The following is a 54,784-nucleotide window of genomic DNA, read 5'->3' on the forward strand; positions in this document are numbered from 1 at the left end:
GCTTCAGCTCTACTTCACAGACCCGGTACACGGGATCCATGGAGCAACTGGGGCAGAGGAAGAGACAAAAATCTCGCCGTAAAGCGGATGGGGAAACCCCACCCGCCTGCGCGGTGGGGTAGTTCATAGTGCCCTTTAGGCAACCGAGGTTAGCGGGTGGAGCTGGGAGCTCTTAACCTCTTCAGAGCTGAAAGGGGGAACCCCTGCTCCCGACTGATCTGCTTTGAAGAGCGGGGAATTGCAGTAATGAATTTGCACACGAGTAGGCCGGCCCAAGCCCAAAGCAGATCCCAGGCAGCGCGCTAAAACCTGCACTTTGAACTCCAGTTCGCCAATAGTGTCCATATACTTGCGGCCCTCCCTCCAACCCCATCTCTAAGCCCAGCTTAGGAGAAGATTGACGAGAGTTCTTCAGTGGGAATACAGAATTTGCCAAGCTAGATCATGCAAAGCTGGCACTCTTTTTAGAGAGAAAAAAGCTGAAACCTGGCCAGGCTTTCTCCGGAAGATCCCGGACAAAGGGCCGGAAGCTACCCGTTGATTAACGTAAGTAAAAATAACGCCTAGAGAAACTACGGAAAAAAGCTGGAGACCAAGCTGAGGCGACGTGGGGAGTATGCCCGTCTACCTTTACTGGGGAGATGATAGCTATCGCCTCCTGCAGGCGGTGCAAGAGCTGCGCGATCAGGTGCTGGATCCCGCGTGGGCTGCCTTTAACTACGATCGCCTGCCACCGGAGTCCACCCTGGCCGGACTGAACCTGGCCATGACGCCGCCTCTGGGATCCAACGCCCGCCTGGTTTGGCTGGAGGAGACAACGCTCACCCAGCAGTGTTCCGAAGAGTTGGTAAGAGAACTGGAGCGAACGTTAGCCTCTTTACCCCCCACAACCCATCTGGTCTTGACCACCAGCAGCAAGCCGGATGGACGTCTCAAATCCACCAAACTCCTCAAGCAAGGGGCCATTGTCCGCGAGTTTTCCCAACTGCCCCCCTGGGACGAAGAGGGCATTCTTAAGCAGGTACACCGCGAGGCCCGACAGCGGGCTCTCAAGCTCAGCCCAGAGGCAGCCCAGAAGTTGGCTGAGGCGGTGGGCAACGATTCCCGCCGTTTGGCCATGGAACTGGAAAAGCTGGCCCTGTTTACGGCAGGCCAGCGGGATCCCATCTCCCCTGAGCAAATCGAGGCTCTGGTTCCTGCCAGCGCCTACAACAGCTTTCAACTGGCCGCCTCCCTGCGCCAGGGCAACTTGGATCGATCCCTGCAGATCCTGAACCATCTGCTGGATCACAACGAGCCGCCCCTTAAGATCCTGGCAGTGTTGGTGGGCCAATTCCGCACCTGGCTGTGGGTAAAGCTACTGCTGGAAGAGGGAGAACGGGATCCCAAGGTCATTGCCCAAAAAGCAGAGATTGCCAACCCCAACCGGGTTTACTTCTTACAAAAAGAGGTGGGATCCCTAAAAAGCTCAGCACTGCTGAAGGTGATGCAGCAACTTCTACAACTGGAATATCAGCTCAAGCAAGGTCAGCCGGAGCGAGAAGTGTTTCCAGAGGCTCTGATCCAGACCGTGGCCATTCTCCAACAGTCCTGAGCTTTTCTGTCGTTGTTACTCCGCCCAGAGACAGTTCTAACAATGGCCCATTTAACGGACAGCGCGCTCGGCCGGGATCTTCTTCAGCCTTGGGGAGGGGGATCCCTCTTCGCGACTCAGAGCAAGTAGAGCAGGATAAACAACACAATCCAAACCCCATCCACAAAGTGCCAGTAGATCTCAGCAGCCTCGACGCCAAAATGACGTTGGGCGCTGTAGTGGCCTGGCTTCAGGGATCGCCAGAGCACCGCCAAAATAAACAGCAACCCCGCCGCCACGTGCAGCCCGTGAAACCCGGTCAGGACATAGAAGGTACTGGCAAACAAGTTGGTGGTGAGGCCAAACTCCAGGTGGCTGTACTCGTAGAGCTGCCCGGCCAGGAAGATGGCCCCCAGCAGGGCAGTGAGGGCAAACCACAGCCGCAATCCCTTGACATTATTGGCCTGGATGGCAGGCTTGGCCTGGTGGATAACCAAACTGCTGGAGAGGAGGATTGCCGTGTTGATCCCAGGCAAGAGCAATTCCCGCTCCGGCGTCCCTTCCGGTGGCCAAACCGGGGCCGTGAGGCTGTAGGCCAAATAGGCCATGAACAGGCCCAAGAACAGACAGCCTTCCGCTACCAGGAACATCAGCAGACCAAAAACGCGATGATCTGGGTGCTCGGCATGAGCGGCATGGGCCTGAGTGTGGCCGACCATCAAGGCATCAGAAGCGAGGGATCCTTGCATATTCCTGTCCACTTAAAATCAATTTTCGCCAGATTCCAGAGACTTCTTGAAACTGTAGGGGCAGCCCAGCCAAGATCAAGACGGGAATACCCGACGAGCAGAGGATGGATACCCAGCGGGCAAGTCCCCTCCTGCTAAGAAGAAGTAGGCTCCGCCTCAGCCAGCGCCAGCTCCCGCAAGCTCTGCAACTGGGCGGCCAAGTAATCCAAAGTCTCCTTGCTGTGCAGGCCGTAGTCGTAGGGGCCAGTTAGCAGGATGGGATCCCCGTAGAAGTTGTGGGCAGGCGGTGGGGAAGAAGTTGTCCACTCCAGAGTTAGAGCCTGCCAGGGGTTGTCTCCGGCCTTGGGCCCAGCTACCCAAGAGTAGATGGCGTTCAGCAAGAAGGGCAGCGTGGAGATGGCCAGAATGAAGGCACCCACCGAGCTAATCCAGTTGAGGTCGGCAAATTGCGGGTCGTACTGAGCCACGCGGCGGGGCATGCCCATTAGACCCAGCTTGTGCATCGGCAAAAAGCACATGTTGAAGCCGACAAAGGTCAGCGCAAAATGCACCCGTCCCCAGAACTCGTTCAGCAGCCGGCCGGTCATCTTGGGGAACCAGTGGTAGAGGCCGGCATAGATGCCAAACACGCTGCCGCCAAACAACACGTAGTGCAGGTGGGCCACCACAAAGTAGGTGTCGTGGACGTGGATATCCAACGGCACCGAGGCAAGGATGATCCCGCTCAAGCCGCCGATGACAAACATGGAGATAAAGCCCATGCCAAACAACATGGCCGTCCGGTAGTGGATCTTGCCGCCCCAGAGAGTGGCCAGCCAGCTAAACACCTTGATCCCGGTGGGAACGGCAATGGCCATGGTGGCGATCATGAAGAACACCCGCATCCAGTCGGGGGTACCGCTGGTAAACATGTGGTGAACCCAGACAATCAAGCCCAAAAAGCAGATGGCCAAGCTGGAGTAGGCAATGGCTTTGTAGGCAAAGATGGGCTTGCGGGCATGTACCGGCAAGATCTCCGAGATCATGCCGAACACCGGCAGAACCATGATGTACACCGCCGGGTGGGAGTAAAACCAGAACATGTGCTGGTACACCACCGGATCCCCGCCGCCACTGGGGTTGAAGAAGGCCGTGCCCTCCAACAGGTCAAAGCTAAGCAGGATCAGCGCCCCAGCCAGAACCGGCGTTGCAATGAGAGTGATGATGGAAGCAGCCAGCATCGCCCAGCAAAACAGAGGCATATCCTCCATCTTCATGCCGGGCATGCGCATCTTGAGGATGGTGGTAATAAAGTTCACTGCCCCCAGAATGGAAGAGGTTCCGCCTAACAAAATGCTCAGGATCCAGAGTTCTTCTCCCACTTTGCCACTGATGAGGCTCAGCGGCGGATACGAGGTCCAACCCGCTGCCGGGGCCTCGAGGAAGAGGCTAGCCAGCAGCAAAAGGCCGCTGGGTGGAATTAGCCAAAAGGCGACGGCGTTTAGCCTAGGAAAAGCCATGTCCCGCGCTCCAATCATCAGCGGCACCAGGTAGTTGCCAAAGCCCCCCATCAAAGCCGGGACAATCCACAAAAAGATCATGATTGTGGCGTGGAGGGTAAAGGCACCGTTGTAGCGCTCAAAGCCGAGAAAGTCGGCTTCGGGGGTGGCCAGCTCGGCCCGCACGGCTGTAGCCAGCGCTCCTCCCACCAAGTAGAAGAAAAAGCCAGTTACCAAATACTGGATCCCGATCACCTTGTGGTCGGTGGAGAAGGTAAAAAAGCGCCACCAGGGCTCGGCGGCAGGCTCCAGGCTGGCTTTGGGGGCAGCGGCAAAGGTGGGATTGTCCTGTAGCTGGGTCATGGCAAAAGGCTCCTCCTGGCGTCACCAGAACGTCCGTCAAGGGGAAAGGGATCTCTCTAGCCCGCTGAGGGAAGGGATCCCGTTTGCGTCAGCGGGACGGAGTCCTTGGGCAGTTTGAGAGAGGTTAGATCAGCAGGCGAGAGGCCCAAACGCTGCTGGTGAACTTGGACAAAGGCAGATTCCGAGGGAGAGGGGTGAAGGTCTCCCGCCCAGGCCAGCGCGTTGTTCTCGCCCCGAGCAGCCACCAGTTGCTCCTGCTGCCAGCGCTCGAACTCTTCCGGCGTCTCCACTACCAGTTGTGCCACCATCACTCCATGGTAAGGGCCACATAGCTCGGCACAGATGATGGGATAGGTTCCTAGCTGCGTGGGCACAAACTCTAGGTGAGTCTCTCGGCCTGGGATGAGATCTTGCTTTAGGCGAAATTGCGGCACCCAGAAAGCGTGGTTGACATCCATAGCCGTCATGTTCAAGCGCACCCGCTTGTTAAGAGGCAGGTGCAGCTCGCCGGCCACCAAACCCGATTCCGGATAGGTGAACATCCAGGCATATTGCATGCCCTGAACTTGGACAATCAGATCCGGCTGGCCCATCTCCTTGCCAGGCAGCACCGCGGGAGTGTAAGCATAGCCCGGATCCCCTGCTTCCGTCTCCTGGGAAGACCCCATCGCCATGGCCGCGTGGACGTGACCGCCCACATCGGCGCCTCCATACACCGCCTGATAGACATCGAGGCTGGCCAGGCCCAACCAGAGGATGATCACCGCCGGCACCGCCGTCCAGACGATCTCCAGCAGCACGTTGCCGTGGTTGGGATCCCCGTCTCCTCGATCGCCTCGCCGCTTGCGGTAGCGAAAGGCACAGTAGAGAAGCACTCCCTCCACCACCAAAAAAATCCCAGTGGCGAGGGTGATTGTGCTGTTGAAGAGGCTATCGAACAAGGGAGCCGAGTTGGCAGCCGCTTCCGGAAGCAGATGGTGGTTCTGGCCGTACCAGAGACTGGCCAGGGTCAACAGCACCCCGATTCCCACCAAAAAGATATTCTTGAGCGCGCTCACAGCTGCTTTTCCCCGCTGCTACCACCACTACGTGCCTGCCCTAGCAGATTCTGGGAACAGAACCAGAGCAGGCTTAGACTCATCTCCATTCAAGTCCCAGGAGCCGGCGAGAATTGGCCATCTTAGGGATCTCTTCGGGATCTTCGGCCGGAGCGTTGGCGACGTCTACTGAGGAAGGGCAGCTTGGCCCAAAGAAATCCTTAAAAACCTTCGCCAGTTGCAAAGCTGCATTTAGGATTCGTTGCAAGCGAGTCTCCCCTCTGCCTCTAGAGAAGCACCACCCAGGATAGGAAGGGGTTAGAGGGATCGAGTTATTAACTGTTGCTTCCGCGCATTTTTGAGTGCCAATTGTGGACTGCTCTCCCTAGATTTCGATTCTTCAAACTGCAATGGACTCCTCAATTTCTCCATCTCACGTCCCCTCTTCGGCTTCGGATCCCGTGCCGCCTGGGGAGCTTTCCCTGCGCATGGGGCGAGCCCTGCTGGGCCTAGCGGCGGCTACTTGGCTGTTGATGGGGCTAGGCAGTGCCACTCGAGTCATGAATGCTGGACTTGCCTGTCCCGACTGGCCCCTCTGCTATGGAGAGCTGGTGCCGACGCAGCAGATGAACCTGCAGGTGTTTCTAGAGTGGTTTCACCGCCTGGTGGCTGCCGGGGTGGGCTTGGCCACCCTGGTGCTAGTGGGGTTTGCCTGGCGGAAGCGGCAGGCTTTGCCCGCTTGGCTGCCCTGGGGTCTGAGCTGGGCTTTTGTCTTGGTCGTGGCCCAAGGGATCCTGGGCGGGCTGACGGTAACGGAGTTGTTGCGCTTTGACATTGTGACGGCCCACCTGGGCACGGGCCTGCTGTTTTTTGCCACGCTACTCACCTTGGGATGGCTGGCCTTGCCAAGCGTCGCTCCCTCTGAGGAGGGGAGAGCTTCTGTTGGCTACTTGCCTTGGCTCGGCTTGGGGGCAGTGCTGCTGGTGTACGTCCAGAGCCTTCTCGGGGCTTTGGTGGCTTCCCAATGGGCGTTACACCAGTGCTTTGCTTCGGGTGAACTGTGCGGAGTGATGAACAGTCACTTGCTAGGGGTGGCTCCGGCCACGCTGGCGGTGTTGCTGGTGGCGGTGGCTACAAGTTGGCGGCGGCAGCAGATCCCAAGGATTCTCAAGCGGCTGGGCCATGGATCCGTGGTCCTTTTGCTGGCGCAAGTGGGGGTTGGCATTCTCACCTATCGCTACCGGCTGCAGGTGGAGCCCTTGACGGTAGCCCACCAGATGATTGGGGCAGCTTTGCTGGCGTGCTTGCTGGGCTTTACGGTGCTGGCCTGGCGGATGAGCAATAGCCTTGGGGGAAGGAACCTTCGGGGGGTAGCCGCGGCCGCAGAAATGAACGGCAAGTAGTTTCATGGCAGATATCCTTCAAACCTACTGTCCAGATCCTTGTCAGAACACGGTGACAGGAATCCCTTTTGGCCATCGCCAAAGTCTGGCGCAGGTTTTGCGCAGCTATAGCCAGTTGGTGAAGCCGAAGATCGTCGCCCTCTTGCTGATGACCACGGCTGGAGCGATGTGGATGGCGGGCAATACGGATCCCTTCAAGTTTGGTGTCACCCTCTTGGGGGGGGGGATGGCGGCGGCCGCAGCCAATGTCATCAACATGGTGTACGACGCCGATATTGATCGGATGATGGAGCGAACCCGCCACCGTCCTCTACCTTCCGGTCGCATTCGGGCCCGACATGCCCTGATGTTTGCCGGGATCCTGGCTGTGATGTCCTTTGGTGTGCTGGCCTGCTTTACCAATTGGCTGGCTGCTGGCTTAGCCATGGCAGGGATCCTGGTGTATGTAGGGGTCTATACCCACTGGCTGAAGCGTTCCAGCCCCCAGAACATTGTTATCGGCGGAGCAGCAGGGGCAATCCCACCTTTGGTGGGCTGGGCAGCGGCTACCGGTGAGCTGAGCTGGGCTGCTTGGGTGATGTTTGCCGTTATCTTTCTGTGGACCCCGCCCCACTTCTGGGCCTTGGCGATTTTAAAGCAAGAAGACTATGCCCACGCCGGGGTGCCGATGTTGCCGGTGGTGGCAGGAGAAAGGCCGACTGCTGCCCAGATTCTCCTCTACGCCCTGCTAATGGTGCCAGTCAGTCTACTGCTGGTTTACCCTCTGCACGTGCTGGGATCCTTTTACTTGAGTGTGGCGGCGTTGCTGGGATCCCTTCTCATTTGGAAGGCGGTGCAGTTGCTCCAGGAACCACACAACCGGCAGCGGGCAGCCTCCCTCTTCACCTTTGCTAACCTCTACTTGCTGCTGTTGTGTGGCGCCATGGGGTTGGACAGGTGGTCGCTGACCCACACCCTCTGGGAGCGGGCTCTCGCCTCCCTTCAGGGGGTTTACACCACCCTGGTGGCGCTGGCAAGCCACTTTGGGACAATGGGATCCCTGGCTTAACGACTTAACCAGATCAACGTACCCAACCAACTTGGACATTGACACTCCCAGCGCCTAAGGGCAGGGGATTCTTAAGCAGTTCAACAACGAACTCGTAAAGGCGCTGTCAAGACGTCCCTAGACGGTTCCTAGAGACAAAGCCTCAAGGTTCCGCTTACTTACTGGCTTTCGGCACTGTCCGGGTTTTTCACCGGGGTAGGTGCTGACTTAAGATTACAACATAACATTGGCGAGCGACTCCAGTCGCTCGAAGGCTTTTCCGCCCCGCACTACTCGCGCTAGCGGCGCGGAGTGCTTAATACGGGGCTACCCAGCTACTCTCCTGTGTCAGCATGAGTGTGGGCAGTTTACTTTGCGATACTGCTAGAGGTGATGTTGAGAGTGACAACACGATGGCGATGCAGAGTCTAGCTAGGGGCCGGCTTCGACGTCCTCAACGGCAGCCAAGCTCAGCGGGATCCCGGCTGTCCCTTACCCGGTTTGCCCCCTGTGGTCTCCTGTTCAGCCTGCTCTGGGCTGTACCTGCCCTTGCCCAAGAAAGGGAAGTGCCTGACCCTGCTGCCTCGATCCTCCCAGATAGCCGGGCAATCCGCACCCCCAACCTGCCTCCCACCCTATCGCTCCCGCCCGAGGCCCGCCCTGCCACTCCTACCCCGGTCTTGCAGGGGGCTTCTAGGGCTGAAGACCTGGTGGTGCCTCAATCCCCTTTGGAGGTGCGCATCGAGCGGACGGAGGGCTTGTCTTTACAAGAAGCCCTGGAGATCGCCGTCGCCCAAAACCCGGCGGTGCAGCAGGCAAGGCTGGCTGTAGAACGGGCTAAAGCAGGTGTAGCCCTGGCGCAGGCAGCTTTTGCTCCCACCCTTTCCAGCCGTGCCAACTACCAGTACAGCGAACCCCCTGCCCCCGGCGGCACTCCCAGCCGCCAATCGCACACTCTCTCCGCTAGCGTGGTGCGGCTAGACTACACCGCTTTTGACAACGGGATCAGGGAACAAAACCTGAGACTGGCCCAAGAAGCTCTGCGCGTCGCCCAACTGCAACTGGAGCAAACCCTGCAGACGGTAAGACAAGCTGTGGCCAACGCCTACTATGATCTGCAGAGCGCCGATGCCCGAGTGGCCATTAGCCAGGCTGCCGTCGCCAGTTCTGAAGCCACCCTGCGGGATGCGCAAGCCCGAGAGCGGGCTGGGGTAGGTACCCGCTTCGAGGTTCTCCAGGCGGAGACGGAGTTGGCCAACAATCGACAAACCCTACTGGTGGCCCAAAACACCCAACAACTGAGCCGCCGCCGTCTGGCCGAACTGCTGAACTTTCCCAGCCCCACCGATGTGCTGGCCAGGGATCCCATCGAGCCGGTGGGAGAGTGGGATCTAAGCCTGGAAGAGACTATTGTTGCCGCTTTTGCCCAAAGACAAGAGCTGGAGCGCCAACGCCGAGAGTTGGAACAAGCCCAAGCTCGGGTGCGCCTGGCACAAGCCAGCAACGGTCCTCAGATTGGTTTGTTCGCCACTCTCGATGCCGTTAACGATTTCGACGCCAGCCGCGACAGCTTCGATGTCGGCTATTCGGTCGGGGCCAACTTCACCTTGACTTGGTTTGATGGGGGAAAGGCGTCTGCCCAGGCTCGCCAAGCTGAGATCGATGGGCAGGTGTCCGCGAGCAATTTCGTCGGCACCCGCAATGAAATCCAGCGCACTGTGGAAGAAGCTTTCCTCACTCTCAGCTCCAGCCGCGAGCAGATCGACTCGGCCAAGGTGGCGATTGCCTCGGCAGAGGAGAGTCTACGCTTGGCCCGGCTGCGCCTGCAAGCGGGGGTGGGCACGCAAACAGAGGTGATCAACGCCGAAGCTGCCCTTACCACTGCCCGTGGTAACCTCTCCAATGCTGTAATCGCCTACAACCGCGCCTTGGTGCAACTGCAGCGGGCCATCGGCAGGCTTTGATCTCTGCTCGGTTCTTTCTTCCTCACCCCAACCCCTCTCCCTCTAGGAGAGGGGAGCTAGAGCGGCGCGTTGGCAACAGTGTTGCGTCGTAATAATGACGTGGAGAAACGTTTCCTCTGAATGTGCGGGATACCCCACCTGGGTGGGGAGGGATAGCGCCTAATATACTCAGCACACCCCAAGTACTGACTCTTTCTCTGAGAAAAATCGCCCTCTCCGGGCTTAGCTCCTGAAGTTTCCCCACGATCCGCAATGGCGGCAAAAGGGATCCTCAGAGTTTACGAGAATAGAACTCGACGACCAGCAGCTCGTTCACTGGCGCGCAGATTTGCTCGCGGGGAGGCAGTTCTTTGATACGTCCGCGCAGCTTCTCTTTGTCAAACTCCAGGTAATCGGGCAGGAACAGTCCCGGATACTCGGCGTAGGCGGCCACCAATTTGCGAGAAGACTCCTTGTTCCTTACCGTGATTACATCCCCAACTTTGCAGCCATAGCTGGGGATGGTGACTTTGCGGCCGTTGACTTCGATGTGGCCGTGGCTCACCAACTGCCGGGCTGCCGGAATGGTTGGAGCCATGCCGAGGCGAAAGACAATGCAATCCAGCCGCATCTCCAGCATCTGCAGCAGGGCTAGCCCGGTGGATCCCTTGGAGCGCCGCGCCTTGCGCATGTAGCGGAGCATCTGGCGCTCGCTCACCCCGTAGTTGAGGCGAACCTTCTGCTTCTCTTCTAGGCGGATAGCATACTCGGATTTTTTCTTGCGCTCTGCCCCGTGCATACCGGGTGGATTGGTATTTTTGGGGCGCTTGCGAGTCAGACCGGGCAGATCAAGTCCCCCGAAGCGACGAATGATCTTTAGGCGGGGACCTGTGTAGCGGGACATGCGGGCGTTTCTCCGAAATCGGCAAAGATACTCAGCAGAAGAGCACAGGCAAAAGCGCTGGCCGTACGCTAAAAGAATTGGCGATCTCCTATATTAAGGTCTTAGCCCCTCCTTTAAGCAAGGGGTGAGAGCTGTTTTTTGGGTTGACTTGGGGGATCCAGCCGGTACCATTAGTTGCAGCGAACCCCCAGTTGGGTGCGGATGAAGGCGCGATCCTCGCTGAGTAGGCCGTTGAGGGTACGCCGTTCCCCCAAGATGGGATCCGGATCCAAGCCAATGGCTTCTAGGTCGGCTAGCACCATCAGCTCCACCAATTGGGGAAAGGTCACCTTGGGCTGCCACCCCAGCACCCGCTTGGCCTTGGAGGCGTCCCCTAGCAGCAGCTCCACTTCCGTTGGGCGGTGGTAGCGGGGATCGATCTCGATCAGCACGCGATCTTTGTAGAGCCCCTGTTCTTCCAGGCCGGATCCCCGCCAGGTAATGGGCATGCCCACCAAAGCAAAAGCGCGTTCGGCAAACTCCCGCACGCTGTGGGTTTCGCCAGTAGCCAGCACGTAGTCGTCCGGCTGGGGCTGCTGCAGCATCATCCACATCCCCTCGACGTAGTCCTTCGCATAGCCCCAGTCCCGCTTGGCATCCAGGTTACCTAGATAAAGCTTGTCCTGCTTGCCGGCCACAATACGGCTGACGGCGCGGGTAATCTTGCGGGTAACGAAGGTTTCTCCCCGCCGTGGGCTTTCGTGGTTAAACAAAATGCCGTTGCAGGCAAAGAGGTTGTAGGCTTCGCGGTAGTTGACTGTTTGCCAGTAGGCGTACACCTTGGCGCAGGCGTAGGGGCTGCGGGGGTAGAAGGGGGTGGTCTCCTTTTGCGGGATCTCCTGCACCAGCCCAAACATTTCCGAGGATCCCGCCTGGTAAAACTTCACCCGGATCCCCGTGCGTTGTTGGTAGTCGCGGATGGCCTCCAGGAGGCGCAGGGTGCCCATGGCTACTGCATCGACGGTGTATTCCGGGTTATCGAAACTTACCCGCACGTGGGATTGGGCCCCTAGGTTGTACACCTCCGTCGGCTGCACCTGTTCCAAAATCCTGCGCAGAGTGGTGCCATCGGTGAGATCCCCATAGTGGAGAAACAGCTTGGCGCTGGGGTCGTGGGCATCCACGTAGAGGTGGTCAATGCGGTCGGTATTGAAGGTGCTGGCGCGGCGGATGATGCCGTGGACTTCGTAGCCTTTTTGCAACAACAGCTCGGCCAGATAAGAGCCATCCTGTCCGGTGATGCCGGTAATTAAGGCACGTTGGGTCATAGAGTTGGGGGCAAAGAGCGGGAAAAGTCTAAGCAGCGAAGTGGCTCAAGTCCAATAGCAAAACTCAGATCTCGAAGCAGAGACTTGAAAGCTAAGACATTAAAGCTAAGACATTATAGTGCAGCAGAACTCCCTTTCCTCAGGCAGATTCCTGACCGAGGGTGTGGTCTTTTACCCGTTGCAAAGCTGCAGTCAGGGCCATCGGCCAGGGATCCGGCTGACGCAGTTGCCGCACCCCCTTCGGTAAGCGCAGCACCGAGGCACGACTGGTACGGGCAATGGTTTCCAGGTCGGGCAAGGGTTCCAGGAGCACGCCCCTGTGCATGATCTGGCGCAGCAGCGGCTCATAGCCGGGGGGCGGGGTCTCGTCAGCCTGACCCAGCAAGTCCCCTGTGGGGCCGCGAAAGATCTGCTTGCGCCCTGGCAGGGTGGCTTTGGCAAAGGAGGCCTTGGCCACGGGGATCCCATTGATCTCCACCAATTTGTACACTCCATTCACGCCCTCGCCGGTAACCAGGCGGGTGCCAACACCGTAGCCGCTGATGGGCGCTTGGGAGCGGTGCAGCCGCTCAATCTCGTACTCATCCAGATCGCCGCTGACAAACACCGGCGCCCCCTGCGGCAGGATGGCCTTGACTTGGTGGGAGAGGGCCTCCAGATCCCCCGAGTCGATGCGTACGCCGCCGATTTCCCCCCGGGATCCCAGTTGATCTGGCGGGGTGGCAGCAAAGAGCTGAGCCGCGGTGCGCGCTCCCTGGATGGGATCGTAGGTGTCAATGAGCAAAACCGCTTGGGGAAAGTAGCGCCGGAAAGCTTGAAAGGCACGGGTCTCATCGCCAGAGAGGGTGGCAATGGCCATCACGAGGGAATGGGCCATGGTGCCCGCCGGCTTGCGCCCCAATTTGAGAGCTGCCAAGACATTGGAGGTGGCATTGAACCCCCCCGCCAGCGCCGCCCGCGCTGCCCAGAGGCCCGCCTGGGGTCCAAAGGCTCGCCGCGTGCCGAACTCCAACAAAACGGCCTCATCCCCTGCCGCATCGCGCATGCGGGCTGCCTTGGTGGCAATCAGGGTTTGGTAGTTGAAGGTAGTCAGCAAGTAGGTTTCCACCAGTTGCGCCTGCCACAGAGGAGCCTCCACCCGCAGCAGCGGCTCGTTGGCAAAAACGGCCGTCCCCTCCGGTACTGCCCACACATCCCCCTCGAAGCGGTAGCTAGCCAGCAGCTCCCAAAAGCGTGGCGGTGCCTCGGCAAAAATGCCCGTCTCCTGCAGGGCCTGCAAGGTTTGTGGCGGAAAGTGCAACTGCTGCAGGTATTCCACCGCTTGGGCCAGCCCCATGGCAATGAGGTAGCCATAGTCGCTAGGCAAGCGCCGCACAAACAGCTCAAAGGCCGCCGGCTGATTCTCCAGCCCCTCCCCCACATAGCAGGCAGCCATTGTGAACTGGTAGAGATCGGTCAGTAAGCCGTAGTCTTGGGGCTGCAGGGAGGAAAAGCTTGGGTCTACCATGGAACCCTCAAGTAAGCCAGAGAGGCAACGCCCTTGGGGAAAGGCAGAGAAGCGGTTGCCCCAGTTGGAGCTACCATGGTAGCAAGTCCAGCCTGCCAGGGATCCCTACCCTGCAAAGCAGCAAAAGCTTGGCTACGGGAAGCGCCATGGACACCTCTGCTCCGCAGTTGACAACTCCAGCGCCGCCAACCCTGCCTGTGCCCTCCCACTTTGCTCCTGAGCGGGTGGGAGAGATTTGGCGAGTGCCCTACCAGCAGCGGGCCCTAGAGGCAGAGCGCTGGGCCCAAGAGCACCACATTCCCCCGGCGGAAGCCGATCGGGTGCGGGTGGGCCTGTTGCTGATTGATGTGCAAAACACCTTCTGCATTCCTGGCTTTGAGCTGTTTGTGGGCGGCCCCAGCGGCTTGGGGGCGGTGGAGGACAACTGCCGCCTGTGCCAATTCATCTACCGCCACCTTGCCCACATCACCCAGATTGTGGCCACCCTGGATACCCACACGGCGATGCAGATCTTCCACCCCGTCTTTTGGGTGGATGCCCAGGGATCCCATCCCGAGCCAGCTACCGCCATCTCGGCAGCCGAGATTCGCTCAGGACGCTGGCGGATCAACCCTGCCATGGCCGCCAACCTCACCCAGGGGGATCTGACGCGGCTGCAGGTCTATGCCCTCCACTATGCCGAGCAATTGGAGAAAGGGGGGAAATATCCCCTCATTGTCTGGCCCTACCATTCCATGCTGGGTGGGATTGGCCATGCCCTGGTGCCGGCAGTGGAGGAGGCGATCTTCTTCCACACCATTGCCCGCGGCAGCCAGCCCAGCTTACAGCTCAAGGGAGCCAACCCCTTGACGGAAAATTACTCTGCCCTCAGCCCGGAGGTCTTGACGGGGCCGGAGGGGGATCCCATCGACGAGAAAAATGAATCCCTTATCGACCACCTCCTGGAATTTGATGCCCTGATTGTGGCTGGCCAAGCCAAAAGCCACTGCGTTGCCTGGACGGTAAGCGACCTGCTGCAGGAGATCCAGGCTAGAGATCCCAGCCTAGCCAGGAGGGTCTACCTTCTGGAAGATTGCACCTCGCCGGTAGTGATCCCCGGCATTGTCGATTTTAGCGAGCAGGCGGAGGCAGCCTTTGCCCGCTTTGCGGCAGCGGGGATGCACCGGGTGCACTCCACGGATCCCCTTTGGGAGTGGCCTGACTTTCCCTGGCCTCTTGCGGAGGAGACTTGATCTGCTCTACTCCAGTGGTAGGATGCGGCAGGACAGCCTGTCGGAGTTGGCCTGTGTACGACTGCCCTGGCGGTGCAGATTTGCTTTGGGAAACCAGTTCCCTGCGCCCTCCCACTGGCGCCCGCGACTTTTTGCCGCGGGAAGTTCAGCGGCGGGAAAGGCTAGAGGCGCAGCTAACCCAGGTTTTTCGCCGCTACGGCTACCAACGTATCATCACGCCCACCCTAGAGCGGTTAGAGACCCTGCTGGCTGGGGGATCCATCCGCGGTGAAGCCGTGCTGCAACTGCGGGACGGGGAAGGGACAATGCTGGGGTTGCGCCCGGAATTCACCGCTTCCATCGTGCGGGCAGCAGCCACCCGGCTGGCCGGCGGGCCTCTGCCGCTGCGGCTCTACTACCACGGCAACGTGTTCCGCAATAGCCGGCGGGAGGAGGGCTCCTACAGCAGCCAGGAGTTTTTCCAGTCGGGGGTGGAGCTCATCGGCGCGGGCGGATGGCTAGCCGACGCTGAGATCTTGCTGCTTTTGGCCGATTGCGTGCGCGCTGTTGGCCTCAGCAACTGGACATTGCTGTTGGGAGATGTGGGCCTGACCGAGAGCCTGCTTAACTCGGTTACTCCCAAGGCCCAGGCGGCGGTGCGCCGCGCCATTGCCCAGCTTGACTACGTTTACCTAGAATCAGCCCCCCTGCCGGAGGCGGCCCGCCAGATTGGCTTGCAGATTCTGGGATTGCGCGGCCAGCCTGAGCAGGTCCTACCTCAGCTTGCCCAGCTTCCTGTGCCCCCGGAGCGGCTGCGGGATCTGCGGCAGTTGTGCCAAATCCTGGAAGCCCGGCAGGTGCGGGTGGTGCTGGATCTAAGCTTGCTGCAAACTCTGGCCTACTACACCGGCATTGTCTTCCAGGCAGTGGTGGGAGGAGAGGTCATTGCCCTGGGCGGGCGCTACGACCAGCTCTATGCTCTCTACAGCCCTCAGCAAGTTGAGCAGCCAGGGATCGGCTTTACCCTCCTGCCCGATACGCTGCTGCGGCTCTTGCCCCCCGACCCCCCAGCCGAGGCAATGGGCTGCCAGCGGTTGGTGGTGCCGCTGGTGCCGGCAGGGATCCCGGCAGCGCTGGCCTTGGCCGCCCGCTGGCGGGAGTCAGAGGCCGTGGAGCTGGAGCTGCTGGATCGCCCTCCTGAAGAGATCGAGGCCTATGCCCGCCAGTGTCGGATCCCGGAGATTGCCTGGGTGCAGGCTGATGGCAGCTACCACATCTCCCCCGTGGACTAATCCCAATCAAATGTCCAGAGCCGCCAGTTCCAACTGGCCACTGTGGGCCTCGATGAACTCCCGCCGCGGGCCAACGGCATCCCCCATGAGGATGGTGAAAATGCGATCCGCCTCTGCGGCGTCTTCGATGGTAATCTGCTTGAGGACGCGCGTTGCCGGGTTCATGGTGGTTTCCCAGAGCTGCTCTGGCATCATTTCCCCCAAGCCCTTGAAGCGCTGGATGGTGTACTTGGTGTTGGCCGGCAGGCTGCGCAGGACTTGCTCTTTCTCGGCCTCGTTGTAGCAGTAGCGCACATTGTTGCGGCCCCACTCAATCTTATAGAGGGGCGGGCAGGCAATGTAGACGTAGCCCTGCTCCAAGAGCGCCTTCTGATAGCGGTAAAAGAAGGTGAGCAGCAGGGTGCGGATGTGACTGCCATCCACATCGGCGTCAGTCATGAGGATGATGCGGTGGTAGCGCAGTTGGCTGGGATCGAACTCCTCGCCCTTGACCCCCAGGCCCAGCGCTGTAATCAGGGCCTGAATCTCGGCGTTTTTGTAGATCTTGGCGGGATCTGCCTTCTCGATGTTGAGGATCTTGCCCCGCAAAGGCAGCACCGCCTGAAACTGGCGATCCCGTCCCTGCTTGGCGCTGCCCCCTGCCGAGTCGCCCTCCACCAAGTACACCTCTGACTCCGCCGGATCCCGGCAACTGCAGTCAGCCAGTTTCCCCGGCAGTGTGGAAGATTCCAGAGCCGACTTGCGGCGTACCAGCTCCCGGGCCCGGCGGGCAGCTTCGGCCGCGTTGAAGGACTGGATGGCCTTATCGACGATCCCCCTGGCCACGTTGGGGTTGAACTCCAGATATTCCGTGAGGGCCTCGGAGACAATGGTTTGGACGATGCCCCGCACCTCGGTGTTGCCCAGCTTGGTTTTGGTTTGCCCCTCAAACTCGGGGTTAGGCACCTTGACCGAGACGATCGCCGTCAGGCCCTCCCGCACGTTTTCTCCCGCCAGGTTGCTGTCGGACTCTTTGAGTTTGTTGAGCTTGCGGGCTTGGCTGTTGATGGTAAGGGTAAGGGCAGTCTTCAGCCCCTCCAAGTGGGTGCCCCCTTCGGTGGTGCGGATGTTGTTGGCAAAGCCAATCAACGTATCGGTATAGACATCTGCGCACCACTGCAGAGCCGCTTCGACCTCGACGCCATCCCGCTCTCCGCGCACATAGACAATGTCGGGGTGGATGGGGGTTTTTTCGTGGTTGATGAAGGCCACATATTCCTTGATGCCGCCCGCAAATTGATAGGTTTCCCGCTGAGGCGGATCCCGCCGCAGATCACTAAAGATGATTTTCAAGCCGGCATTGAGGTAGGCCAGCTCGCGTAGACGAGCAGCCAGCACGGCATAGTCAAACTCCCGCTCCGGAAAGATAAGCTCATCTGGCTTGAAGCGCACCTCGGTGCCCCGCCGCTGGGAACCCACCGGCTGCGGCTCGGATTTGAGGGATCCCACCACCGCCCCTCGCTCAAAGCGCTGGAAGTAAACTTTGCCCTCCCGCCAGACTCTGGCCTCCAACCACTCCGAGAGGGCATTCACCACCGACACCCCAACGCCGTGCAGCCCCCCGGAGACCTTGTAGCCGCCCCCTCCAAACTTGCCGCCGGCGTGCAACACCGTCATGACCGTCACCAACGCCGACTGCCCGGTTTTGGGGTGGATGTCTACCGGGATGCCGCGGCCATTGTCCAGAACCGACACCGAGCCATCGGGGTGGAGGGTGACCTCAATCTCGTCGCAATAGCCGGCCAGGGCCTCATCGACGGAGTTGTCCACCACCTCATACACCAGGTGGTGCAATCCCTTCGGCCCGGTGGAGCCAATGTACATGCCAGGCCGCCTGCGCACAGCCTCCAAGCCTTCCAAAACTTGGATCTGCTCTGCACCGTAGTTCTCCGTCATTCGTAACTCCAATCCTGAAGAGAGATACCGGCCCCCGCCAACCTGAATCCAGAGAAATTGACGCCAGAAGCCAGAGATGATCCAAATCCCAAAAACCTGCCCCTATAATAGCACAAAAGCCTAGAACGGCCACGCAGCCGCTTCTGAGGGCAAACTTTGGCAGGGGATGCAGGGATGGAGATCAGTTTCTTGCCCAATCCTGGCCGAGAAAGCTCTCCACCAATCCCGGCGGCGGCTGCACCTGCAGCTCACCGTTTTCCAGATCCACAACCGGCACCAGAGCTTTCACAAAGGGGATCAACACCTGCCGCTGGTCGGGGGTAGAGATCTCCAGCACATCTTGGCCAGCGGCCCAGATTGCCGAGACATGTCCCAGCAGCCGACCCTGATGGTAGACGGCTAGGCCAATGAGATCGGAGTAGTGGTACTCCTCCGGCTCGAGGGGCAGGCGCTGGGAAGCCGGTACCAACACCTTGGCCCCCACCCAAGCCTCTGCTGCCGTTCGATCGGGGATCCCTTCCAGCCGCACCAAGTACAAGCCCTTGGCGGGAAAAAACTGGCCCTCAATCAAAGGATGCAACAGAGGCTCCGGATCGCTATCCCGCTGCAGCCAGCGCGGCCCTGGCTCAGTGAGGCGCTCTGGAAAATCCGACCAGCACTTAACCCGTAGCCAGCCCCGCAGTCCATGAGCGGCCACCACCTGCCCCACCACTAGCCAAGCGGGATCCCCTCCATGTTGGGCAGAAGCTACCATAGCTGTCGCTACTAGTCGAGCTGAGGAAAGTTCACCTCGGTCGGGAAAGCCGTGGAGGTGCCCAACTTTTGGGAAGCCCCAGAAGCGCGGGATCCGGATCCCTGCCCTTCCTTGGCCACATCCACCATCGAGAGCAGCCCTTGCAGGGTAGCGGGGATGGAATTGGGATCCATAAAGATTACCTTGGCGCTGGGGCTGCTGCCCACCTTGAGACCCATATCGATGTAGTTTTGCGCCATCAAGTATTGCAGCGCGTTGGCTGCCTCTGGGTTTTCCTGCAAAGTAGCGGCAATGGTTTTGATAGCCTCAGCCGTACCCTCGGCCAGCAGCAGCCGCTCGCGCTTCTCAGCTTCTGCTCGCAACAACTGCGCCTTGGCAGCCCCCGCTGCTTGGTTGATGCTGGCCTGCTGTTCCCCCTCGGATTTGAGAATGGCCGCTCGCTTCTCCCGTTCGGCAGCCATTTGCTTTTCCATCGAGTCTTGCACCGTCTTAGAGGGCTGGATATCCCTGACTTCTACGCGGGTGATCTTGATCCCCCAGGGATCGGTGGCCTCGTCCAGTTCTGTCAAAAGGCGGGCGTTGATCTCGGCGCGGGAGGAAAAGGTTTGATCCAAGTCCATGCGGCCAATTTCGGCACGCAAGGCCGTCAGCACCAAGTTCACCAAAGCCCGCTGTACATCCTCTACGGCGTAGCGGGCCTTGATCATATCCGTGATGCGCCAGTAAACCACCGCATCCGCCATCAAAGAAACGTTGTCGCTGGTGATGCACTGCTGCGGTGGCACGTCCAGCACCTTCTCGCGAATGGTTTCCTTAAACACAATCCTGTCGATGGGAGGAAAAATGATGTGCAACCCGGGTGTCAGCTTGCGGTGAAACCTCCCCAAACGCTCTACCAGCGCCTCATAGCCCTGGCTGATGATCTTGACCGAGTTGAACAGGTAGCCGATAAAGATGAGGGCAAGGGCGGCTAAGATGCCAGGCATAGGGCTCTTCTCCTAACAGAGGGTTCAGCCCCCATTCTAGACGGCTGCTGGGACTGCTCCCTTCCCCCTTCGACACGTCTCAGCCTCAATAGACAATAGAGAGGGGAGGCGTGAACAGGATAGTTAGAGCTGCGGATTTCTTGTTGGGGCTGCAATCTTATCCAGTAGAAAGCTTGTGGGGGGATCCCGTCTATGAAACTGGACAGCAGGAACCTAGAAGTTGGCCTGAACAAAATCTACGACGTTATTGTTGCCGGTGGTGGCGCAGGGGGGCTGTCGGCAGCCATTTACCTGGCCCGCTACGGCTTGAGCTGCCTGGTGGTGGAAAAGAGCAGAGGCCGCTCTTTTTGGATGCAGGATTTGCGCAACTATCTGGGCCTGCCGCCAAACACGCCAGGACGAGAGCTGTTGCGACAGGGGAGGGAGCACGCCCTCAGCTTGGGGGTGGACTATCTATGGGGCTTTGTGGAAGATGTCACAGATGAGGGAGACCTTTTTGCTGTCAAGGTCAAAGTAAGAAAAGTCAACAGTATCTACCCTGTTTTTCGCAGCAAATATTTGATTGCAGCAACGGGCATTATCGATTATTTGCCCCAATTGCCTGATATGCAAAATGTCTACGAATATGCAGGCTACTCGCTTCATGTCTGCATGATTTGCGATGGTTACGAAATGCGGGATCAGAAGGCAGTTTTGATTGTCAATTCAGAAGATCGGATTAATACGGCTTTTGTCCTCAACTGGTTTACGCCTTATATCTCGGTGTTGACTCACGGCCTCTGCTCGGTCGGCCCTGAAATGCGCCAAAAACTGGCGGAGCACGGCTATCCCCTTTACGAGTCTCCCATTCGCCGCTTTCTGGGCGAGAACCACCAGATGCGGGGCGTGGAGCTCGAGGATGGCACCTACATCGAGGCAACCACCGGCCTGGTGGCCATGGGAGCCAAATACCACAACGACTATTTGAAAGGGATCCCGAACTTACGCTGGCAGGGCGAAAACCTCGTGACCGACGAGTGGTGCCGCACCACCCATCCGCGGCTCTTCGCGGTAGGGGATTTGAAGCAGGGCCTCAACCAGGTGTCGATTGCCGTCGCCGATGGGGCGCTGGCTGCAACGGCCATTTGGCGGGACATCCGCCGGGCCTCTCCTCTTCGTAAATGGGAAGAGCGCCTGCGCTCTTAGTTTGGGCTCATTCCGCCCTCTTGAGGGAGTTGGGATGGCCTTCTGCCCTATGATTGTTGCGAAGCCCCGAGCAACTCCCATGCATTCTCTGAAAGTGGCGATCTTTTTTTGGGTTTTCCTATTGGTAGGGCTGCATTACTACGCGGTAGAGGCCCAGTCTTTTTTTGATCTAAACCTGACTCTAACCTCAGAATACGATCCTATTCTCCCGATCGAGAGCGTTCGCGTTGTGCGCGGCAGCAATCCCCAAGACCTGCTGGTTTATCTATCGGCTCCTTCTGCTGCCTGGGTTCACCAAGAGCGGGTGAACGGGCATTATTTAATTGATATTCCCTATGCAGTCATCACCCGCTCGACAACGGTTGAAGTTGCTGCGGGGCTGCCCTATCGGCTGAGCTGGGGCAACCGAGACGAACAGACTGGGCGCCTGCTGATCACCCCTGCACCTGCCCAGGTAGAGGTCTTTTTGCAGCATGGCTGGACAGCGGATCCCACTTTGCTCGATCCGCTGGAAAATAGCTGGCCTTTGCAACTGACTTTGGAAGAGGCGCTGGGGCCTTTGTTGGAAGTACCACCTCGCTCTGCCTTTCTCACCATTGACGATGGACCTTGGCCTCAGTCCACACCTCGCCTTTTGCAAGTTTTGGATCAGCTACAAGTGCCGGCTACATTCTTTCTCATCGGCAATCACGTTTCTCGCTTTCCAGAGCTGGCCAAAGCCATTCAAACCCACCACCACACGATAGCTAACCACACGTTTACTCACGACTATCAACGCCTCTACAGCAGCGACGAGATATTCTATGCCGAGGTGGATCAGACAACCCAATTGCTCAAGAGGTTGGGCTTGGATCCCCAACTGGTGGTTCGCCCACCGGGCGGTTTTCGCCTAGACTCTGCTTTACGTCGCGCTTTGGAACAGGCAGGGTATCGGGTTCTCTACTGGAACCTCAGTCCCGAGGATGCCTATGCTGGCCAAACAGCAGACCAGCTTTTGGAGCGGGTTCGCTCCCAGTTGTCGGTGATGAAAGCCTCTGAACAACCCCTGGTTTTGCTGCTGCACGACCGCTGGCCCCATACTGCAGAAGCTTTGCCAGATATCGTTGCTGCGGTTGAAGAGGCAGGCTATCGCTTTTTGCCCTGGCCCAGTTCTAGAGATCCTGCTTGAGGAAACCGCCAACTGTCTCTTAGAAAAACCGGGCAATCTCTTAGAATCTTAGGGTCGAGGAGTGGGGAAGTATGCGAAAGCCCTTGGATTGCTGGGCTCGGATAAGTTGGGGAGCAGCCTTGGCTCTGACGCTACCGCTTGCTGTTCACTCTGCCTACCCCCAGCCGCTGCTTCCGCTGTTGCCGGCTGTTTCTGAGGGGGGCAGCGCGCGCGAAGGAGTTGTTGCCCTATTTCGTCAATCCATCTGGTGGGAGTTCATCCGCGGCAATCGCGGCGAAAACCTGCGCCTGTTTGCAGCCAGCCGCACCGCTTCTGAGCGTCAGGATGTGGTGGCCGTGTTTGAAATCCAGCGGCAGCCGACAGTGGAGCCAGTGGTGCGGGTTCTCAGCTTTGGACATCAGGGAGGATACGATTTTCGCCTGCTCCACACGGCTGAGCCGATCCCCGGACGGTTGGTGGAGGCGCAGCTGCGCACCGACATCACCTCCAGCGCCCAGCCCAAGCTGGTGCTGCTCACCGAGCGAGGGGGCATTAGCCTGCTGCGGTCTGTCTTGGTCTTGGAACACCGAGCGGAGGGGTTTGTGCCGCTGCTGAGCGTGACAGATTTAAACAATGCCAGCTTGCGGGTCAGCTCCCAAGGGATCCTGGTCATCTCCAGCGTGCCGGGAGCTAACCGCGACTTGCGCGCCACCCTTTACCAGTGGGAGGGAGATGGCTTTGTCCGCCGTGATCTGTAGCATCCCAAGTCTGGCGACAAGGCATAGACCGCCGGGATTCGTTTCGAATTGCCGCGAAGCAGTCCCCTGCCACTCCCCTCTCCCACGGGGAGAGAGATTGGGGGTGAGGGAAACGTCTCCAGCCTATTGAGGGTGACCAGAGAGCTGCTGAGCCTGCCAGCAGACGCCCAGGCTGGGCGCTTGGCCCACCTGCCAGAGAAACAGGCTTTCGGCTCCCAGGGGATCCAGGCTCCAGGGATCCAGGTCAGACCCAAACCACCCGTAGGGATCGACAGGGGCAGGTTGGCCAGAGTTGGTTTGATCAAGGCGGCGCACCTCAAAATGGAGATGGGGCCCACTGGCACAGCCGCTGTCGCCCGAGAGGCCGATTACGTCCCCTGCCGCCACTCTCTGTCCCTCCTGCACCCGGATTTGGCTGAGGTGGGCGTAGAGGGTTTCCAAGCCGGCTGGCTCGTGCCGAATGCGCACCCGCAACCCCCTGACCGGGCGGCCCAAGCTGGGACACAAAAACTGCGGCTCTTGACGCGCCAAGATAACCCGTCCCGAAGCGGCGGCCAAGATCGGCGTACCCACCGGCATGGCCCAGTCGTAGCCGGCGTGGCCATCGCTTTTGCCGCAGGGGTGTAACGGGCCAGGGAGCCAAACTTGGCCTTGCCCACTGACAAAGCGTCCGTTGCCATCTTTCTCTCCCAGGGGCATATCGTGGTCGAAAAGGTTGGTGACGGGAAATTCCCCGACAAAGGGCTTGTGCAACAACGGCCACTGGGGCGGCGGCGGATCCCCATCGGCAGAGCGATGGCTCTCCAGCGCCAGCCGATAGTTCTCCAGCTCCTGACGCTGGGCGGGATCTGGCGACCGCTGCAGCAGGAGATCCACCAGGCGCAGGGCCTGAGACCAGTCCCGGCGCTCGACAGCCCGGCTCAACTGGGCGTACACCCCCACCAGGGATCCCGGCGGTGGGGAGGAGGGTGAGCCCTGGGGAAAACCGGGCGAGATGTTTACGAATTGATACAATAGGCAGCAAAATATCAGCAGTGTCACCCTTAGCCGTTGTGATGCTTCTATCCAAGGGGCCCTCCCCAGCAGACCAGACGGTTTGTCGTTGGCGTCCGGCCCCCTTCCGCCCTCTGCTTCTCTGCGCAGCCACTGCCCAGATGGCGGGAAAGCAGAGCGGCTGTGATTGACCACCCTCTGGGAGTTTCTCATGCGTTGGCTGTCATCCTCTGCTGTTCTCGTCAGCTTGCCTCTCCAGTTTGGAGTTTGGCAAATATTTCCGCCCCTGCTGGCTTCGATTGGGGGGCTGCTGGAAACCTTGGCCCTGGGTTTGCACATTCTGTCTTTATTTTTTGGATTGGCGGGCTTGCTTTGGGTTGTACCCCATCCCGAATGGGTGGCCAGTTTGCCCCCCATCGGCCTACAAGCCTTTTCCCTGAGCATGGCCAATGGTGGTGTTACCTACATGGTGTCTGGAGCGCTGGCGGCGGCTTTGATGGGATCCCGACTGTTGGGGGTGCGGCGCCTGTTGATGTTTTTGATCCCGGCGGTGGGCATTTCCTTGGCCAGCGAGCTGCTGGGTACCAGCACGGGGATCCCCTTTGGCGACTACGGCTACCTCAGTGGGCTGGGCTACAAGATTGCCGGGCTGGTTCCCTTCACGATCCCTTTGTCTTGGTTTTACGTGGGGCTGTCGTCCTACCTGTTGGCGCGGGTGGCCCTGCAAGCAGGTCGCCACTGGCTGATCCACTGCGAGGCCATCCTGTTGGGGGCGCTGCTGCTCACTGCCTGGGACTTTGTTCTGGATCCGGCCATGACCCGCGGCTTGATTCCCTTTTGGACTTGGTTTCAGCCGGGGCCCTTCTTTGGCATGCCGCTGCAGAACTTTGGCGGTTGGATGCTGACCGGAGCGGCCTTTATGACCGTAGCCAACCTCCTCTGGGGGAAAGATCAGCCTGTGTTGAACCGCCGCCAGTTGTTGGGGCCACTGGTGCTTTATGTAGCCAATTTTGCCTTTGCCCTGCTGATGAGCCTGGGATCCGGCATTTTCGCGCCAGCGGGGCTAGGCCTGTTGCTGGGCTTGGGGCCAGCCTTAGGGTTGTGGTGGAACGCCCCGCCTGCACTTGAGGATCCCTGCCATCCCGAAGCGGTTGAAGGGGAGGCAGCTCGAACCTGGCAGGCGCTGGAGGATCCTGGCTGGGCGAGGGTGAAATAGCTGCCTGGCGTAGTTAGGAGGGAGCAACAGTGCCCTGGCCCTTTCGGTGCTCACCCCTCTTGCTGGCCTATATCTGACTGGACGCAGGTGGGACGGCAGAGTTGTCGGCTATTGGGAGCCACGAGCCCAAGTCGCGGCGGCGGTGGTGTTTATTTAACTGCTGCCGCCGTGGCCAGATTTTTTTTCTGGATGAGGCAAAGTGGAAGCCGGTTCCGTTCCCTTTGATTTGTCCTGTAGCAAGCCGATCAGCAAGCAGGCCACCCCAAGGTTGATGGCCACATCCGCCACGTTAAACACCGGAAAGCGAATCCAAACCAGATTAAAAAAATCCACCACGTAGCCGTTGAGAAAGCGGTCGATGCCGTTCCCTACCGCTCCTGCCCAGACCAGACCGTAGCCTGCCTGTTCCCAACGGCCCAGGCTGCCGCCGCGAATCGCCAGCAGCGCCAGCGCCACCGCTACCCCCAACGAGACCCACTTGAGAAACTCTGTTGAATCGGCAAACAGGCTCCAGGCGGCGCCGGTATTCTCCACATAGGTAAGGTGAAACACCCCCGGCCACAGCTCGATTTCCGGCCCCGGCAGCAGCCGCTCCACCGCCCAGCGCTTGGTCGCCTGATCCAGGATCACGCCCAGGATCCCGGCCAGCCAAAAGCCCGTGTTTTTCATGCTCTTTTGCTTCACCACGTCCACTGGCAATAGCGCTCAGAGGAGCACTTTTCCCATCCTGACATTCTCTCTCCTACCTGTGGGTGACAAACTGCAGGGGCAAGGCTTGGGGGTTCATCTGGCTGGAGAGCTCAATAAGGACAAAGAAAAGCACCCGCCTGGCTGAGCCAGACGGGGATCCCACAGTCCAGATAAAGAGAGCCAGAGCGGCTACCGACCCTGTTGCTCCAGGGATCGGCGCAACTCACTGGCCATCTGCAGAAACTCTTGCGGATTGCCCGCCTTGCCGTAGGAGGAGCGATCTTCAACCTTTTTGCCACTGCCTTGGCGGGTGCGGGTGTTGAGCAAAGAGCTGGCCATTTCCATGAACTTGGCAGGGTTTCCTTCGCTGCTGCCCCGCATCACAGAGGTTCGTCCGGCACGAGTCACTGCCATAGCTACCTTGATTCTCAGAAACGAGATGCTTGTTCATATCTTCCCACAAGGGATCCCAAACCCGCCAGGCCCAGCGCTCTATGAGGTGAAGAATTGTTAGAGATAGCCGTGGCTTCTCAGGCCTTGCATCACCAGCTCAATACACTCGGAGATGCTTCGCTCAGCGGTTTTGCACACCACCTCCGGGCATTCTGGTGGCTCGTAGGGATCGTCGATGCCGGTAAAGTGCTGGATGAGCCCTGCTCGCGCTTTGCGGTAGAGGCCTTTCACATCCCGACGTTCGCACACCTCCAGGGGGGCATCCACAAAGACCTCGATAAAGTTGCCGATGCGCTGCCGCACCTCTTGCCGGGTGGCCCGATAAGGGGAAATGGCCGAGACCAGTACGATTACCCCGTGGCGGGTCAGCATCTCGGCCACAAAGCCAATGCGGCGAACGTTCTCATCCCGATCTTCTTTGCCAAACCCCAGCCCCTTGGTGAGGTGTTGCCGCACCAGGTCACCGTCGAGCACTTCCACCGGCAACGCCAGAGCTTGCAACTGCTGGGCCACGCCGCAACTCAGGGTGGTTTTGCCCGCCCCACTTAGCCCCGTAAACCAGACTGTTACCCCCCGTCGCCCCATGGGTGTGGATCTCCTTGCCAGAATATCATCCCCGGCCAGAGTGATACACTCGAAACACTGTCCATTCTCCCTCTGCCATGCCGCCGTTAAGCGCTTCTCTTGTCGATGCCACCTTGGGATCTGCGACAACCGCCGAGCTGTTCAATCGGCATGTGATGTCCACCTATGCTCGCTACCCTTTGACCTTGGTGCGGGGGGAAGGCTGCCGGGTTTGGGATGAGGAGGGACGGGAGTACCTGGATTTTGTGGCAGGCATTGCTACCTGCACCCTGGGACATGCCCACCCCGCTTGGATTCAGGCCCTCACCCAGCAGGCACAACAGTTGCACCATGTTTCCAACCTCTACTACAACCGACCCCAGGCGCAACTGGCCCAATGGCTGACCCAGCACTCCTGTGCTGACAAGGTGTTTTTCTGCAACTCAGGGGCAGAAGCCAATGAAGGCGCCATCAAGCTAGCCCGCAAATACGCCCATACGGTGCGCGGGATCCAAGATCCGGTGATCCTCACCGCCCAGGCCAGCTTTCATGGACGCACCCTGGCTGCCCTCACGGCCACCGGCCAGCCCAAGTACCAGAAAGACTTTGCTCCCTTGGTGCCTGGCTTTGATTACGTTCCCTACAACGATATCGAGGGTACGGCAGCGGTGCTGGAGCGCTGGGGCGAGCGGGTGTGTGCCGTGCTGCTGGAGCCGCTGCAGGGGGAGGGAGGGGTTGTGCCCGGGGATCCTGCCTACTTTCAGTGGCTGCGCCGGGTCTGCAGTGAGCGGGGCATTCTGCTGATGTTGGATGAGGTGCAGGTGGGGATGGGCCGCACCGGCAGGCTCTGGGGCTACTGCAACCTGGGAATCGAGCCGGATGTGTTTACCCTGGCCAAGGGCTTGGCGGGTGGGATCCCGATTGGCGCCCTCTTGGCCAAAGAGTTTTGTGCCGTGTTTCAGCCGGGGGATCACGCCAGCACCTTTGGCGGCAATCCCTTGGCCTGTGCGGTGGGCTTGGCGGTTTGCCACACCCTAATGGCGGAGAGCTTGGTGTGGAATGCCCAGCAGACGGGGGACTATCTGCGCCAGGGTCTATCCCGCTTGGCGGAGCAGTTCCCCCAGCTTGTGCAGGAGGTGCGCGGCTGGGGCCTGATCCAGGGCCTGGTCATGCGGATCCCGGCGGCTGAGGTGGTCAGGGCAGCTCTGGAGCAGGGACTACTGCTGGTGCCAGCGGGATCGCAAGTGGTGCGCTTTGTGCCCCCCTTGATCGTCACGCCAAAGGAGATTGACGAGGCGCTGGCGCAGCTGGAATCGGCTCTGCAGAGCTTAGCCGTTGGCGACAGCGGAACGGAGTCCCTGAAAGCCTAGCTCTGCCAGACCTGCTGCAAGAACGCCTGCAGCCACTGGCGGGCCTCATGGGGCAAGGGATCCCTGGCCTGCTCGAGCAGGGGCAGTACCTCCTCCGCGTAGGCCGCAACAAAGCCGTCAGCCGGCCAGAGCAAGTCCGAGGTAGATCGCAGGTTCCACACTTGGGATCCCTGCTGGAGCAACAGGGGCCGTACCCAGAGGAGGGCTGGGGATCCCGCCTCAAGAGGGTGAAGAGAAACCTGAATCAGCTCCCCATAGAGCGTGGCTTGCGGCCCCGGCAGAGCTAGAAGGCGGCGGGGCGAGGTGGGGGCACTCTCTACTTCCGTCCCAGCAGGCAGAGGACGTCCTCTAAGGGGGGGCTCCTCACTGGAGCCACATTGAGCAGGCAGACAGGGCCATAGCGTCATGGGACGGCAGGCTTTCCCTGAGGAATGAACGAGACAAACTACACCGGATCTTACGCCTTCTCAGGTTCTGCGAGGGGATCGCCAATCTTGTGGCATGGTGGCAGGTAGCTTCTTTAGCAGACTTGGACGGATCCCGCCATGATGCACACCTTTATCCCGCCCCACCGCTTTTTTCCCTACCTGACCTGGACGGAGATCCAGGCCATGCCCCACAAAGAGAAGGTGGTGATCATCCAGCCCGTAGCCTCGATCGAGCAGCATGGGCCCCACCTGCCCTTGGTGGTGGATGCCTGCATCGGCACGGCAATCATCGGGCGGGCTATGGAAAAACTGGAGCCGGAGATCCCCGCTTACGTTCTGCCCACCCAGTGCTATGGCAAGGCCAACGAGCACTGGCATTTCCCAGGCACCATCACCCTCTCAGCCCAAACCCTGATGGCCCTGCTAACCGAAGTGGCTGAAAGCATTTACCGGGCCGGGTTTCGCAAGCTGGTGTTCCTCAACTCCCACGGTGGCCAACCTGAGGTGCTGCAGATTGTGGCCCGCGACCTGCACCAGAAGTACGAAGATTTCCTCCTTTTCCCCATCTCCGTCTGGCGCGTTCCCCACCAAGGCCAGGAGCTGATGACCCCGAAAGAACGGGAACTGGGCATCCATGCCGGCGACGGCGAGACCAGCATGCTGATGTACCTGTTGCCCGAGACGGTACGAACTGACCGCTTGGTCTGCGAGTACCCTCAGGATCTGCCGGAAGACAGCCTGATTAGCCTGGAAGGGCGGATCTCTTTTGCCTGGACAACTCGCGACCTCAGCCGGAGTGGTGTCCTGGGGGATGCCACGGCCGCCACGCCGGAAAAAGGCAAACTTTTGGTGGAGTCCATGGCCGATGGCTGGGTGCGGCTGATCCGGGATCTGTACAAGTTCCAACAGCCCCAGGCTTGGCGCAAAGACCCGCTGCCAAGGTAGGGATCCCGGCAGATGTCTCCTTGTGAGGCTTCTGGCCAGCCCAGCCTGCTTCTCAGGAGCGGAAGCAGCGACTTTGCCAGGACGGGTGATAGGCTTGAGGGAAAGTTCCCCTACCCTGTGAGGGGAGAGCAATGGTTCTTGCCTCAAAGCCAGCCACCCCTCCCATCCTCGAGCGGCACGACGCCACTTGGCAGGACTACCTGACCATTGGCAACCATCCCACCTTGGACTGGCAGAAGATTTCTTTTTACCAGGGCTGGTTGTGGGTCAACATGGGCAAGGAAGGGCCAGAGCACGCCTCCGTCAGCGATCTGATGACGGCCATTTTTTTCGCTTGGGCCTTTCTACACCCGGATGTGCCCCTGCAGTCCTACGGTCGCTGTCTGATTGAGTACCCAGAAACCCATGCCTGCGCCCCTGACCTAGTGCTCTACAAAGGGGAGAACATCCCCAGGTACCAAGCTGGCGAGCCGCGGCGGATTGATTTGCGTTTCCAAAGACCCCCTGACCTGGTGGGCGAGATTGCCGACACTACCCTTGCTCTCGACCTGGACGAGCAGAAGCAGCTTTATGCCAGCCTGAGGATTCCTGAGTACTGGGTCATCGATGTCAAGGGGCGGCGCGTTTTTGCCTTTGCCCTGGCCGAGGATGGACGCTATCGGGCCATTGCCCAGTCGCAGGTGCTGGCGGGCCTGCCGATAGCCCTGCTTGAGCAAGCTCTGGAACGCCTGGCCAGCCAGACCAACACTGCTGCCGCCAACTGGCTCCTGCAACAGCTCCAACGCCAGGCTTAAAGCTATCAGGGCGTTTGGGCCCGCTTGATGATGAGATGGCGGTTTTTGTCCACCGCGATCCAGCCCTGCTGGCGGAAACGGTTCAAAAGACGGGTGATGGTGACGCGGGTAGTGCCGATGGCATTGGCCAAGTCTTGGTGGGTAAGGCGCACCTGCAGGCGCACCCCTGTCGCAATTGGGGATCCCAACTCCACCGCCAATAGGGAGAGCAACTGGCGCAGCCGATCCTCCACCCGCCGCCGCCCGGCTAGGGCCAGCAGCGCTTCGGTTTGGCGCAGCCGCCGCACCAACTGCTTGAGCAGCCCCTGGCTCAGGGTTTCTGAGGCTTCCACCTCGGCTGCCGACAGCCGCAGCACGTCAACCGCCGTCAATGCCTTAGCTTGGTAGGGATCCAACATCGTCAGCGGGGATCCCAGCGGCATGGAGGGGCCGGCAAATCCCAACAGCGCCTCGCCACCATTGGGATAAAGAGTAGTCAATTGCACCACGCCTCGGCAGACAATCACCCACTCCTCGGGAAACAGGGGAATGACCTGTCCGGGAGCGTAGGGCGAGAGGCTGCGGCCTCGGTAGAGGTCTTCTAGCAATTGCCGCTCCCCTACAGGTAGACTGGCTGCAGAATAGCTGGACATGGCTTCAGGCATAGGCTGGCTCCGCTAGGGCAAACTGGGCACACTGGTCGTTGGGCTTCCCCCTGCCAATAACAGCATGGAGTTGGGGTCGAGGATAAGTGTTCCCGACAACACCTTATCGCTTGCCTCTTCGACGGAAGTAAAGGAGAGGTTATGCTTGGGTTAAGTCTTGCCACACAGAGGGCAGAACTAGGAGCGACGACGATCCGGTAGGATAGAAGTGCCAAGCTCAACCCTTCAGGAGACCTGCCGTGACGCTGATGGTTCGCGTGATCACCCCCGACCGCATCGTTTGGGATGCCCCTGCTGAGGAAGTGATCCTCCCTGCCACCTCAGGTCAGTTGGGCATCCTCACCAACCATGCCCCTCTCTTGACGGCCATCGGCAACGGTGTGATGCGGGTCAAAGCTGCCGGCAAGTGGTCGGCCATTGCCGTGATGGGTGGATTTGCGGAAGTGGAAAATAACGAGGTAACCGTTCTGGTTAACCGCGCCGAGCGGGGAGAAAAAGTGGACAAGGCCGCAGCTCAGGCCCTCTTGGACGAAGCGAGCAAAGTTTTGAATACCAGCAGCGACAAGCAGGAGCGTTTGCAGGCCAAGTTGGATCAACAGCGAGCCAGAGCTCTGCTGCAAGCGGCGGAGATGGGCAGCAAGAGCTAAGGGATCCCTGCTTCTCTGAGCAGGAGCCGACTCGGTCTCGGCAGGGGATCCTGATGGCGGCTTGGTTTACTCCGGTGGTGGTATGTTCAGTCCTACAGTTGCCGTTCGCGTCAGCGGGACGGAGTCCTTTAGCGCGTCGGCCAGCTTGAAGATTGGCCAGGTGGCAGCAGCGGCGGGCTTACCGGTGCGCACGGTGCGCTACTACGAGTCGCTGGGCCTGCTGAAGCCAACGGTGCAGCGGTCGGAGTCCAGCTATCGCCTCTTCCATCCGGCAGTGCTGGGACGGCTGGCTTTCATTCGCCGCTGCCAAAGCCTGGGGCTAAGCCTGGAAGAAATTGGCCAGATCCTGCAGGTGTACGACCAGGGGGAACAGCCCTGCCCGGAGATCCGCCAACACCTGCAGGAGAAGCTGCGTCAGATCGAAGAGCGGATGGCGGAGTTGCAAGCTCTAAAAGGCCAAATTGAAAGCCTCCTCTCCGATTGGCGGATCCCAGCGGGATCTCCAGCCGAGGATGACGTGATCTGCCCGATTTTACAAAAGCCAGAGGCCGGCGGTGACAAGGTCGGCAGCCGCTACTCCACAGTTACCGACTTGGCCAGGTTGCGGGGTTGATCCACATCGGCCCCCCGGCGCAGCGCCATGGCGTAGGCAAACAACTGCAGGGGGATGACATTTAAAACTGCCGACAACAGGGGTGTGGTGCTGGGCACCTCGATGACGTGGTCGGCCTTCTCCCGCACCTGGGTATCTTCTGGGTTGATCAGGGCAATCACCCGCCCTCCCCGCGCCTGTACCTGTTCGATGTTGGAGAGCATCTTCTCGTAGACGGGATCGCGGGTGGCAATACACACCACCGGCATGCGCTCGTCGATGAGGGCGATGGGGCCGTGCTTCATCTCCCCTGCCGGGTAGCCCTCCGCGTGGATGTAGCTGACCTCTTTCATTTTCAAGGCTCCCTCCAGGGCTATGGGGGCGTTGACCCAGCGGCCTAGGTAGAGCATGTCGGTGACGTGATGGTACTGTTCCGCCAGGTGGTCGTAGAGGGCAACGTCTTTCAGAAGCAGGCTGATCTTGCCCGGCAGCTCGATCAAAGCTTGCAGGTGGGATCGGATCTGGGTCGGGCTGAGGATCCCTTTGGCCTGGGCCAGTTGCAGGGCCAGCAGGTATCCTGCCACCAGCATGCCGGTAAATACCTTGGTGGAAGCGACGGCGATCTCCGGCCCGGCGTGAATGTAGAGAACTCCGGCATCCGCCAGGCGCGTGGCTTGGGATCCGATGGCGTTGACGATGGCCAGGGTGGGGATCCCTTGGGCGCGGGCCTCGCTCATGGCCGCCAGCGTATCGACGGTCTCGCCCGACTGGGTGAGGGCCACAAGCAGGCTGTGGGGGCGCAGCACCGGCTGGCGGTAGCGAAACTCGGAGGCATGATCCACCTGCACCGGGATGCGGGCCAGGCTCTCGATAAAGTACTTGAGCACCAGGCAGGCGTGCCAGGCGGTGCCGCAGGCCACGGCATGAATCTGCTCCGTCTGGGCCAGTTGCGCCTCTGTTAGCACCAGCTCCTCTAGAGTCACCCGCCCCCCTTCCAGATCCACCCGCCCCCGCAGCGTATCGGTGGTAGTGCGCGGCTGCTCATAGATCTCCTTTTGCATGAAGTGCTTGTAGCCCCCCTTGGCCGCCGAGACGGGATCCCAGGCCACCGTGAGGGGGGTTTTGCGCAGCTCCTCGCCAGTGATGCGCAGGTAGCGCACGCTGGAGTCGGTGAGGATGGCCATCTCCCCATCTTCCAGAAACACCACCCTGCGGGTGTGGCGGACAATGGCGGGCAGATCTGAGGCAACGAAGTTCTCCCCCTCCCCTTCGCCGACGACCACAGCGCCGGCGTTGCCCAGGCGGGCGGCAATCAACCGATCTGGCGCCTCCCGATCCAAAGCCACCACGGCATTTCCCCCCCGCAGTTGCCCCATGACTTTGCCAAAGGCCGTCTCGAAGCAGCCCAGCTCCTCGGTGTAGAGGCCCAGCAGTTGGGCGATGACTTCGGTATCGGTTTGGGAGCGAAAGCCAACCCCTCGCCGCAGCAGCTCTTCCTTCAGCTCCAGGTAGTTCTCCACAATGCCGTTTTGGATAACCACGATGCGCCCGCGCGCGTCGCAGTGGGGGTGAGCATTTTCTTCGCTAACACCGCCGTGGGTGGCCCAGCGGGTGTGGCCAATCCCCACCTTGGCCGTGGGCATGTTGGCGGTAAGCTTCACCAGCAGGTTGTGCAGCTTGCCGGTGGCCCGCACGATCCTCAAGCCCTCTTCTGGATCCACCGTGGCAATGCCGGCAGAATCATAGCCCCGATATTCCAAAGTGCGCAGGCCCTCCAAGAGGATGGGAGCCGCCCACTGAAAGCCCACATAGCCGACAATGCCACACATTCCTCACACCTCAACCTCAGCCACGCCAGCGGTGCAAAGCACCCTATCCGCAAAGCCTACCCCAGCTTCCGGATCCCTTCAATGGCTTTTGCCGCCGCTGCGGGAGCAGACCTCGGCAGGGATCCTGGCTTCCTCCTAGGGAACGGGCTGCTGCTCCTCAAGGGCCAGGGCAAAAGAAACGGGCGCAAAACGGAAGCGATACTCTTGGGCTGCAGCAGGCTGGATCCCGTCTTCTGTTCGCGTAAGCGGGCCGGAGGCCTTAGGGGCGCTGGAGACCAAGTTGCTCAGCCCCAGCACCAGCTCTCGCAGGCCGCGGCGAAATTGGGGATCCCCCGTCAGCTCGTCGATATCGGCGGTGATCTTTTGCGCGTTTTGGAAGGTGATGCGGGCCGAGTCCAGGGTTTGGCGCAAGGTCGCCAGGGTGCCCGGATCGTTGAGGTTGGCGGCAATCTGCTGCAGGTCTTCGGTAGCTTGGGACACGTTCTCCGCCGCCGCTCGCACCTCGGCCAGGATCTGGCGCACATCCGCCTGCAGTTGCGGATCCGTCAGCAGCGGGCGAACTGCGCTCGACATGGCCTGCAAATCGGCACTCACCTGCTGGATGTTCTCCAGGGCGGCACGGAGAGAGGTGCGGTTCTGTTCCACCAGAAGGGTGAATTGATCGGCAGCCGCTTGAAAACTGCGGGCCATTCCTCTCACAGCCCCAGCCGCGTCTTGGATAGCCGTGGCAGCCGAGGTAAATTGCGACAAGTCCAGATCTTCCGTGCGCAGGGCTGCCACCTGCTTTTCCACGGTTTCTGAGAGATCGGCCACGCTGTTGGCGACGCGGGTGATCCCTTCTAGGGTGGCGTTGAGGGTAGCGAAGAACTCGTCGTTGTTGATGCGCGTTACCAGCCGATCCACCTGGATCAACAACTGGCCGAAATCTACCCCCGGTGTGCCCTCCACCACATCGCCAGCGCAGATGATTTGGCTGCGGTCGCAATCGGCTGCCAGCGGGGATCCCGCTGCCGGGGCATCGCGTCGGGGCAGGATATCCATCACCGTCTCCCCCACCAGCCCCGTCTGGGTGGTAACAAACAGGGCGTCGCGGGGGATGGCCAAGGGCTGGTCGATGACCACCTGCACCTCCACTTGGGCCGCCTGGGGCAGGATGCGCTCCACCCGGCCCACGGCTACCCCCCGCAGCCGCACGCTGGAGCCTTCCGCCAGGCCAGATACGTTGGGATAGGTGACGGTAAACTGGAAGCCGCGGCTGCCGAAGCGCAGGTTGTAGATCCACAAGAACAGCCCGGCAAAGCCCAGCACCCCTGCCAGGATCAACAGGCCCACCGCCCCTTCTCGGATTGCTCGCGAACGCATTACACCTGCCCTGCCACTTGAATCGGCCCTTCTACGCTACCGCTGAAAAATTGCCGCACAAAGGGGTTATCGCACGTTTCGATCTGCTGCACGGATCCCTCCCACTGCACCCGCCCCTGGGCCAAGAGCACGATGCGGTCGGTAGCGCGGTAGATGGTGCTGTGCTGGTGGGTCACCACGATGTAGCTCTCGCAAGCTTTTTTCACCCGCTGCAGATCCCGGATGAGGTCTTCAATCACTGTGGAAGCAATGGGATCCAGGCCCGCCGTGGGCTCGTCGTAGAGCAGCAGTTGCGGCTCGTCCTGGGGCAGAGAAGGATCCTCCATAATGGCGCGGGCGAAGCTGGCCCGTTTGCGCATCCCCCCCGAGAGCTCCTCCGGCAGGCTGTTCTCCTTACCCGCCAGCCCCACTGCTTCCAGCTTGGCTGCCACCAGCTCCCGAATGCGTGCCCGCGGCAGCCGCGAGTGCTCGTAGAGCAAAAACCCGACGTTTTCCTCCACCGTCAGCGAGTCGAAGAGGGCCGCCTGCTGAAACACCATCCCCACTCGCAAAGGGGGAGTGGCGCGTTGGGCTTGAATTTCCGACAACGGGATCCCGCACCAGAGCACCTCGCCGGCGTCCGGCTCCGTTAGGCCGGCAATAATGCGCAGCAAGGTCGATTTGCCGGTGCCGGAAGGCCCTACCAGCCCCACGGCCTCACCCCGGTACACCTTCAGATCCACGTGGTCAAGCACCACCGTCGAGCCAAAGCGCTTGGAGACCTGCCGTAGCTCCACCAAGGGTACGGGATCTCCCTTCCCCGCTCCAGACTGGGGTTGGGGACTCTCCGCCGGCGGCTGCTGTTGGCCGTTTATGCTGGTGCCAATGTCCTTTCTGAAGTACTTCGCCCAACACTTCCAGCAGAGCTGCAAGATCAGGGTGCCTCCCTCCCGTGGCTTGCGTTCCATTGCTAGTTTAAGAGCCGTCGCACTACGCGAACAACTTGCTGCTGTTGCCTCCAGCAGCCAAGGCTACGGAGCACCTGCCAGCCTTCGTCTCTTAGGCTTAGATCCTCCTTCTCCACCAGACCTCCCAGGTCCAGGGATCCGGAACAAGCTGTCCGTGAGGCCCCTTAGTCCGGCTGTAGCTCGGGAGCAGGCTCGGCCTCAGGCAGGGGAGCTAGGCTGGCAGGGATCCCTTCGGTCGGGTGCAACTCTCTGAGATCGGCCAGGGTCGGCTGCGGCTGTTCATCGGCTGCCGCGCAGGAGCTTGTACGCTGCGAAAAGCCCCAGACAAACAAAGGCAGCACAGCCACCACCATCCCCCATTCCGGGAGCTCAACTTGGGGGAAAAACACCTCCAGCAGCATGAGGCTTCCCACCAGGGCGATGATGGCAAAGGCAGCATCTTCTAGGCGGGAAAACTCATCCAGCCAGCGCAAAAACAAAGAGGCCATGTAGCGCATCAAGGTGATGCCGAGAATGCCGCCGAGGATGATCACCCAAGCCTTGCGGGAGACGCCCACCGAAGCGGCGATGCTGTCGAAAGAAAAGACTAGATCCGTTAGCTCTACCATCACCAGGGTTTGCCAAAAATTAGCCTGGCGGGTGATGTCTTGCTCGGATCCTTCTTCTTCCCCGCAAAAATGCTGCCAGGCCAGCCAGAGCAGGTAACAGGCCCCGAGAAACTGAGCGGGCGGATACTCCACCAGCCAAACCGCTGCAAACACAATGGCGATGCGAAAACCATAGGCACCGATAATGCCCCAGCGCAAAGCGCGATTTTGTTGCTGAGGAGTGGGCAAATGCTTGACCAAAGCCGCCAGGGCAACGGCGTTATCGGCGGAGAGGGCCGCTTCCAAAAACACCAGAGCCACCACCAAAAAGAGATCTGTCCAAGTGAAGGACTGAATTATCCCTTGAGCAAAAGCCACAGTGGTATCTATTGCCTCAATTGACATAGCAGCAAGCTTCATGTAACCTGGTAAAAAATCGTTCGTTCAGTGCAGCTAACCCCAGACCGCTATCCCAGATCTATCGACAACCCCTTCCAGGAGATTTTTAGGGTCGTTGTCGTTGAGGAAGCGCCCCAAAGACACCTGACAAAAGATACCTGGAGAAGGGATCCATCCCTCAATTCTTGGCAACAGCCTCCCAGCGGAGAAATCCAAAACCCCAGCATGGCCCGAGTATAGCTTGTCCGGCTCAGGATCGTTTTACATTTCTTAACCTTCTCTCTCCTCAGGGGGGGGCAGGCGAAGGCAATCGCGCCGCCAGCCGTTGTCCACAGCGTAGGATCTGGCCTGCCAAAATGGCCGCCCCAAAGCCATTGTCGATGTTCACCACTCCCACCCCCGCTGCACAAGAGTTAAGCATGGTCAGCAGGGCAGCCAAACCTTGGAAGCTGGCCCCGTAGCCGATGCTGGTGGGCACGGCGATTACCGGACAGTCCGCCAGGCCGGCTACCACGCTGGCCAAGGCCCCTTCCATGCCCGCCACCACAATCAGCACATCGGCTTCCAGGGCGGCGCGGTGGTGCAACAGGCGATGGATCCCGGCCACCCCCACATCCCAGAGGCGCTTGACCGCAAACCCGCAAAGCTCGGCGGTGAGAGCGGCCTCTTCGGCTACCGGCACATCGGCGGTGCCAGCGGAGATCACGCTAATCTGACCGGGATGGCTGAGCGCCTTTTGGGGAGGGATCCAACACAGACGGGCCACCTCGGAATACTGTACCTGGGGCAAGCGGCAGCGGATCTGGGCGTACACCTGGGCCTCAACGCGGGTGGCCAAAGCCAGGGATCCCTGCCGGTGCAGCCGTTCCAGGATCTGGGCAATTTGCTCAGGGGTTTTGCCCGGCCCCCACACTGCTTCGGGAAAGCCCGTGCGCAAGGGGCGGTGGTGATCCACGCGGGCGAAGTCTCCCACTGTCTCGAAGGGCAGAAAGCGACAGGCTTGCAGGGCTTGATCGGGAGAGAGCCTCCCTTGAGCCACCGCCTGCAACAGTTCTCGCAAGCTTTGGGTTGGGTCGGCCATAGCTAGGGGATTGAGCAGCTCTACTGGGCCAAAGACCCGCGTGGGAAAAACAACACCGGATGCCAACTTTGCCGCAGGATCTCGCCAGTGAGGCTGCGAACCGACCACTCCCAAAAGCTGCCCACCCGCGGAGAGGCGGTGGCGATGGCAGTTACGTCCTCGGCTGCAGCGGTGGCCAGGATCTCCTGCAGCGGCGATCCCACCCGTACCAGGGCCCGCACCTGCAGCGGCTGCACCTGCTCGCTCAACGGCCCGACTACCTGAGCCAAATCGGCCTCAGCCTTGCGTTTGAGCACCTCCACCGGCGTTCCCTGGTTGCGGCGGGCGCTGGGATCCACCACATAGAGCAGGGTAACCGATTGGCACTGGGAAGTCCCCGGCAGCAGTTGGCCGAGACGGCTGAGCAGTTGCCGGCGCGGCTCCTCAAAGTCAAAAGGCACCAGGAGAGAGCGAAATAGGTGGCGGCTGCGCAGGCGCAGCTCCTCGAGGGTAAAGACGGCCAGCAGTTGCGGGCGCATCACCAGCAGGGGGATGTTCAACCTAGGCAGCAGCTCCACGGTGGTGCTGCCAAACAGTTTTTCGGTGAGCAGGTTGTGGATCCCCATGCCGGTGATCAGCAGGTCGGAGCTGTAAGTTTGGATCCCTTTTAAAATCAGATCCACCGGCTGGCCCACCTGCACCAAAACCTTAGCCTCCAGCCCCTCCGGAATGGTGCCCAAAAGCTGGCGAAACTGGGCCTTCTTGGTTTCTATTTTGGGGGTGGGGTCTTCGGGAAGGCCGATATCGTCATCTTTCCAAATCAGGCTGTGCAAGAAAACAAGGCGTTGAATGCCGTTGCTGTGTAGGGCATCTAAGCACTTGCCAAACCTTTGCAGGCCATCTTGGCAATCGGTTGCAATTAAAACGTTTTTAAACATGAGAGGATAAAGAGGGCAGTGGCCAAACTCGGCTGAAGCTGTCAGCTATCCTAAGCTAACACCCCCCTGCCTTGCTCTTGGAATTGCCGGGGGAACCAGGCACCAGCGGGTTTGCCTTTAGCGATAGGGATCCGCCAGGTTGCGAAACTGGGTGTACTGGCTTTCAAACAAAAGGCGCACGGTGCCGGTGGGGCCGTTGCGGTGCTTGGCGATGATCACCTCGGCAATGCCGCGATCGCTGGTGTTGGGATCGTAGTACTCCGGGCGGTAGATCATCATCACCACATCGGCGTCCTGCTCGATGCTGTTGTGTACCAGCAGGCCGTTGGCCACAAAGTTGTGGTGGCGGGGCATTTCGATGTCGTAAACCGGCTGCGGCTCCCCCGGCTCGCTAATCGACACCACCGGATCCCAAATCAACCCCTCCTGCACCACCACGGCTACTTCCTCTTCCAGTTGCAGCTCGTCGAGGGTTTTCCATCCCTCTGGCGTCAAAAAGGGATGGGTACCGGTGGCGCGAATGGAGAAATTGAGGCGGGTTTTCAGAAGGCAGGTGGGCTGTCGGCCACTGCAAAACACCTTCACCGGCTGTTGGGGCACCAGGCGCCCGCGCCCGTTGAGGCTGAGCAAGCGGGGCAGTTCTGCTGAGGCTGGCAGGGCCGCCAGTTGTTCCAGCCGCCAGAGCTTGCCCCGATCCACGTCCATCACCTGAGTATCCCCCGCCAGGCAGCCGGATTCCCGCAGATCTGCCAGTTGCGGACGCTTATCGGAGCGCGACTCCACTGCCCGGCTGAGCTGAGAGAGCACCAGCACCGGCACCATCAGCTCTTTGGCCAGTGCCTTGAGGCCGCGGGTGATGCGCGACAGCTCCTGTACTCGGTTGTCGGCGGCGGATGCCTGCATCAGTTGCAAGTAGTCGATCAACACCAGCCCCAACGTTCCTCCTTGCTCCGCCTGCAAGCGCCGCGCCTTAGAGCGAATCTCCGTAACGGTGCAATCGGGAGTGTCGTCGATAAACAGGGGCAGTTGCGACAAAAAGCCAATCGCCTGCCCCAGACGCTGCCACTCGTGCTCGCTGATGCGCCCCGCGCGCAGGCGGCTGCTGTCGATGCGGGCCTCGCTGGCCAAAAGCCGCTGCACCAGTTGCTCCCGCGACATCTCTAGACTGAAAATGGCCACCGGCTGCCTGACGTAGGCGGCTACATTTTGGGCAATATTAAGGGCCAAGCTGGTTTTCCCCATCGAGGGGCGACCGGCCAAGATCACCAGATCCGAGCGTTGCAGGCCCTGGGTCAGGTTGTCCAGGTCGATGAATTTGGTCGGGATCCCAGGGATCTGAGCCCCGCTCTGGAACTTCTCCTCCAGATCCGAGAAGATGTTCACCAAAACCTCAGAAGCAGGGATGAGGCTGCGCTGCACTCGCTCTTGGGTGAGGGCAAACACCTGCTGCTCCGCCTGATCCATCACCTGAGACAGGGGCTGGCTGGTGTCGTAGGCCAGACGAGCCAGGGTGTTGCTCACCTGGATCAACTGGCGGCGCATGTATTTGTCCACCACCAGGCGGGCGTACTGGTCAATGTTGACGCTGCTAACCGTTTGCTCCAGCAGACGACGAATTGCCCCTGTCCCCCCCACCCGCTCCAGAAGGTGGTGATCCGCCAGCCAGGCAGAAACCGTCATCAGATCGGTGGGTTGGCCTTGGCTGTGCAGATGCAGGGCAGCCCGGTAGATTTCCTGATGGGCCGAGAGGTAAAACATCTCGGGACGCAGGAACTCCACCACCCGGGCCAATGCCTCGGGATCGAGAAGAATAGCCCCCAGGATCTCCTCCTCAGCCTCTATGTTTTGAGGCGGAAGCCGATCCCCACCTGTCAAGTCGTAATCGCTGATCACCACCAGCCAGGATAGAAAAACCAACCCAGCTCCACACTAGCCAGCTGCTTGGCCGAGCACCTTAAGCAGCCAGGCCCAGCTTTACTTGCTATCTCCCATTGCCCCCTAGGATTTCTCTCTCACTCAGGCGTGACCTGAATGCGCAGCGTGGCTGTTACTTCTGGGTGCAGCTTCACTTGCACCAGGTAAACCCCAGTTTTCTTGATCTCCTCGTTGAGCAGGATGTTACGGCGATCGATATCCAGGCCGCTGGTGGCCAGCACCACCTCGGCAATGTCGGTGGTGGTCACTTGCCCGAAGAGCAAATCCTTTTCGCCCACTTTCTTGCGGATGACAAAGCGACCGATGGTCTCCAAAGCCTTCTTGTAGTTTTCCGCCTGCTGCTTCTCCGCCAATTTGCGGGCAGCTTCCTGCTCCCGACGCATCTGCTGCTCCTTGAGAAGCCCAGGCGTAAGCCGCACCGCCATCTGCCGCGGGAAAAGGTAGTTGCGGGCGTAGCCAGGCTTGACACTCACCACCTCTCCGGGGCTGCCCAAGCCCGGGATCGCCTGGCGCAGCATAACCTGCACGTTACGTTTAGCCATGGAGGAAAGCACTGATTTTCTCGACAGCCTTTCATTCTAAGCATTTGCCAAGCTGATGTCAGCCCAAAGAGCTCGGAAAACTCAGCCGGCCCCAGAGCCCAGCCGTAGGCCCTTGAATCCGGGGGTCTTCACGCCGCGTTTCCTCGATCGAGGGTATTCTCCCCTGCAAGGGATCCCTGGAAAGAGCGACAAGGGAGACTAGCTACAGACAGAAATAACCTGATTTTAACCTCACGTTAACCAAAAAGGATAAACGTTATATTACATTAACGACAAGAACCAGAGTGGCAAGGGTCTTTAACGGGATCCCTTGTTTTTTTGAGATCAGCCCGGCTTGAGCAGGTTCTGAGGTTAGAGCACTCAGAGTTGGATCGAGACACCATCTTCATCTGGGAGATTTCTGTATGTTGATGCTGCGCTCCTTGGGACGTCGTTCTTTCCTGAAGTCCGTCTCTGCCACGGTTGCTGGGTTTGTGGCCAGCCAGGCAAATTGGCAGCGGGTATTTGCTCAGCAGACCGTAACCATCAACGGCGCTGGAGCTACTTTCCCGGCTCCCATCTACCAAACTTGGGCTCAAGAATTTGGCAAGAAAAACCCCAACATCCAAGTCAACTATCAGTCGGTGGGGAGCGGTGCCGGGCGGCGGCAATTTGTGGCTCGCACTGTCGATTTCGGCGCCAGCGACAGTGTGCCGCGTCCCGAAGAGATCAGCCAGATCGAGAGTGAAGCCAACCCTCCCAAGGGCATGGTGGCCGTGCCGATGGTGGGGGGGGCAGTGGTGGCAGCCTACAACATCCCCGGCGTGGGCCCCGAAATTCGCCTCTCTCGCCTAGCGCTGGTAAATATCTTCTTGGGCAAAATTAAGAACTGGAACGATCCGCTGCTGGCTGGCCTTAATCCAGGGGTGACTTTCCCGGATTTGCCGATTACCGTTGTGCACCGCTCCGACGGCAGCGGCACCACCGACATCTTTACCACCCACCTCAACGCCATTAGCCCGGAATGGCGGCAAAAAGTGGGTCGTGGCTCTTCCGTGAACTGGCCAACCGGGGTGGGAGCTCGCGGTAACGAAGGCGTTTCCGAGCAGATTAAGCAGATCCCTGGCGCGATTGGCTATGTGGAGTTCGGCTTCGCCAAGCTCAACAACCTGAACATCGCTCGCCTGGAAAACCGGTCGGGCAAGTTCGTCACCCCCAAAGTTGAGACGGAGCAGGCGGCACTGGCCAGAATCAAGCTTGACGAGCGGCTGTTGGGGGTTGACCCGGATCCCGCCGGGGAAGACTCCTACCCCATTGTGGGCTACACGTGGATCTTGGCCTACAAAGTCTACCCCAAAGCTGAAACCTCCAAAGCTGTCAAGGAGTTTCTCCGCTACGGCCTCACGGAAGGGCAATCCTTCGCGGAGCCGCTGGGCTATGTGCCCTTGCCGGAAGAAACGCGGCAGAAAGCTCTGGCTGCCCTAGAAAACATCACGCCGTAAAAGTTGGTACCTCCTACTCGGCAGATGACCACTACTTTTTCTTCAGAGAGCAGTTCTCTATTTCGGCCCCGGCCCGTCTTCCAGCGCCGGCGCGACTGGTTGTTCATCTGGGCAACGCGGATTGCCGTCTTTTTCTCGGCTTTGCTGCTGTTGTGGATTGCCCTGGAGATTGGGATCCAGTCGCTACCTGCCATTCAGAAGTTCGGGCTGGGCTTTTTCTGGGGCACCACCTGGGATCCTGTTGAGAACAACTACGGCGCTTGGCCCCAGATCTACGGCACCCTGGTGACTTCTCTGATTGCCCTGATCGTGGGCGTTCCTTTTAGCTTCGGCATCTCCATCTTTTTGAGTGAGGACTTTCTGCCCAAGTCTTTGCGCACAGTCTTGATCATCGTGGTGGAGCTGCTGGCAGCCATTCCCAGCGTGGTCTACGGCATTTGGGGGTTGTTTATCTTCATTCCCTTCTTTCGCCCGATTCAGATGTTCCTGTTCCAGAACTTCAGGTGGTTGCCCATTTTCAGTACGCCACCGGTGGGGCCGGGGATGCTGACGGCAGGGGTTGTCTTGGGGATCATGATCATCCCCATCATCACTGCCATTGCCAGGGAAGTGCTGGTGGCCGTTCCGCCGGAGTTGCGGGCGGCTGCCTATGCGATGGGGGCCACTCGCTGGGAAGCCATCTTTGGGGTTGTGCTGCCGGCGGCCATTGGCGGCATGCTAGGGGCGGTGGTTTTGGGTTTGGGACGTGCCTTGGGGGAGACGATGGCAGTGGCGATGCTAATTGGTAATGCCCGCGGTATTAGCGTCTCGCTCCTGGCTCCTGCCAGCAACATCCCGGCCCTGTTGGCCAACGAGTTCGCAGAAGCAGGCCCTGAGCAGGTGGCAGCGCTCATGTATGTGGCCTTGATTTTGTTGGCCATCACTCTGGTAGTTAACATTGCGGCGGAGCTGATGATACGCCGTGTCAAGTTCGCGTTGACAGCTTCGCGGGAGTAGAGGAACATGACGACGCAAATTCAGGCGGTAGAGCAAGGCAATTTGTTCAAGCGCAGAGCAAAGTCCTGGCGGCGCGTCTTCCTGGATGTAGGAATGACAGCGCTGACAGTTTTCTCCAGCCTCTTTGCCATTTTCGTGCTGGTTCTCATCCTCTACTACGTTTTCACCAGAGGCATCGAGCGCTTGAACTGGCAAGCGCTGACCCAACTTCCCCCTCCTCCCGGCGATCAGGTGGGCGGATTTGGCAATGCGGTGCTGGGGACGGTTATTGTGGTGTCGATTGCTATCGCCATCACCTTCCCCATCGGACTGTTTGCTGCCATCTATCTCTCGGAGTTTGGCCAGAACAGACCTATAGCTTCCTTTCTGCGCTTCATCATCAAGGTGTTGACGGGGGTTCCCTCTATCATTGCCGGGGTGTTTGCCTACGGGGTGCTGGTGCTCTCCACCAAGACCTTCTCGGCCCTCGCCGGCGGGATGGCTTTATCGGTGTTGACCCTGCCTATCATTATTTTGTCTTGTGAAGAGGCGCTGCGCCTGGTGCCGGCAGATACGCGGGCTGCTGCCTATGCGCTGGGGGCTTCGCGGGTGCAGACGGTGTTTCGCGTGGTGTTGCCGGCAGCTCTGCCGGTGATCCTGACGGGGGTGACGTTGGCTATTGCCCGCGCTGCGGGTGAGACGGCGCCCCTGATCTTCACTGCTTTGTTTAGCTTCCTCTGGCCCAGCGGTCTGTTAAAGCCAGTAGCTTCACTGGCTGTGTTGATCTACAACTTTGCCCTCGTTCCTTTTGAAAACCAGCAGAAGATTGCCTGGGGAGGGGCTTTGGCTCTGGTGATTTTGGTGTTGATCACCACGGTCAGTTTCCGGCTCATCGTCAGTCGTCGGCAGGAAACCATCACCATCTAATCCCTCTCACCTGTTTCTTTCTCAATCTAGGCTTTGCAGTGACATTATCTCCTTCGGTACTCCTATGCGCTCTCCACTCTCTGACAAGTCCGGCTCTCCTGAGAAATCCACCCGTTTGGAGGTTGAACTAGAGACGCGGGATTTGAGCGTCTACTACGGCTCCCACCTAGCGGTTAAGCAGGTTTCCCTGAAGATCCCGAAAAATCACATCACAGCCTTTATTGGCCCCTCAGGCTGCGGCAAGAGCACCATCTTGCGCTGCTTCAACCGCATGAACGATCTCATCCCGGGTGCAAGGGTAGAAGGCTCGGTCATTTTTCACGGGAAAAATATCTATGACCCTGATGTGGATCCCTCCGAGGTGCGCCGGCGGGTTGGCCTGGTGTTTCAGAAGCCCAACCCCTTCCCCAAATCCATCTACGACAACATTGCCTTTGGGCCACGGATCAACGGCTATCAGGGGGATCTGGACGAGCTGGTGGAGCGTACGTTGCGCCAGGCCGTTCTCTGGGATGAGGTAAAAGACAAGTTGAAGATGAGCGGCCTTTCCCTCTCCGGCGGACAACAGCAGCGCCTCTGCATTGCCCGCACCTTAGCCATTCAGCCGGAAGTGATCCTGATGGACGAGCCCTGCGCCTCGCTAGATCCCATTTCGACGCTGCGCATTGAGGAGCTGATGAAGGAATTGGGGCGTCGCTACACGATCATCATCGTCACCCACAACATGCAGCAGGCGGCGCGTGTGTCTGACTTCACGGCTTTCTTTAACACCGAGGTGGACGACGAAGGGGTTCGCTACGGACGCATGGTGGAGTTTGACCGCACCGAGAAGATCTTCAACTCTCCCGCCAATCGCGAGACGGAAGAATACGTGAGTGGACGCTTTGGCTAATCCCCCGCCCATTTCTGCTGGCGCCAAGCCAGATCTGGTCGAGAGGGATCCCGCTCTCCTATCCTGAGAAATTGAAAATCGGGTAGGAGCTGTTAACAGCAGCAAGATGGCCGAGCGGGTGCGCCTGGATAGCTGGTTGGTGGAGCGGGGATATTTCTCTTCCCGCCAGCAGGCCCAGCGCGCCATCCTCGCAGGGGAAGTTTTCCTCAATGGGGTGCGGGCGGAGAAGGCTGGAGCCTGGGTGAGCGGGGATCCCGTAATCCACATCCAGTGTAAGCCTGCTTTTGTCTCGCGGGGGGGAGAAAAGCTGCAGGGGGCGCTGCAGACCTTTCCTGTTCAGGTGCAGGGCCGTATTTGTTTGGATGCGGGCATCTCCACGGGGGGCTTTACCGATTGCCTACTCAAACAGGGGGTCCAGCGGGTCTATGGGGTGGATGTGGGCTATGGGCAGTTGGCCTGGTCTTTGCGAACCGACCCGCGGGTGATCCTCAAAGAACGAACCAACTTGCGCCACCTGCAGCCGGCCGATCTCTACGGAACCGAGGTGCCCACCCCAAGCTGGGCGGATCTGGCGGTGGTGGATCTCTCTTTTATTTCCCTAACCAAGGTGTTAGATCCTTTGTGGAAGCTGTTGCGGTCGCCGCGGGAGGCTCTGCTGCTGGTCAAGCCCCAGTTTGAGGCGGGCCGAGGCCAGGTGGGCAAAAAGGGAGTCGTGCGGGATCCGGCCATCCATGCCCGCGTGCTGCAGACGGTAATGCAGGCGGCAGTGGCCCGCGGCTGGCAGGTGCAGGGCTATACTTGGTCGCCCATCACCGGCCCTGCCGGCAACATCGAGTACTGGCTCTGGCTGGCGGAAGGAGAAGGGATCCCTCTCCCCGACACCGGTGCGCTACAACAGCTGGGCGAACAGGCAAGAATAGCCTTGCACCCATAAAGCAGCACATTTGTCAATACGTCATTATGCTCAATTGAGAACGATGAGCGCAGCCATTGAAGAATTGTTTCAGGAAGGGATCCGGCGCTACGAGGCGGGGGAAGCAGCCAAGACGCTGATCCCTTCCTTTGAGGCTATCTGTAAGGGATCCCCGAAGGCGGCAGCAGCCTGGACTTGCCTGTCTTGGCTCTATCTTTTGGAGGGGCAAGCGGAAAAAGCCCTGAAAGCCGCCCAAACTGCCGTGAAGCTGGATCCGGTGGACGCCCAGCCGCGGGTGAACTTGACTTTGGCGATGCTGGAGCTGAAAAAAACGGGGGTACGCCAGCAGGTGGAGACCATCAAGCAAATCTTGGCGCGGGATCCCGAGCAGATCGAGGGGGTCAAATCCAACTTGGCAGAGGGAGGGAAGCGCCGTCCCGCTTGGCCTCACCTGAGCAAGATGCACCAGTGGCTATTTGAAGAAAATTAGGCAGGCTTGACGCAATTTTGCAACAAGAATTTAGAAAAATCTAGAGCTTGTCAATTTAATCTGCAACTTTTAACAATATTCTCATAGAGTTGGTGCTAGACTTCTCTTACCAAATCGCAAGACGGTATTTATTCACCGCTGTGAGCTAGCTTGCATCACACCCAAGCCTATGGATTGGTTGGGCTTTGAGGAGATGCGAGGGGTTTGGTGCATCCTAGTTCTGTTTGATGTGACACTCCTTGCACTGACTTGCATTGAAATTGAGTCCTGCTTTTGATTTTTTGGCTGTAAATTGGAGGAACTTTAAGATGAACCGTCAGACTGTTTGGGTTAAAGGCGAGACCCGCAACCACCAGGGCCACTTCATCCCTCAATCCGAATATACGTTGGTCGATGTTGACCAAAATGGCTGGGCGCTGATCTGTGTTGACAATGCCCGCTGCTATTATGTGGATCCCGAGCAACTCCGCTTTGAGGCAGGATGAGGTCTGCTGCTGCCCATTGAGAGCTTGCTGACGAGGGTTTCCTAGGAGAGCAGCATCCTCCCCATGCCTTTGGGCGTGGGGTTTTTGTCTCTTTATCAATTTATCAATACATAGGGTCTGGTTGGTCGCAGACCCTTTTGCCTCCACTCAGAGAAATCACAAAAGCTACGACGAACTGCGCTCACGCATGGCTTCGGCCAGCAATTGGGCCACCTCGGGGCGGGAGAACTCGGGCGGGGGGATCTCGCCGCGGCGCAGCATTTCCCGCACCTTGGTGCCCGACAGGTGGATGCGCTGGTGGGGCTGGCTAGGGCTGGTCTTGGCCGTGGCCATGGTGCCGGTGACGGTGCAATAGAAGGCGTGTTCAAACTTGAGGGGGATGATGCCCAGTTCCTCAGGACGGAACTCATCGAAAATGTACTGTGCATCGTAGGGGCCGTAGTAATTCCCCACCCCGGCATGATCCCGGCCCACAATGAAATGGGTGCAGCCGTAGTTTTTGCGAATGAGGGCGTGGAAGATGGCTTCCCGCGGGCCGGCATAGCGCATGGCCGCAGGGTTGATGGCCAAAATGACCCGCTCCTTGGGGTAGTACTTTTCAATCAGCACCTCATAGCAGCGCATGCGCACCTCGGCGGGAATGTCGTCGCTTTTGGTGGCCCCCACCAGCGGGTGGAGAAACAGCCCGTCCACGATTTCCAGCGCGCACTTCTGGATGTACTCGTGGGCGCGGTGGATGGGGTTGCGGGTTTGAAAGCCGACGATCGTTTTCCAGCCTCTTTCCCGAAACAGTTGCCGCGACTGAGCCGGGTCGATCTGGTAGGCCGGGAAAAGGGGATGGGGATCCCGCTGGAAGAGAGTTACAGGGCCAGCCAAATAGACGGATCCCTGTTCGTAGAGCACCTTCACCCCCGGATGCTGCTCATCGGTGGTGCGGTAGACCTGCTGCGCTTCGCGGGTTTTGTCGTAGGTGAACTTCTCGGTCAATTCCAACAGGCCCAAGAGCCTGCCCTCGCCGTTGGCCAGGGCAATGGTCTGCCCTTCCTTGAGATCGGCGGCTATCTCGGCAGCAACCGGCAGCGTCACCGGCAGCGACCAAGCCAGGCCATTGGCCAGATGCATCGTCTCCAGAACCGACTGGTAATCTGCCCGCCCCATGAAGCCGGTGAGCGGGCTAAAGCCCCCAATGGCGATCATCTCCAGATCCGACTGAGCCCGCTCGTCGAGGTAGAGGATGGGGCAGTGTTCAGCTTTGGAGCGCAGCTCTTGCGCCTGCTCGGGCGGGGCAATGCGGTTAACCAAAGTGCCCCCATGGGGCGGAATGGCATCGCAAGAAACAGTCATCTTCGCCTGGGATGAAGTCATAGCGTGAAGACCAGAACGGCAACCGAGCAGACAGGGATCCCTAACCCTACACCCTTCTTTCCTCGGGTGCAATCCAGGATAGTACCCACTGCCTAGTCCAGCATGTAGGGCGGCATATCTTCGTCGGTGGGCGACACATTGTCGAAGATGGGCCGATTCATGATCTTCTTCTGCGCCTGCAGCGGGGAAGCGGAGGGTTGGGGCCTAGCCGGGAGTGGAGCTTGTCCTCGGCGGCTTTGCAGTTCCTGAATGGTCTTGGCCCGCTCGTCTGCCACCGCCTGCAACTGGGCCAGCGCCTTCTGCAATTCGTCCCGATGGGCAGTGACTTGCTCAAGCTGAGCTTGCAAGGCAGAGACTTTGTTTTGGTAGTCCTGCAAGCGTTGTTGAGCTTCGGCCAGTTGGCTTTTGAGAGTTGCAATTTCTGGCGATTCTGGGGCTGGTTCTGTAGGAGACTGAGAAGACATCGTTGTCGGCTCCTCGCCCGTGGGAGTAGATTCTGCAGAGGTGGGCTCTGAACTGGTTTTAGCACTGGCCTTGCGCCGAGTGCGGGAAGTTTCTCCTGAAGAAGGAAAGAGGCTACGGTTCGATCCAGTCACAAGAGCACCTCATGTTCGACAAACTGCACCAATCGCTGACACACCACCGAGCCAGGCCGATAGTCCATGACCGTCAAGCCGTAGTCAAAAGCGGTGCGCAAATCGCTGCTATCTGGAATGGTAACGGGTGAAAGCACATCCGCAAAAATCTGTTGCGCTTGCACATACAGTTGCCCGGTATGGGATCCCGACCAGATGCCCCCCGGCAAGTAGCGGTCGTCCAGCATGGTCAAGACAGCACGGGCCTGGCTCAACTGACCTTTCAGGGTCTCAATGTAGCGTAGGGTCACCTCTGTACAGGAGAAATCGGCGCGGTTGAGCCGGGTCGGGATCAACACCCGCTGGGCTGCCCGCAGGGCGTTGGCCGTGAGGGCATTCAGTTCCCCCGGCGTATCGAGAAAGATAAAATCGTAATCCGGCAGCAAGGGATCCAACTGGTGCTGCAACAGGTGTTGCCCTGCATCGCCGGCAGCCGCCAATTGGGCCGCCACTTCCGCCATGGTGCTGTGGGAGGGCGCCACATCCACCCCCTTGTCGGTGCAATAGATCACCTCTTCCAAAGAGCATCGATGCTGCGGGTGCAAGCTGGCCCAGACTGTTTCCTCGGGGGGCAGGGATCCCACCTCTTCCAGGTAAAAGCTGCTGGCGGTGGCCTGGGAGGTGAGATCGATGAGCAGAACTCGGTAGCCCCGTTGAGCCGTTAACTGGGCCGCGTGGACGCAGAGGGTGGACTTGCCGGTGCCCCCTTTATTGTTGGTAAAAGCCAGGACGCGTGCCATCCGCTTCCCCAGAATTTGTTTCAGCTGCTTCCGGTTTCCCGATTCCCCTCAGTCAGATTGGGTCAGGTGCCCCCGCAGCAGTCTATGCTATTGGGTGTAGCCTGGTGGAGGACAACCATGCGCGATGTACTGGCGATTATCCTGGGCGGTGGGCGTGGCACCCGACTTTATCCCCTGACCAAGCGCCGTGCTAAACCTGCTGTGCCTCTGGCAGGCAAGTATCGCCTCATCGACATCCCGGTTAGCAACTGCATCAATTCCGATATCGACAAAATCTACGTCCTCACCCAGTTCAACTCCGCCTCCCTCAACCGCCACATCATCAACACCTACCGCATGTCCCCCTTCACAGGCGGCTTTGTGGATATTTTAGCGGCCCAACAAACGCCCGATAACCCCGATTGGTTTCAGGGCACTGCCGATGCTGTGCGCCAATATCTCTGGCTGATGGACTCCTGGAAGCCACGGGACTTCCTCATCCTATCTGGGGATCACCTCTACCGCATGGACTACCGCCCCTTCATCCACCATCACCGGCAGACCGGAGCCGATGTGACGCTGGCGGTGCTCCCTTGCGAAGAAAAAGTGGCCTCAGGTTTTGGCTTGCTCAAGATCGGCGAGAACGGTCGCATTGTCGATTTCAAGGAAAAGCCGCAAGGGGAGCTGCTGCAAGCCTGCCGGGTCGATACCCAAGCCCTCGGCCTTAGCCCGGAAGAGGCCAAGGCCAAGCCCTACATTGCCTCGATGGGAATCTACGTATTCCGGCGGGAAGCCCTCATCGAGATGCTGCAGGTGAAGGAGCACACCGACTTCGGCAAAGAGGTGCTGCCGGCAGCCGTTGGCAAGTACCACCTGCAGGCCTACCTCTTCAAGGGGTATTGGGAAGACATCGGCACCATCGAGGCCTTCTACCGCGCCAACCTGGCGCTGGTGCAGCAGCCCAACCCGCCTTTTAGCTTCTTTGACAGCGAAATGCCCATCTACACCCGTCCGCGCTTTTTGCCCCCCAACAAGATCCTCGATTCCCACATTGTCAACTCCATGATTGCCGACGGCTGTATCATCAAAAATGCCCAAATTCGCAATTCCATCATCGGCATTCGCAGCCGCCTGGAAGCCAACACCATCATAGAAAACACCCTCGTCATGGGGGCCGATTACTACGAGTCGGCAGAAGAGCGGCAGGCCAAGCTGGAGGCCGGGATCCCACCGGTGGGCATCGGCGCCAACTCCCACATTGTCAACGCCATCGTAGACAAGAACGCCCGCATCGGGCGCAACGTCCGCATCCTCAACAAGGATCACGTCAGCGAAGCGCAGCGGGAAGAGGAAGGGATCTGGATCAGCAATGGCATCGTCACCATCATCAAGGACTCGGTGATCCCGGACAACACCGTCATTTGATCGGGGGAGGTCGGCTCTGGCCAAGAACCTGGCCGGCGAGCGCTGAGGAGGCGCTGTTAGGCAAGATGAAGAGGAATCAAGAGGCTTTTGCCATTACGATAGATTACGATAACTATTGAGAGCTTTAAAAACAGATTGTGAGATCCCTTGAGCGTGCTGAACAGGATTTCCTCGGTTGCCGACCTAGAAGTTTACGATCCGCAATTTATTGCTCGTTACTACCGCTGGCGCCTGCCGCAAGTGATCGGTCGGGCGCTGGCCATTCTCTGGCCCTTTCTCTGGTTCGTCCTCTGTCTGCGCTGGGATCAGCTTTGGGGGCAGGGCGATCGCAAGGTGCCCCAGCGGGCAGAGCAGTTGCGCAAGCTGCTCACCGACCTAGGGCCCACCTTCATCAAGGTGGGGCAGGCCCTCTCGACACGACCGGACTTGGTGCGCAAAGACTACTTGGAAGAGCTGACCAAGCTGCAGGATCAACTGCCCAGCTTTCCTTCCCAGGAGGCGTTTGCCCGCATTGAGTCAGAGTTGGGCCGTCCGATTAGCGAAATTTACGCCCAGATCTCTTCCGAGCCGGTGGCCGCCGCCAGCTTGGGCCAAGTTTACAAAGCGCAACTGCACAGCGGCGAATGGGTGGCGGTCAAGGTGCAGCGGCCCCACCTGCGGGAGCGGCTGAGCCTAGATCTGTACCTCATCCGCTGGGCCTCCACCTGGCTGGGTCCTTGGCTGCCCCTGAACCTGGGCAACACCTTGACGGCGGTGGTGGATGAATTTGGTTACAAGCTCTTTGAGGAGATCGACTACCTGCAGGAAGGGCGAAACTGCGAGCGCTTTGCCGAATACTTTCGCGGCGATCCCGATGTGTATGTGCCGCGCATCTTTTGGGCCTACAGCACCCGCCGGGTGTTGACCCTGGAGTGGATCGACGGCATCAAGCTCACCGATGTGGAGCGGATTCGAGCCGCCAACTTAGAGGTCAGACAACTGGTGCGCATTGGCGTGGTGGCTGGCCTGAAGCAGTTGCTGGAATACGGCTTTTTCCACGCCGACCCCCATCCGGGCAACCTGTTTGCCCTCCCCGATGGCCGCCTGGCCTATATCGACTTCGGCATGATGGACCAGCTCACCGAAGAAATGAAGGAGTACCTGGTGGACGCGCTGGTTCACCTGGTGGATCGCGACTACAACGCCTTGATCGAAGATTTTATTCATCTGGGCTTTTTACAGCCGGATGTCAACCGCCAAGAGCTGATCCCTGCTTTGGAGACGGTGCTGGCGGATGTGTTGAACCAGGAGGTGGGCAACTTCAACTTCAAAACCGCCACCGACCAGTTCTCCGATTTGATGTACCGCTACCCCTTTCAGGTGCCCTCCCACTTTGCGTTGGTAATCCGCTCTTTGGTTACTCAAGAAGGGGTGGCTCTTAGCCTCTATCCCCAGTTTCGCATTGTTGGCGTGGCCTATCCCTACGTGGCCAAGCGCCTGCTGACGGACGAGTCACCCCGCATTCGCCAGCGGCTGCTGCAAGTGCTGATTAAGGAGGGCAAGTTCCGCTGGAACCGCCTGGAGAATTTGATCCAAATTGCCCGCAGCGATGGGGGGCTGGATTGGGTACCCACCGCCCGCATGGGTTTGCGCTACTTGATGTCGGAAGAGGCCCGCGAGCTGCGCCGCCAGTTGGTGCTTTCGCTCACGGAAGATGACCGCCTTCACTTTGAGGAGCTACAGCGGCTGTGGCATGTGGTCAGCCCCGACTTGTCTCCAGCTCACCTCTGGCAGGCGGCACTGGGATCCCTGCCCGGCGATCTGCAACATGCTTTGGCCGAGTTGAGGGAACAGATGCAAGCCCACCTGGAGCGGCTCAGCCACTGGCGACTTCCCCAGCCCTGGCCGAATTTGCTGGCGGGAGTAGGACAGGAAAGGTAGAACAGAAGAAGATAGCTTAAGTTTGGCGAGCTGGACAAAAGCGTGGCAGATCAGAAAGGTGACTTCATTGCCGGTGTGGTAGCCGGCGCTGTGTTGGGCGGGATCATCGGCGGGGTGATCGCCTTTGTGCTGGCCCCCCGACTGAGCAAGGGATCCGCCGAAGGCCAGCGCCGCGATCCCGACCGTCTCAACGGCACCTCTGTCCCTCCTGAGCGGCCGCGCCTCCGAGTTTCGGGTGAGCCGGCTGTGCCCAGCTCCAGCGACTGGAGGGAGTGGGAACAGGAAACAGAGCGGATTGCCCAGGCCCGCCGCACCCTCGAAGCCAAGATTGCCGAGTTGAACGAGGCGATCCAGGCCACCCGCGCACAACTGCTTGTCAAGGAAATATCTTCTAGCGCTGTCGAGGAAAAGCCTTAAGCAGGGGATCCCTGTCCATGCCAAACTAGAGGCGGCACTGGCTTTCTCCCCTGAGGGGTGCCAGTGTTCTCGTCTCTCGGCTGAGTTGCCCTCCTGGATCAGGTCTGCCTCTGCTGACAGCGCTTAAGTTGAGATGAGTTGAAGAGTCGTTCCCTCGCTGTTTCTAACCATGATGCTCAGCCCTTTGTTGCTCCCTTGGACAGACGGCCTCTCTCTGGGGCTGGTCTACGGCAGTGCCGCGTCTTTGCTGTTTCGCTCCCTTTACCAGTTCATCGTCATTTACAATGCCCTGCTGATTGTGCGGATTTTGCTGAGCTGGTTCCCGCAACTGAACTGGTCGAACCCCATCCTGTCGGTGCTCAGCCAGCTCACGGATCCCTATCTCAACCTCTTCCGCGGCATCATTCCCCCCATCGGTGGCTTGGACTTTTCCCCCTGGTTGGCCTTTATTGTGCTGAGTTTTGCCATGCAGGTGGTGGGTCAGTTTGCCTAGTTGCGGGATCACCCTGCAGATCCCCGGCGCTGCCCACTACTGGCTGCTCAATGCCCAAGTTCCCGTCTCAGTGCTCAACGTAAGGCGCGGGATTCCCCACCCGGGTGGGGAGGGATAGCGCCTCCTGACTGATTCTGGATATATCGCTTCACA

52 protein-coding genes are annotated in these 54,784 nt (G+C 59.4%); 26 read left to right on the forward strand and 26 right to left on the reverse strand.

Annotated features, from left to right (window positions below):
• The first annotated feature begins 616 nt into the window (after positions 1-616).
• Positions 617-1,594, forward strand: coding sequence for a DNA polymerase III subunit delta (gene holA / locus NW845_RS02190; RefSeq protein ID WP_414364284.1), 978 nt, complete (start codon positions 617-619; stop codon positions 1,592-1,594).
• Between the two features lie 116 nt (positions 1,595-1,710).
• Here the strand turns inward: holA and NW845_RS02195 are convergent, their stop codons facing one another.
• From NW845_RS02195 to NW845_RS02205, 3 genes are all read right to left on the reverse strand, one after another.
• Positions 1,711-2,322 (reverse strand): cytochrome c oxidase subunit 3, encoded by a 612-nt coding sequence (locus NW845_RS02195; RefSeq protein ID WP_414376613.1) that lies wholly within the window; start codon positions 2,320-2,322, stop codon positions 1,711-1,713.
• Positions 2,323-2,456: 134 nt separating this feature from the next.
• On the reverse strand, positions 2,457-4,163 hold the full coding sequence (gene ctaD / locus NW845_RS02200; protein ID WP_414376614.1) for a cytochrome c oxidase subunit I: 1,707 nt from the start codon (positions 4,161-4,163) through the stop codon (positions 2,457-2,459).
• 56 nt (positions 4,164-4,219) lie between these two features.
• Positions 4,220-5,221 (reverse strand): cytochrome c oxidase subunit II, encoded by a 1,002-nt coding sequence (locus tag NW845_RS02205; RefSeq protein WP_414376616.1) that lies wholly within the window; start codon positions 5,219-5,221, stop codon positions 4,220-4,222.
• A 389-nt stretch (positions 5,222-5,610) separates the two neighbouring features.
• On the opposite strand from NW845_RS02205, the gene NW845_RS02210 reads away from it, so the two are divergent.
• The 3 genes from NW845_RS02210 (at position 5,611) to NW845_RS02220 (ending at position 9,594) form a co-directional block, all read left to right on the forward strand.
• The gene (locus NW845_RS02210) at positions 5,611-6,603 is read left to right on the forward strand and encodes a COX15/CtaA family protein (protein ID WP_414376618.1); all 993 of its coding nucleotides are present in this window, start codon (positions 5,611-5,613) and stop codon (positions 6,601-6,603) included.
• A gap of 52 nt (positions 6,604-6,655) precedes the next feature.
• Entirely contained in the window at positions 6,656-7,651 is a 996-nt protein-coding gene (locus NW845_RS02215; protein ID WP_414376661.1) for a heme o synthase, read from the forward strand.
• Between the two features lie 545 nt (positions 7,652-8,196).
• Positions 8,197-9,594, forward strand: a complete 1,398-nt coding sequence (locus NW845_RS02220) for a TolC family protein (protein WP_414376620.1) — start codon at positions 8,197-8,199, stop codon at positions 9,592-9,594.
• 271 nt (positions 9,595-9,865) lie between these two features.
• Here NW845_RS02220 and rpsD read toward each other — a convergent pair whose 3' ends face one another.
• The 3 genes from rpsD to NW845_RS02235 all read right to left on the reverse strand — a co-directional run bounded on the left by rpsD (position 9,866) and on the right by NW845_RS02235 (position 13,291).
• Complete coding sequence (gene rpsD, locus NW845_RS02225; protein ID WP_011430362.1) at positions 9,866-10,477, reverse strand: 30S ribosomal protein S4; 612 nt, start codon at positions 10,475-10,477, stop codon at positions 9,866-9,868.
• Between the two features lie 170 nt (positions 10,478-10,647).
• The gene (gene gmd, locus NW845_RS02230) at positions 10,648-11,784 is read right to left on the reverse strand and encodes a GDP-mannose 4,6-dehydratase (RefSeq protein ID WP_414376621.1); all 1,137 of its coding nucleotides are present in this window, start codon (positions 11,782-11,784) and stop codon (positions 10,648-10,650) included.
• 139 nt (positions 11,785-11,923) lie between these two features.
• Positions 11,924-13,291 carry a nicotinate phosphoribosyltransferase gene (locus tag NW845_RS02235; RefSeq protein ID WP_414376623.1) on the reverse strand — a complete coding sequence of 456 codons (1,368 nt, stop codon included), beginning with the start codon at positions 13,289-13,291 and terminating at the stop codon, positions 11,924-11,926.
• Positions 13,292-13,437: 146 nt separating this feature from the next.
• On the opposite strand from NW845_RS02235, the gene NW845_RS02240 reads away from it, so the two are divergent.
• Together NW845_RS02240 and NW845_RS02245 are read left to right on the forward strand one after the other, a co-directional pair.
• Positions 13,438-14,523, forward strand: coding sequence for an isochorismatase (locus NW845_RS02240; RefSeq protein WP_414376624.1), 1,086 nt, complete (start codon positions 13,438-13,440; stop codon positions 14,521-14,523).
• Between the two features lie 80 nt (positions 14,524-14,603).
• On the forward strand, positions 14,604-15,794 hold the full coding sequence (locus tag NW845_RS02245; RefSeq protein WP_414364289.1) for an ATP phosphoribosyltransferase regulatory subunit: 1,191 nt from the start codon (positions 14,604-14,606) through the stop codon (positions 15,792-15,794).
• A 6-nt stretch (positions 15,795-15,800) separates the two neighbouring features.
• On the opposite strand, the gene gyrB is transcribed toward NW845_RS02245, so the two are convergent.
• From gyrB to NW845_RS02260, 3 genes are all read right to left on the reverse strand, one after another.
• A complete protein-coding gene (gene gyrB, locus NW845_RS02250; protein ID WP_414364273.1) occupies positions 15,801-17,729 on the reverse strand; it encodes a DNA topoisomerase (ATP-hydrolyzing) subunit B in 1,929 nt (642 codons plus the stop codon).
• A 181-nt stretch (positions 17,730-17,910) separates the two neighbouring features.
• Positions 17,911-18,483 (reverse strand): ribosome maturation factor RimM, encoded by a 573-nt coding sequence (gene rimM / locus NW845_RS02255; RefSeq protein ID WP_414364271.1) that lies wholly within the window; start codon positions 18,481-18,483, stop codon positions 17,911-17,913.
• A gap of 11 nt (positions 18,484-18,494) precedes the next feature.
• Entirely contained in the window at positions 18,495-19,469 is a 975-nt protein-coding gene (locus NW845_RS02260; protein ID WP_414376626.1) for an SPFH domain-containing protein, read from the reverse strand.
• A 192-nt stretch (positions 19,470-19,661) separates the two neighbouring features.
• Here NW845_RS02260 and NW845_RS02265 point away from each other — a divergent pair, with 192 nt between their 5' ends.
• The 3 genes from NW845_RS02265 to NW845_RS02275 all read left to right on the forward strand — a co-directional run bounded on the left by NW845_RS02265 (position 19,662) and on the right by NW845_RS02275 (position 22,559).
• Positions 19,662-20,654: an NAD(P)/FAD-dependent oxidoreductase gene (locus NW845_RS02265; protein ID WP_414364267.1), complete on the forward strand. Its 993-nt coding sequence runs from the start codon at positions 19,662-19,664 to the stop codon at positions 20,652-20,654.
• Positions 20,655-20,733: 79 nt separating this feature from the next.
• Positions 20,734-21,822: a polysaccharide deacetylase family protein gene (locus tag NW845_RS02270; RefSeq protein WP_414376627.1), complete on the forward strand. Its 1,089-nt coding sequence runs from the start codon at positions 20,734-20,736 to the stop codon at positions 21,820-21,822.
• 119 nt (positions 21,823-21,941) lie between these two features.
• Positions 21,942-22,559 (forward strand): hypothetical protein, encoded by a 618-nt coding sequence (locus NW845_RS02275; protein WP_414376629.1) that lies wholly within the window; start codon positions 21,942-21,944, stop codon positions 22,557-22,559.
• A gap of 123 nt (positions 22,560-22,682) precedes the next feature.
• On the opposite strand, the gene NW845_RS02280 is transcribed toward NW845_RS02275, so the two are convergent.
• Positions 22,683-23,573 carry a M23 family metallopeptidase gene (locus tag NW845_RS02280; protein ID WP_414376631.1) on the reverse strand — a complete coding sequence of 297 codons (891 nt, stop codon included), beginning with the start codon at positions 23,571-23,573 and terminating at the stop codon, positions 22,683-22,685.
• Positions 23,574-23,763: 190 nt separating this feature from the next.
• Here NW845_RS02280 and NW845_RS02285 point away from each other — a divergent pair, with 190 nt between their 5' ends.
• On the forward strand, positions 23,764-24,768 hold the full coding sequence (locus NW845_RS02285) for a carotenoid biosynthesis protein (protein ID WP_414376632.1): 1,005 nt from the start codon (positions 23,764-23,766) through the stop codon (positions 24,766-24,768).
• A 153-nt stretch (positions 24,769-24,921) separates the two neighbouring features.
• Here the strand turns inward: NW845_RS02285 and lspA are convergent, their stop codons facing one another.
• The 3 genes from lspA to cysC all read right to left on the reverse strand — a co-directional run bounded on the left by lspA (position 24,922) and on the right by cysC (position 26,496).
• Entirely contained in the window at positions 24,922-25,437 is a 516-nt protein-coding gene (lspA, locus tag NW845_RS02290) for a signal peptidase II (RefSeq protein WP_414376634.1), read from the reverse strand.
• A gap of 210 nt (positions 25,438-25,647) precedes the next feature.
• Complete coding sequence (locus NW845_RS02295) at positions 25,648-25,872, reverse strand: hypothetical protein (RefSeq protein WP_414333537.1); 225 nt, start codon at positions 25,870-25,872, stop codon at positions 25,648-25,650.
• Positions 25,873-25,968: 96 nt separating this feature from the next.
• A complete protein-coding gene (gene cysC, locus NW845_RS02300; RefSeq protein WP_414376636.1) occupies positions 25,969-26,496 on the reverse strand; it encodes an adenylyl-sulfate kinase in 528 nt (175 codons plus the stop codon).
• Between the two features lie 155 nt (positions 26,497-26,651).
• Between cysC and NW845_RS02305 the strand changes: the two genes are divergently transcribed.
• Positions 26,652-27,845 (forward strand): aspartate aminotransferase family protein, encoded by a 1,194-nt coding sequence (locus NW845_RS02305; RefSeq protein WP_414364288.1) that lies wholly within the window; start codon positions 26,652-26,654, stop codon positions 27,843-27,845.
• Here NW845_RS02305 and NW845_RS02310 read toward each other — a convergent pair.
• On the reverse strand, positions 27,842-28,252 hold the full coding sequence (locus tag NW845_RS02310) for a hypothetical protein (protein WP_414376638.1): 411 nt from the start codon (positions 28,250-28,252) through the stop codon (positions 27,842-27,844). The two genes, NW845_RS02305 and NW845_RS02310, sit on opposite strands and share 4 nt — an antisense overlap.
• Positions 28,253-28,393: 141 nt before the next feature.
• Here NW845_RS02310 and NW845_RS02315 point away from each other — a divergent pair, with 141 nt between their 5' ends.
• Both NW845_RS02315 and NW845_RS02320 read left to right on the forward strand, forming a co-directional pair.
• Positions 28,394-29,218, forward strand: coding sequence for a creatininase family protein (locus tag NW845_RS02315; protein WP_414376663.1), 825 nt, complete (start codon positions 28,394-28,396; stop codon positions 29,216-29,218).
• Between the two features lie 131 nt (positions 29,219-29,349).
• Positions 29,350-30,012 carry a Uma2 family endonuclease gene (locus NW845_RS02320; RefSeq protein ID WP_414376640.1) on the forward strand — a complete coding sequence of 221 codons (663 nt, stop codon included), beginning with the start codon at positions 29,350-29,352 and terminating at the stop codon, positions 30,010-30,012.
• 5 nt (positions 30,013-30,017) lie between these two features.
• On the opposite strand, the gene NW845_RS02325 is transcribed toward NW845_RS02320, so the two are convergent.
• Entirely contained in the window at positions 30,018-30,644 is a 627-nt protein-coding gene (locus NW845_RS02325) for a Crp/Fnr family transcriptional regulator (protein WP_414376642.1), read from the reverse strand.
• Between the two features lie 251 nt (positions 30,645-30,895).
• On the opposite strand from NW845_RS02325, the gene atpC reads away from it, so the two are divergent.
• Both atpC and NW845_RS02335 read left to right on the forward strand, forming a co-directional pair.
• A complete protein-coding gene (gene atpC / locus NW845_RS02330; protein ID WP_414364250.1) occupies positions 30,896-31,303 on the forward strand; it encodes an ATP synthase F1 subunit epsilon in 408 nt (135 codons plus the stop codon).
• Positions 31,304-31,385: 82 nt separating this feature from the next.
• Positions 31,386-31,916 (forward strand): heavy metal-responsive transcriptional regulator, encoded by a 531-nt coding sequence (locus tag NW845_RS02335; RefSeq protein WP_414364248.1) that lies wholly within the window; start codon positions 31,386-31,388, stop codon positions 31,914-31,916.
• Here NW845_RS02335 and glmS read toward each other — a convergent pair.
• The 8 genes from glmS to rplI form a co-directional block, all read right to left on the reverse strand.
• A complete protein-coding gene (gene glmS, locus NW845_RS02340; protein ID WP_414376643.1) occupies positions 31,877-33,724 on the reverse strand; it encodes a glutamine--fructose-6-phosphate transaminase (isomerizing) in 1,848 nt (615 codons plus the stop codon). The two genes, NW845_RS02335 and glmS, sit on opposite strands and share 40 nt — an antisense overlap.
• Before the next feature lie 135 nt (positions 33,725-33,859).
• Positions 33,860-35,086, reverse strand: a complete 1,227-nt coding sequence (locus NW845_RS02345; protein WP_414376645.1) for an MlaD family protein — start codon at positions 35,084-35,086, stop codon at positions 33,860-33,862.
• A complete protein-coding gene (locus NW845_RS02350; protein WP_414376647.1) occupies positions 35,086-36,033 on the reverse strand; it encodes an ABC transporter ATP-binding protein in 948 nt (315 codons plus the stop codon). The genes NW845_RS02345 and NW845_RS02350 overlap by 1 nt, the downstream gene beginning before the upstream one ends.
• A 164-nt stretch (positions 36,034-36,197) precedes the next feature.
• Positions 36,198-37,040: a TerC family protein gene (locus tag NW845_RS02355; protein WP_414376648.1), complete on the reverse strand. Its 843-nt coding sequence runs from the start codon at positions 37,038-37,040 to the stop codon at positions 36,198-36,200.
• Between the two features lie 265 nt (positions 37,041-37,305).
• Positions 37,306-38,100 carry a nickel pincer cofactor biosynthesis protein LarB gene (gene larB, locus NW845_RS02360; protein ID WP_414376649.1) on the reverse strand — a complete coding sequence of 265 codons (795 nt, stop codon included), beginning with the start codon at positions 38,098-38,100 and terminating at the stop codon, positions 37,306-37,308.
• Between the two features lie 20 nt (positions 38,101-38,120).
• Positions 38,121-39,017: a universal stress protein gene (locus tag NW845_RS02365; RefSeq protein WP_414376651.1), complete on the reverse strand. Its 897-nt coding sequence runs from the start codon at positions 39,015-39,017 to the stop codon at positions 38,121-38,123.
• Positions 39,018-39,134: 117 nt separating this feature from the next.
• Positions 39,135-40,892: a replicative DNA helicase gene (gene dnaB, locus NW845_RS02370; protein ID WP_414372101.1), complete on the reverse strand. Its 1,758-nt coding sequence runs from the start codon at positions 40,890-40,892 to the stop codon at positions 39,135-39,137.
• Between the two features lie 137 nt (positions 40,893-41,029).
• Positions 41,030-41,494 carry a 50S ribosomal protein L9 gene (gene rplI, locus NW845_RS02375; RefSeq protein WP_414365800.1) on the reverse strand — a complete coding sequence of 155 codons (465 nt, stop codon included), beginning with the start codon at positions 41,492-41,494 and terminating at the stop codon, positions 41,030-41,032.
• 404 nt (positions 41,495-41,898) lie between these two features.
• On the opposite strand from rplI, the gene pstS reads away from it, so the two are divergent.
• The 7 genes from pstS (at position 41,899) to NW845_RS02410 (ending at position 47,657) form a co-directional block, all read left to right on the forward strand.
• Positions 41,899-42,975 carry a phosphate ABC transporter substrate-binding protein PstS gene (pstS, locus tag NW845_RS02380; protein WP_414376653.1) on the forward strand — a complete coding sequence of 359 codons (1,077 nt, stop codon included), beginning with the start codon at positions 41,899-41,901 and terminating at the stop codon, positions 42,973-42,975.
• Between the two features lie 24 nt (positions 42,976-42,999).
• Complete coding sequence (gene pstC / locus NW845_RS02385; RefSeq protein WP_414365798.1) at positions 43,000-43,971, forward strand: phosphate ABC transporter permease subunit PstC; 972 nt, start codon at positions 43,000-43,002, stop codon at positions 43,969-43,971.
• Between the two features lie 6 nt (positions 43,972-43,977).
• Positions 43,978-44,877, forward strand: coding sequence for a phosphate ABC transporter permease PstA (pstA, locus tag NW845_RS02390; protein WP_414376655.1), 900 nt, complete (start codon positions 43,978-43,980; stop codon positions 44,875-44,877).
• Positions 44,878-44,941: 64 nt separating this feature from the next.
• Positions 44,942-45,769 carry a phosphate ABC transporter ATP-binding protein PstB gene (gene pstB, locus NW845_RS02395; RefSeq protein WP_414376657.1) on the forward strand — a complete coding sequence of 276 codons (828 nt, stop codon included), beginning with the start codon at positions 44,942-44,944 and terminating at the stop codon, positions 45,767-45,769.
• A 106-nt stretch (positions 45,770-45,875) separates the two neighbouring features.
• Complete coding sequence (locus tag NW845_RS02400) at positions 45,876-46,703, forward strand: TlyA family RNA methyltransferase (RefSeq protein ID WP_414376658.1); 828 nt, start codon at positions 45,876-45,878, stop codon at positions 46,701-46,703.
• Positions 46,704-46,746: 43 nt separating this feature from the next.
• Positions 46,747-47,172: a hypothetical protein gene (locus NW845_RS02405; RefSeq protein ID WP_414333582.1), complete on the forward strand. Its 426-nt coding sequence runs from the start codon at positions 46,747-46,749 to the stop codon at positions 47,170-47,172.
• A 308-nt stretch (positions 47,173-47,480) separates the two neighbouring features.
• On the forward strand, positions 47,481-47,657 hold the full coding sequence (locus tag NW845_RS02410) for a hypothetical protein (protein WP_414333583.1): 177 nt from the start codon (positions 47,481-47,483) through the stop codon (positions 47,655-47,657).
• Positions 47,658-47,822: 165 nt separating this feature from the next.
• Here NW845_RS02410 and sat read toward each other — a convergent pair whose 3' ends face one another.
• The 3 genes from sat to NW845_RS02425 form a co-directional block, all read right to left on the reverse strand.
• Positions 47,823-49,001, reverse strand: coding sequence for a sulfate adenylyltransferase (gene sat, locus NW845_RS02415; protein ID WP_414365795.1), 1,179 nt, complete (start codon positions 48,999-49,001; stop codon positions 47,823-47,825).
• 113 nt (positions 49,002-49,114) lie between these two features.
• Positions 49,115-49,486, reverse strand: a complete 372-nt coding sequence (locus NW845_RS02420) for a hypothetical protein (protein ID WP_414333585.1) — start codon at positions 49,484-49,486, stop codon at positions 49,115-49,117.
• 128 nt (positions 49,487-49,614) lie between these two features.
• Complete coding sequence (locus NW845_RS02425) at positions 49,615-50,397, reverse strand: ParA family protein (protein WP_414365794.1); 783 nt, start codon at positions 50,395-50,397, stop codon at positions 49,615-49,617.
• A 117-nt stretch (positions 50,398-50,514) separates the two neighbouring features.
• On the opposite strand from NW845_RS02425, the gene NW845_RS02430 reads away from it, so the two are divergent.
• The 4 genes from NW845_RS02430 (at position 50,515) to NW845_RS02445 (ending at position 54,631) form a co-directional block, all read left to right on the forward strand.
• On the forward strand, positions 50,515-51,801 hold the full coding sequence (locus NW845_RS02430; RefSeq protein WP_414372088.1) for a glucose-1-phosphate adenylyltransferase: 1,287 nt from the start codon (positions 50,515-50,517) through the stop codon (positions 51,799-51,801).
• Positions 51,802-51,954: 153 nt separating this feature from the next.
• Positions 51,955-53,721: an ABC1 kinase family protein gene (locus NW845_RS02435; RefSeq protein WP_414376659.1), complete on the forward strand. Its 1,767-nt coding sequence runs from the start codon at positions 51,955-51,957 to the stop codon at positions 53,719-53,721.
• A gap of 42 nt (positions 53,722-53,763) precedes the next feature.
• Positions 53,764-54,138, forward strand: a complete 375-nt coding sequence (locus NW845_RS02440; protein WP_414333591.1) for a hypothetical protein — start codon at positions 53,764-53,766, stop codon at positions 54,136-54,138.
• A 169-nt stretch (positions 54,139-54,307) separates the two neighbouring features.
• Entirely contained in the window at positions 54,308-54,631 is a 324-nt protein-coding gene (locus NW845_RS02445) for a YggT family protein (protein WP_414365791.1), read from the forward strand.
• The last annotated feature ends 153 nt before the right edge of the window (positions 54,632-54,784 follow it).

The organism is Synechococcus sp. H60.2 (genome assembly GCF_047462315.1).
Taxonomy (GTDB): Bacteria; Cyanobacteriota; Cyanobacteriia; order Thermostichales; family Thermostichaceae; genus Thermostichus.

Coding starts and splice junctions, on each gene's coding strand:
- NW845_RS02335 (WP_414364248.1), top strand. CDS start 31,386: ATGTTCAGTCCTACAGTTGCCGTTCGCGTCAGCGGGACGGAGTCCTTT.
- glmS (WP_414376643.1), bottom strand. CDS start 33,724: ATGTGTGGCATTGTCGGCTATGTGGGCTTTCAGTGGGCGGCTCCCATC.
- ctaD (WP_414376614.1), bottom strand. CDS start 4,163: ATGACCCAGCTACAGGACAATCCCACCTTTGCCGCTGCCCCCAAAGCC.
- NW845_RS02355 (WP_414376648.1), bottom strand. CDS start 37,040: ATGAAGCTTGCTGCTATGTCAATTGAGGCAATAGATACCACTGTGGCT.
- NW845_RS02405 (WP_414333582.1), top strand. CDS start 46,747: ATGAGCGCAGCCATTGAAGAATTGTTTCAGGAAGGGATCCGGCGCTAC.
- NW845_RS02325 (WP_414376642.1), bottom strand. CDS start 30,644: ATGTCCAGCTATTCTGCAGCCAGTCTACCTGTAGGGGAGCGGCAATTG.
- NW845_RS02270 (WP_414376627.1), top strand. CDS start 20,734: ATGCATTCTCTGAAAGTGGCGATCTTTTTTTGGGTTTTCCTATTGGTA.
- cysC (WP_414376636.1), bottom strand. CDS start 26,496: ATGGGGCGACGGGGGGTAACAGTCTGGTTTACGGGGCTAAGTGGGGCG.
- rplI (WP_414365800.1), bottom strand. CDS start 41,494: ATGGCTAAACGTAACGTGCAGGTTATGCTGCGCCAGGCGATCCCGGGC.
- NW845_RS02210 (WP_414376618.1), top strand. CDS start 5,611: ATGGACTCCTCAATTTCTCCATCTCACGTCCCCTCTTCGGCTTCGGAT.
- NW845_RS02320 (WP_414376640.1), top strand. CDS start 29,350: ATGGTTCTTGCCTCAAAGCCAGCCACCCCTCCCATCCTCGAGCGGCAC.
- NW845_RS02235 (WP_414376623.1), bottom strand. CDS start 13,291: ATGGTAGACCCAAGCTTTTCCTCCCTGCAGCCCCAAGACTACGGCTTA.
- NW845_RS02315 (WP_414376663.1), top strand. CDS start 28,394: ATGCACACCTTTATCCCGCCCCACCGCTTTTTTCCCTACCTGACCTGG.
- pstA (WP_414376655.1), top strand. CDS start 43,978: ATGACGACGCAAATTCAGGCGGTAGAGCAAGGCAATTTGTTCAAGCGC.
- rimM (WP_414364271.1), bottom strand. CDS start 18,483: ATGGTAGCTTCTGCCCAACATGGAGGGGATCCCGCTTGGCTAGTGGTG.
- pstS (WP_414376653.1), top strand. CDS start 41,899: ATGTTGATGCTGCGCTCCTTGGGACGTCGTTCTTTCCTGAAGTCCGTC.
- NW845_RS02420 (WP_414333585.1), bottom strand. CDS start 49,486: ATGTCTTCTCAGTCTCCTACAGAACCAGCCCCAGAATCGCCAGAAATT.
- NW845_RS02400 (WP_414376658.1), top strand. CDS start 45,876: ATGGCCGAGCGGGTGCGCCTGGATAGCTGGTTGGTGGAGCGGGGATAT.
- NW845_RS02195 (WP_414376613.1), bottom strand. CDS start 2,322: ATGCAAGGATCCCTCGCTTCTGATGCCTTGATGGTCGGCCACACTCAG.
- NW845_RS02240 (WP_414376624.1), top strand. CDS start 13,438: ATGGACACCTCTGCTCCGCAGTTGACAACTCCAGCGCCGCCAACCCTG.
- gmd (WP_414376621.1), bottom strand. CDS start 11,784: ATGACCCAACGTGCCTTAATTACCGGCATCACCGGACAGGATGGCTCT.
- holA (WP_414364284.1), top strand. CDS start 617: ATGCCCGTCTACCTTTACTGGGGAGATGATAGCTATCGCCTCCTGCAG.
- pstC (WP_414365798.1), top strand. CDS start 43,000: ATGACCACTACTTTTTCTTCAGAGAGCAGTTCTCTATTTCGGCCCCGG.
- NW845_RS02345 (WP_414376645.1), bottom strand. CDS start 35,086: ATGCGTTCGCGAGCAATCCGAGAAGGGGCGGTGGGCCTGTTGATCCTG.
- sat (WP_414365795.1), bottom strand. CDS start 49,001: ATGACTGTTTCTTGCGATGCCATTCCGCCCCATGGGGGCACTTTGGTT.
- NW845_RS02350 (WP_414376647.1), bottom strand. CDS start 36,033: ATGGAACGCAAGCCACGGGAGGGAGGCACCCTGATCTTGCAGCTCTGC.
- NW845_RS02295 (WP_414333537.1), bottom strand. CDS start 25,872: ATGGCAGTGACTCGTGCCGGACGAACCTCTGTGATGCGGGGCAGCAGC.
- lspA (WP_414376634.1), bottom strand. CDS start 25,437: ATGAAAAACACGGGCTTTTGGCTGGCCGGGATCCTGGGCGTGATCCTG.
- NW845_RS02425 (WP_414365794.1), bottom strand. CDS start 50,397: ATGGCACGCGTCCTGGCTTTTACCAACAATAAAGGGGGCACCGGCAAG.
- NW845_RS02265 (WP_414364267.1), top strand. CDS start 19,662: ATGAAACTGGACAGCAGGAACCTAGAAGTTGGCCTGAACAAAATCTAC.
- gyrB (WP_414364273.1), bottom strand. CDS start 17,729: ATGACGGAGAACTACGGTGCAGAGCAGATCCAAGTTTTGGAAGGCTTG.
- NW845_RS02410 (WP_414333583.1), top strand. CDS start 47,481: ATGAACCGTCAGACTGTTTGGGTTAAAGGCGAGACCCGCAACCACCAG.
- larB (WP_414376649.1), bottom strand. CDS start 38,100: ATGGCCGACCCAACCCAAAGCTTGCGAGAACTGTTGCAGGCGGTGGCT.
- NW845_RS02310 (WP_414376638.1), bottom strand. CDS start 28,252: ATGACGCTATGGCCCTGTCTGCCTGCTCAATGTGGCTCCAGTGAGGAG.
- NW845_RS02285 (WP_414376632.1), top strand. CDS start 23,764: ATGCGTTGGCTGTCATCCTCTGCTGTTCTCGTCAGCTTGCCTCTCCAG.
- NW845_RS02445 (WP_414365791.1), top strand. CDS start 54,308: ATGATGCTCAGCCCTTTGTTGCTCCCTTGGACAGACGGCCTCTCTCTG.
- NW845_RS02305 (WP_414364288.1), top strand. CDS start 26,652: ATGTCCACCTATGCTCGCTACCCTTTGACCTTGGTGCGGGGGGAAGGC.
- rpsD (WP_011430362.1), bottom strand. CDS start 10,477: ATGTCCCGCTACACAGGTCCCCGCCTAAAGATCATTCGTCGCTTCGGG.
- NW845_RS02365 (WP_414376651.1), bottom strand. CDS start 39,017: ATGTTTAAAAACGTTTTAATTGCAACCGATTGCCAAGATGGCCTGCAA.
- NW845_RS02260 (WP_414376626.1), bottom strand. CDS start 19,469: ATGCCTGGCATCTTAGCCGCCCTTGCCCTCATCTTTATCGGCTACCTG.
- pstB (WP_414376657.1), top strand. CDS start 44,942: ATGCGCTCTCCACTCTCTGACAAGTCCGGCTCTCCTGAGAAATCCACC.
- NW845_RS02430 (WP_414372088.1), top strand. CDS start 50,515: ATGCGCGATGTACTGGCGATTATCCTGGGCGGTGGGCGTGGCACCCGA.